55 protein-coding genes and 3 tRNA genes (1 of these 58 only partly in view) are annotated in these 56,085 nt (G+C 66.1%); 9 read left to right on the plus strand and 49 right to left on the minus strand.

Annotation, left to right across the window (positions count from 1 at the left end):
* Positions 1-95: 95 nt before the first annotated feature.
* The 3 genes from MXC99_RS07910 to rlmD all read right to left on the minus strand — a co-directional run bounded on the left by MXC99_RS07910 (position 96) and on the right by rlmD (position 2,559).
* The gene (locus MXC99_RS07910; RefSeq protein WP_247724934.1) at positions 96-662 is read right to left on the minus strand and encodes a hypothetical protein; all 567 of its coding nucleotides are present in this window, start codon (positions 660-662) and stop codon (positions 96-98) included.
* Between the two features lie 197 nt (positions 663-859).
* A tRNA-Ser gene (locus MXC99_RS07915) sits at positions 860-947 on the minus strand.
* Between the two features lie 301 nt (positions 948-1,248).
* Positions 1,249-2,559, minus strand: coding sequence for a 23S rRNA (uracil(1939)-C(5))-methyltransferase RlmD (gene rlmD / locus MXC99_RS07920; RefSeq protein WP_247724935.1), 1,311 nt, complete (start codon positions 2,557-2,559; stop codon positions 1,249-1,251).
* Positions 2,560-2,919: 360 nt separating this feature from the next.
* On the opposite strand from rlmD, the gene MXC99_RS07925 reads away from it, so the two are divergent.
* Positions 2,920-3,258 (plus strand): hypothetical protein, encoded by a 339-nt coding sequence (locus MXC99_RS07925; protein ID WP_247724936.1) that lies wholly within the window; start codon positions 2,920-2,922, stop codon positions 3,256-3,258.
* A gap of 57 nt (positions 3,259-3,315) precedes the next feature.
* Here the strand turns inward: MXC99_RS07925 and bamC are convergent, their stop codons facing one another.
* The 3 genes from bamC to MXC99_RS07940 form a co-directional block, all read right to left on the minus strand.
* Positions 3,316-4,458 carry an outer membrane protein assembly factor BamC gene (gene bamC / locus MXC99_RS07930; protein WP_247724937.1) on the minus strand — a complete coding sequence of 381 codons (1,143 nt, stop codon included), beginning with the start codon at positions 4,456-4,458 and terminating at the stop codon, positions 3,316-3,318.
* 26 nt (positions 4,459-4,484) lie between these two features.
* Entirely contained in the window at positions 4,485-5,363 is an 879-nt protein-coding gene (dapA, locus tag MXC99_RS07935; RefSeq protein ID WP_247724938.1) for a 4-hydroxy-tetrahydrodipicolinate synthase, read from the minus strand.
* Between the two features lie 155 nt (positions 5,364-5,518).
* Entirely contained in the window at positions 5,519-6,445 is a 927-nt protein-coding gene (locus MXC99_RS07940) for a histone deacetylase family protein (RefSeq protein WP_247724939.1), read from the minus strand.
* 308 nt (positions 6,446-6,753) lie between these two features.
* Between MXC99_RS07940 and mltB the strand changes: the two genes are divergently transcribed.
* Positions 6,754-7,797 carry a lytic murein transglycosylase B gene (gene mltB, locus MXC99_RS07945; protein WP_247724940.1) on the plus strand — a complete coding sequence of 348 codons (1,044 nt, stop codon included), beginning with the start codon at positions 6,754-6,756 and terminating at the stop codon, positions 7,795-7,797.
* A gap of 146 nt (positions 7,798-7,943) precedes the next feature.
* A complete protein-coding gene (locus MXC99_RS07950; protein WP_247724941.1) occupies positions 7,944-8,747 on the plus strand; it encodes a DUF2189 domain-containing protein in 804 nt (267 codons plus the stop codon).
* A 94-nt stretch (positions 8,748-8,841) separates the two neighbouring features.
* Here the strand turns inward: MXC99_RS07950 and rpoS are convergent, their stop codons facing one another.
* The 30 genes from rpoS to gyrA form a co-directional block, all read right to left on the minus strand.
* The gene (gene rpoS / locus MXC99_RS07955) at positions 8,842-9,777 is read right to left on the minus strand and encodes an RNA polymerase sigma factor RpoS (RefSeq protein WP_247724942.1); all 936 of its coding nucleotides are present in this window, start codon (positions 9,775-9,777) and stop codon (positions 8,842-8,844) included.
* 11 nt (positions 9,778-9,788) lie between these two features.
* The gene (locus MXC99_RS07960; RefSeq protein WP_247724943.1) at positions 9,789-10,628 is read right to left on the minus strand and encodes a peptidoglycan DD-metalloendopeptidase family protein; all 840 of its coding nucleotides are present in this window, start codon (positions 10,626-10,628) and stop codon (positions 9,789-9,791) included.
* 14 nt (positions 10,629-10,642) lie between these two features.
* Positions 10,643-11,296, minus strand: coding sequence for a protein-L-isoaspartate(D-aspartate) O-methyltransferase (locus MXC99_RS07965; protein ID WP_282100139.1), 654 nt, complete (start codon positions 11,294-11,296; stop codon positions 10,643-10,645).
* Positions 11,293-12,036, minus strand: a complete 744-nt coding sequence (surE, locus tag MXC99_RS07970; RefSeq protein WP_247724944.1) for a 5'/3'-nucleotidase SurE — start codon at positions 12,034-12,036, stop codon at positions 11,293-11,295. The genes MXC99_RS07965 and surE overlap by 4 nt, the downstream gene beginning before the upstream one ends.
* A gap of 131 nt (positions 12,037-12,167) precedes the next feature.
* A tRNA-Pro gene (locus tag MXC99_RS07975) sits at positions 12,168-12,244 on the minus strand.
* Positions 12,245-12,304: 60 nt separating this feature from the next.
* Positions 12,305-12,685 (minus strand): MerR family transcriptional regulator, encoded by a 381-nt coding sequence (locus tag MXC99_RS07980; protein WP_247724945.1) that lies wholly within the window; start codon positions 12,683-12,685, stop codon positions 12,305-12,307.
* On the minus strand, positions 12,666-12,971 hold the full coding sequence (locus MXC99_RS07985) for an integration host factor subunit alpha (protein ID WP_107220449.1): 306 nt from the start codon (positions 12,969-12,971) through the stop codon (positions 12,666-12,668). Before MXC99_RS07985 ends, MXC99_RS07980 begins: the two co-directional genes overlap by 20 nt.
* A gap of 1 nt (position 12,972) precedes the next feature.
* Positions 12,973-15,363 (minus strand): phenylalanine--tRNA ligase subunit beta, encoded by a 2,391-nt coding sequence (gene pheT, locus MXC99_RS07990; protein ID WP_247724946.1) that lies wholly within the window; start codon positions 15,361-15,363, stop codon positions 12,973-12,975.
* Between the two features lie 54 nt (positions 15,364-15,417).
* A complete protein-coding gene (gene pheS / locus MXC99_RS07995) occupies positions 15,418-16,449 on the minus strand; it encodes a phenylalanine--tRNA ligase subunit alpha (protein WP_247724947.1) in 1,032 nt (343 codons plus the stop codon).
* 90 nt (positions 16,450-16,539) lie between these two features.
* Complete coding sequence (gene rplT, locus MXC99_RS08000; RefSeq protein WP_107220446.1) at positions 16,540-16,899, minus strand: 50S ribosomal protein L20; 360 nt, start codon at positions 16,897-16,899, stop codon at positions 16,540-16,542.
* 12 nt (positions 16,900-16,911) lie between these two features.
* Positions 16,912-17,109: a 50S ribosomal protein L35 gene (gene rpmI, locus MXC99_RS08005; RefSeq protein WP_075148334.1), complete on the minus strand. Its 198-nt coding sequence runs from the start codon at positions 17,107-17,109 to the stop codon at positions 16,912-16,914.
* A 144-nt stretch (positions 17,110-17,253) separates the two neighbouring features.
* A complete protein-coding gene (gene infC / locus MXC99_RS08010) occupies positions 17,254-17,775 on the minus strand; it encodes a translation initiation factor IF-3 (protein WP_107220445.1) in 522 nt (173 codons plus the stop codon).
* 26 nt (positions 17,776-17,801) lie between these two features.
* Positions 17,802-19,718, minus strand: a complete 1,917-nt coding sequence (gene thrS, locus MXC99_RS08015) for a threonine--tRNA ligase (protein WP_247724948.1) — start codon at positions 19,716-19,718, stop codon at positions 17,802-17,804.
* Between the two features lie 180 nt (positions 19,719-19,898).
* Positions 19,899-19,975 (minus strand) — tRNA-Val (locus MXC99_RS08020).
* A 69-nt stretch (positions 19,976-20,044) separates the two neighbouring features.
* On the minus strand, positions 20,045-20,287 hold the full coding sequence (locus tag MXC99_RS08025) for a GlsB/YeaQ/YmgE family stress response membrane protein (protein ID WP_107220443.1): 243 nt from the start codon (positions 20,285-20,287) through the stop codon (positions 20,045-20,047).
* 74 nt (positions 20,288-20,361) lie between these two features.
* On the minus strand, positions 20,362-21,150 hold the full coding sequence (locus MXC99_RS08030) for a 3'-5' exonuclease (protein WP_247724949.1): 789 nt from the start codon (positions 21,148-21,150) through the stop codon (positions 20,362-20,364).
* On the minus strand, positions 21,150-21,578 hold the full coding sequence (locus MXC99_RS08035) for a YdbL family protein (protein WP_247724950.1): 429 nt from the start codon (positions 21,576-21,578) through the stop codon (positions 21,150-21,152). Before MXC99_RS08035 ends, MXC99_RS08030 begins: the two co-directional genes overlap by 1 nt.
* Positions 21,575-21,808 (minus strand): hypothetical protein, encoded by a 234-nt coding sequence (locus MXC99_RS08040; RefSeq protein WP_247724951.1) that lies wholly within the window; start codon positions 21,806-21,808, stop codon positions 21,575-21,577. Before MXC99_RS08040 ends, MXC99_RS08035 begins: the two co-directional genes overlap by 4 nt.
* Positions 21,786-23,807, minus strand: coding sequence for a hypothetical protein (locus MXC99_RS08045; RefSeq protein WP_247724952.1), 2,022 nt, complete (start codon positions 23,805-23,807; stop codon positions 21,786-21,788). Before MXC99_RS08045 ends, MXC99_RS08040 begins: the two co-directional genes overlap by 23 nt.
* 37 nt (positions 23,808-23,844) lie before the next feature.
* A complete protein-coding gene (gene cysM / locus MXC99_RS08050; RefSeq protein WP_247724953.1) occupies positions 23,845-24,735 on the minus strand; it encodes a cysteine synthase CysM in 891 nt (296 codons plus the stop codon).
* A 50-nt stretch (positions 24,736-24,785) separates the two neighbouring features.
* On the minus strand, positions 24,786-25,961 hold the full coding sequence (gene lapB, locus MXC99_RS08055; RefSeq protein ID WP_247724954.1) for a lipopolysaccharide assembly protein LapB: 1,176 nt from the start codon (positions 25,959-25,961) through the stop codon (positions 24,786-24,788).
* A 5-nt stretch (positions 25,962-25,966) separates the two neighbouring features.
* Entirely contained in the window at positions 25,967-26,275 is a 309-nt protein-coding gene (locus MXC99_RS08060; RefSeq protein ID WP_247724955.1) for a LapA family protein, read from the minus strand.
* A gap of 87 nt (positions 26,276-26,362) precedes the next feature.
* Entirely contained in the window at positions 26,363-26,650 is a 288-nt protein-coding gene (locus tag MXC99_RS08065) for an integration host factor subunit beta (RefSeq protein WP_107220437.1), read from the minus strand.
* A gap of 11 nt (positions 26,651-26,661) precedes the next feature.
* Positions 26,662-28,365 carry a 30S ribosomal protein S1 gene (rpsA, locus tag MXC99_RS08070; protein WP_247724956.1) on the minus strand — a complete coding sequence of 568 codons (1,704 nt, stop codon included), beginning with the start codon at positions 28,363-28,365 and terminating at the stop codon, positions 26,662-26,664.
* Between the two features lie 89 nt (positions 28,366-28,454).
* Positions 28,455-30,407 carry a bifunctional 3-phosphoshikimate 1-carboxyvinyltransferase/cytidylate kinase gene (locus tag MXC99_RS08075; RefSeq protein ID WP_247724957.1) on the minus strand — a complete coding sequence of 651 codons (1,953 nt, stop codon included), beginning with the start codon at positions 30,405-30,407 and terminating at the stop codon, positions 28,455-28,457.
* Positions 30,408-30,504: 97 nt separating this feature from the next.
* Positions 30,505-31,392 carry a prephenate dehydrogenase gene (locus MXC99_RS08080; protein ID WP_247724958.1) on the minus strand — a complete coding sequence of 296 codons (888 nt, stop codon included), beginning with the start codon at positions 31,390-31,392 and terminating at the stop codon, positions 30,505-30,507.
* Positions 31,393-31,405: 13 nt separating this feature from the next.
* Positions 31,406-32,503 (minus strand): histidinol-phosphate transaminase, encoded by a 1,098-nt coding sequence (hisC, locus tag MXC99_RS08085; protein WP_247724959.1) that lies wholly within the window; start codon positions 32,501-32,503, stop codon positions 31,406-31,408.
* A gap of 192 nt (positions 32,504-32,695) precedes the next feature.
* Positions 32,696-33,763, minus strand: coding sequence for a prephenate dehydratase (gene pheA / locus MXC99_RS08090; protein ID WP_247724960.1), 1,068 nt, complete (start codon positions 33,761-33,763; stop codon positions 32,696-32,698).
* A gap of 70 nt (positions 33,764-33,833) precedes the next feature.
* Complete coding sequence (gene serC, locus MXC99_RS08095) at positions 33,834-34,931, minus strand: 3-phosphoserine/phosphohydroxythreonine transaminase (RefSeq protein WP_247724961.1); 1,098 nt, start codon at positions 34,929-34,931, stop codon at positions 33,834-33,836.
* The gene (gene gyrA, locus MXC99_RS08100) at positions 34,928-37,576 is read right to left on the minus strand and encodes a DNA gyrase subunit A (protein WP_247724962.1); all 2,649 of its coding nucleotides are present in this window, start codon (positions 37,574-37,576) and stop codon (positions 34,928-34,930) included. Before gyrA ends, serC begins: the two co-directional genes overlap by 4 nt.
* Positions 37,577-37,806: 230 nt before the next feature.
* On the opposite strand from gyrA, the gene grpE reads away from it, so the two are divergent.
* The 3 genes from grpE (at position 37,807) to dnaJ (ending at position 41,702) form a co-directional block, all read left to right on the plus strand.
* Positions 37,807-38,406 carry a nucleotide exchange factor GrpE gene (gene grpE, locus MXC99_RS08105; protein ID WP_247724963.1) on the plus strand — a complete coding sequence of 200 codons (600 nt, stop codon included), beginning with the start codon at positions 37,807-37,809 and terminating at the stop codon, positions 38,404-38,406.
* Between the two features lie 116 nt (positions 38,407-38,522).
* On the plus strand, positions 38,523-40,481 hold the full coding sequence (gene dnaK, locus MXC99_RS08110; protein WP_281257430.1) for a molecular chaperone DnaK: 1,959 nt from the start codon (positions 38,523-38,525) through the stop codon (positions 40,479-40,481).
* 96 nt (positions 40,482-40,577) lie between these two features.
* A complete protein-coding gene (gene dnaJ / locus MXC99_RS08115) occupies positions 40,578-41,702 on the plus strand; it encodes a molecular chaperone DnaJ (RefSeq protein ID WP_247724964.1) in 1,125 nt (374 codons plus the stop codon).
* Positions 41,703-41,864: 162 nt separating this feature from the next.
* Here the strand turns inward: dnaJ and MXC99_RS08120 are convergent, their stop codons facing one another.
* Together MXC99_RS08120 and cysS are read right to left on the minus strand one after the other, a co-directional pair.
* The gene (locus MXC99_RS08120; RefSeq protein WP_247724965.1) at positions 41,865-42,356 is read right to left on the minus strand and encodes a thioesterase family protein; all 492 of its coding nucleotides are present in this window, start codon (positions 42,354-42,356) and stop codon (positions 41,865-41,867) included.
* 53 nt (positions 42,357-42,409) lie between these two features.
* Positions 42,410-43,795 carry a cysteine--tRNA ligase gene (gene cysS, locus MXC99_RS08125; protein ID WP_247724966.1) on the minus strand — a complete coding sequence of 462 codons (1,386 nt, stop codon included), beginning with the start codon at positions 43,793-43,795 and terminating at the stop codon, positions 42,410-42,412.
* Positions 43,796-44,065: 270 nt separating this feature from the next.
* Here cysS and MXC99_RS08130 point away from each other — a divergent pair, with 270 nt between their 5' ends.
* Genes MXC99_RS08130 through MXC99_RS08140 form a run of 3 tightly spaced genes read left to right on the plus strand, consistent with a single transcriptional unit; the run spans position 44,066 to position 45,994 of the window.
* The gene (locus tag MXC99_RS08130; protein WP_247724967.1) at positions 44,066-44,656 is read left to right on the plus strand and encodes a peptidylprolyl isomerase; all 591 of its coding nucleotides are present in this window, start codon (positions 44,066-44,068) and stop codon (positions 44,654-44,656) included.
* 47 nt (positions 44,657-44,703) lie between these two features.
* Positions 44,704-45,198: a peptidylprolyl isomerase gene (locus MXC99_RS08135; protein ID WP_247724968.1), complete on the plus strand. Its 495-nt coding sequence runs from the start codon at positions 44,704-44,706 to the stop codon at positions 45,196-45,198.
* 40 nt (positions 45,199-45,238) lie between these two features.
* The gene (locus MXC99_RS08140) at positions 45,239-45,994 is read left to right on the plus strand and encodes a UDP-2,3-diacylglucosamine diphosphatase (protein ID WP_247724969.1); all 756 of its coding nucleotides are present in this window, start codon (positions 45,239-45,241) and stop codon (positions 45,992-45,994) included.
* 116 nt (positions 45,995-46,110) lie between these two features.
* Here the strand turns inward: MXC99_RS08140 and MXC99_RS08145 are convergent, their stop codons facing one another.
* The 11 genes in view from MXC99_RS08145 to MXC99_RS08195 are tightly spaced (at most 47 nt apart) and all read right to left on the minus strand, a layout consistent with a single transcriptional unit that may run on beyond the window.
* Positions 46,111-47,295, minus strand: coding sequence for an O-succinylhomoserine sulfhydrylase (locus MXC99_RS08145; protein WP_247724970.1), 1,185 nt, complete (start codon positions 47,293-47,295; stop codon positions 46,111-46,113).
* A gap of 47 nt (positions 47,296-47,342) precedes the next feature.
* A complete protein-coding gene (gene purF, locus MXC99_RS08150) occupies positions 47,343-48,890 on the minus strand; it encodes an amidophosphoribosyltransferase (RefSeq protein ID WP_247724971.1) in 1,548 nt (515 codons plus the stop codon).
* 11 nt (positions 48,891-48,901) lie between these two features.
* On the minus strand, positions 48,902-49,393 hold the full coding sequence (locus MXC99_RS08155; protein ID WP_247724972.1) for a CvpA family protein: 492 nt from the start codon (positions 49,391-49,393) through the stop codon (positions 48,902-48,904).
* A gap of 9 nt (positions 49,394-49,402) precedes the next feature.
* Complete coding sequence (locus MXC99_RS08160) at positions 49,403-50,074, minus strand: SPOR domain-containing protein (protein ID WP_247724973.1); 672 nt, start codon at positions 50,072-50,074, stop codon at positions 49,403-49,405.
* Positions 50,075-50,083: 9 nt separating this feature from the next.
* Positions 50,084-51,406 carry a bifunctional tetrahydrofolate synthase/dihydrofolate synthase gene (gene folC / locus MXC99_RS08165; RefSeq protein WP_247724974.1) on the minus strand — a complete coding sequence of 441 codons (1,323 nt, stop codon included), beginning with the start codon at positions 51,404-51,406 and terminating at the stop codon, positions 50,084-50,086.
* Positions 51,406-52,284, minus strand: a complete 879-nt coding sequence (accD, locus tag MXC99_RS08170; protein ID WP_075149401.1) for an acetyl-CoA carboxylase, carboxyltransferase subunit beta — start codon at positions 52,282-52,284, stop codon at positions 51,406-51,408. The genes folC and accD overlap by 1 nt, the downstream gene beginning before the upstream one ends.
* The gene (trpA, locus tag MXC99_RS08175; RefSeq protein WP_247724975.1) at positions 52,281-53,102 is read right to left on the minus strand and encodes a tryptophan synthase subunit alpha; all 822 of its coding nucleotides are present in this window, start codon (positions 53,100-53,102) and stop codon (positions 52,281-52,283) included. The genes accD and trpA overlap by 4 nt, the downstream gene beginning before the upstream one ends.
* A gap of 42 nt (positions 53,103-53,144) precedes the next feature.
* The gene (gene trpB / locus MXC99_RS08180; protein WP_247724976.1) at positions 53,145-54,350 is read right to left on the minus strand and encodes a tryptophan synthase subunit beta; all 1,206 of its coding nucleotides are present in this window, start codon (positions 54,348-54,350) and stop codon (positions 53,145-53,147) included.
* On the minus strand, positions 54,343-54,966 hold the full coding sequence (locus tag MXC99_RS08185; protein WP_247724977.1) for a phosphoribosylanthranilate isomerase: 624 nt from the start codon (positions 54,964-54,966) through the stop codon (positions 54,343-54,345). The genes trpB and MXC99_RS08185 overlap by 8 nt, the downstream gene beginning before the upstream one ends.
* Complete coding sequence (truA, locus tag MXC99_RS08190; RefSeq protein WP_247724978.1) at positions 54,967-55,764, minus strand: tRNA pseudouridine(38-40) synthase TruA; 798 nt, start codon at positions 55,762-55,764, stop codon at positions 54,967-54,969.
* Positions 55,761-56,085 carry the end of an energy-coupling factor transporter transmembrane protein EcfT gene (locus MXC99_RS08195; RefSeq protein ID WP_247724979.1) on the minus strand. 332 nt of this gene lie beyond the right edge of the window, so 325 of the gene's 657 nt are visible here — the last part of the coding sequence; its start codon lies beyond the right edge, outside the window; it ends in the stop codon at positions 55,761-55,763. The genes truA and MXC99_RS08195 overlap by 4 nt, the downstream gene beginning before the upstream one ends.

Raw genomic sequence — 56,085 nt, forward strand, 5'->3', positions numbered from 1 at the left:
TATGGTCGGTGCCGCGCATCGGAACAATTGGAGTGGTAATGCAGATCGTATTATAACGTCCGGGAAAGCCTCGCCGTTGCTCGGATCTGGCTAAATCAACAGCCTGCTAGGTCTGTAGGCAGTTGATCCGCCGCGTTGTACGCCTGTTCGATACGTTCGACCATCGTATTGAGCGAAGCGGTACGAGGCTCCAGCCCATTGAGTCGAGCCTCCATGCTGCGAAGCTGGTTGGCCAGCTTCTTCAACTTGACCACAGCGTCGGCATGACCGTCATTGGTCAGTACAGGCGTCAGTGCCTTGCGAAGCCCTTGAAGGGTGAAAAGATACGCGGGGACGGCTTGCCCAGCGTTTCCCCAAAGCTGGGCGACAGTATGTTGCTGAAGGTGTTGAAGTCGGCGAGCGTAGTCCTGTAGCCGTGCTTCGTGGTCACCAACTTCGTCGCCGCCTTGATCCTCGATCAGGTCAACAATGGATTGGGTCTCTTCAATTAGCTCGGCTCGTGTGAGACCGGGAAAGCTCCAGTTGTTATGCGCATTTCCAAACGGTTCATCGTTCGGAACGGCAGATTGCACTTGGGCAATGACCTTCTCCAAGTGCTTTTTGATTGTTGTTAGCGTCTCATGCATTCCTTCCCCCCCCAATTGAGTCTGCGTTTCTTTCATGTAATCCGACTTTACATGGGGATACATGATCAGATTTCAATGGGTTACGAGAAACGAAGGTGCCCGCTGTCAGTTACGGTGTGCTTACGGGCCGCAAAACCGCCACCAACAAGAAAGCCCCGACCAGCGGGGCTTTCTTGTTGCTTACTGCAAGCACTTTGCATACCGGCAGACGCTGTGTAAGTGCTTGTTTTTATTGGCGGAAGCGGTGAGATTCGAACTCACGGACCCTTGCGGATCGACGGTTTTCAAGACCGTTGCAATCGACCACTCTGCCACGCTTCCAAATTCATCCTACAACTGTTTTCAAGACCGGTGCATTCAACCGCTCTGCCACTCTTCCCGCGAAGCGCTCGAGGAGCTTGCCGCCAAGCAACGCGGCCGCGCCTCCGGAGGCCGCGAAGTATAGCATTGCCAGGGGCCTATCCAAGCCGGAACGAGCCGGCGTGATGCTCCTCGCCCCACGCGATCGCACTCGACACGGCAGGGCGGTAGAAGAACCGGAAATCGCGGCCCGGTGCGTAAAAATCCATCCGTGCGCCGTTCCTGCGCCGCCCGGCCGCGCCTTGCGCGGCTGCGGCGGCGCTCAGCTCCGGCCGGAGTGCTCGAACAGCGCGATCGACTCGACGTGCGAGGTGTGCGGGAACATGTTGGCGATGCCGGCACCGCACAGCACATAGCCCTTTTCCCTCACCAGCACGGCGGCGTCGCGAGCCAGTGAGGCCGGATTGCACGACACATAGACGATGCGCGCCGGGCGCTGATGCGGGCCGAGGGCCTTGGCCACGGCGATCGCGCCCTCACGCGGAGGGTCGATCAGCAGTTTGTCGAGCGGACCGAGGGCGGCAAGGCTGTCCTCGGTGGCCTCGAACAGATTGGCTGCATGGAATTCGGTGAGATGGCTAAGGCCATTGCGACGGGCGTTGTCGAGCGCGCGCGCGACCAGCGCGTCGCTGCCTTCGACGCCGACCAGGCGGGCGCCGCGGCGGGCGATCGGCAGGCTGAAGTTGCCCAGGCCGCAGAACAGGTCGGCGATGCGCTCCCCCGGGCGCGGGTCGAGCAGCTGCATCGAGCGCCGGATCAGCACACGGTTGATGTGCACATTGACCTGGGTGAAGTCGGTCGGGCGGAAATCCATCTTCACGCCGAATTCGGGCAGCGTATAGCTCAGCCCCGGCCCATTCGCCGGATGCAGCGGAGTGGCCGAGTCCGGGCCGCCGGGCTGCTGCCACACCTGAATGCCCTCGGCTTCGGCAAAGGCGGCAAGACGGGTTTCATCCGCGCGGCTGAAAGGCAGCAGGTTGCGGAACACGAACACGGTGACGGCATCGCCGACGGCGATTTCGACCTGGGGCAGGCGATCGGGAATCGACAGCCCGGCGATCAACTCGCGCAGACGGGGCAGCAGGGCCGAAATGCGCGGCGGCAGCACCGGACATTCACGCATGTCGACGATGTAGCTCGAGCGCCGCTCATGAAAGCCGATGCGCAGCCCGCCCTTGCTCGGCACCAGGCGCACCCCGAGCCGCGCACGCTCGCGATACCCCCAGGCCGGGCCGTGGATGGCGGGGTAGAGGATCGCCGGGCGCAGCTTGCCGATATGCCACAGCGCGTCTTCGAGGATGCGCTGCTTGGCTGCGGCCTGGGCGACGGGATCCAGGTGCTGCATCGAGCAGCCGCCGCAGGTTCGGTAATGCCGGCAGCGCGGCACCACGCGCTGGGCACAGGGGCGGAGAACGCGCTCGACCGTGGCCTGGGCGTAGCTGGGGCGCTCGCGCAGCACGGTGTATTCCACTTCCTCGCCCGGCAGCGCACCTTCGACGAATACAGCCTTGCCGTCGACATGGGTGACACCACGGCCTTCGTGGTCCAGGGATTCGATGCTTGCAACAGGCATGGTCGGGTCGATGAAAACGCGGTGCGCGATTCTACCCCGCGCCGTTCGGTCCGCACCGACCGCGTCGGCGCAGGACCTCGGTTCAGCGCACGCGCCGATCTCACCGCGGCAGGGCGCCGCTCCCGCACAGCGCACAATTGGAAACAATAGCAGCTCTGACTAAATTCACTCAATACATTGTTTTTTATGTAATTTTACAAATACATTATCTTTTTGCATTGCAGCAAATCCGGGCATTGTCATGATCCAGCTGCTAAGATCTGAGTGTCTGCCCGTTCACCGGTGGGCTCAAGTTCCGGGCTGGCAGGCAGGCACCGTGATCGCGCAACCACATTCATGCACCCGATAGGAAGACACATCATGAAGCACCCCCTTCTCGTAGCTGCACTTGTCGCCGTCGCCGTTTCGGCCTGCGGCAAGAAGGACGAACCCACTGCGGTTCAGGAGCCCGTCTCCGCTCAGGAGCAAATGAAGGAGTCGGCGGCACAAGCTGTCGACGCTGCCAAGGAAAGCGCTCAGGCCGCCGGGGACGCCGCTGCCGCAGCGGCTACGGCGGCCGGCGAAGCCGCCGCCCAGCTCGGCGAGAAAGCCGAGGCCGCCGCCGCCGAGGCGGGAGCCGCGGCGCAGGAGCTCAAGCAGGACGCCACCGAAGCGGCGAAGGCGGCGGTCGATTCGGCGAAGGAGTCGATGGAGAAGTAAGAGGCTTGCGCCCCACCCACAAAAAAGCAGGCTTGAGGCCGGCTTTTTCATGCCCGCTCAGCGCAGCTGTTCGTGCAGCAGACCGAGCATGCGCCGCGCCGTCGGCGATGCATCGATGCCGCCTTCGCGGCTGAGCACGCTGACGCGGGACGCCTCGCCGTGGCTTTCCACGCGCAGGCGGTATTCGCTGCCGCCGGTGGCCGGCTTGTCCTCGCTGCGCCAGAATGCGAGCCGCGACAAGAAGCCCTGGTCCTGGCTCCGGCTGTCCGCTTCCGGGTCCACGTAGCGGACGAAATACAGGCCTTTTGCGCGATCGCGATCCTCGACGGTGAAGCCGGTGCGATCGAGGGCGAGGCCGACCCGGCGCCAGGCGCGATCGAAAGGCTCGTCCATCAGCAGTGCGGCCTGACCGTCTCCGCCGGTGCTGATCCGCGCGCGCTCCGCCGCCTGCGGTGCAGCAAGCGCCGCTTCGGCGCGGGCCTCCTCGGCGCCCAGCCGCACCATCAGGCGGCGCAGCATTTCGGCTTCGAGTTCGGGATCGGCCGGGCGCGGCTGCCAGATCGTAGTGTCCTTCGCCTCGGTCGGGTAGATTTCGACCATGCCGCGGTGGCTGATGTAGACCTCGACCGTGCCCGCATCCTTGCCCTGTTCGAGGCGGGTGCGGAACTTGTCGCGCTCCGGTGTCGAATACAGGCCGTCGATCACGCGGCCAAGCGACGAGCGCAGGAAATCCTGCGGGATCTTGGCGCGGTCTTCGGCCCAGTCGGTTTCCATCACTCCGATTTCCGGGCTTTCCACGTTCAGGATGAAGCCCAGTTCGAGCCAGAAGTCCTTGATCTGCGGCCACAGCTCGTCGGCCGTGCCGCTGATCACGAGCCAGCGCTGACTACCTGCGCGCTCGATACGCATCGTCGACGACGGAGTGAGGACCTCGGCCGTCGTACTGGCAGCCGCGGGCTGGCCTGCGCGATCGGCCGCGTAGGCCGAGTAGGTGGCAACGCCGCGCGGCGCCACATCGGGAACGGCAAAACGATCGTCACGGCGGGGGGCAGTCAGGTCGGGAGGAACTTCGAGCGGGCGTTCGATCTGGCGCGCGCTCTTGTAGTCGATGCGCTTGGACTCGAGCAGCGACCCCGAGCAGCCGCCAAGCGCGAGCGTCATGGCCAGCAGGGAAAAGGAAGTGCGCGTGGAGCAGTTCATGGATTTCCTGGACAAAGAAGTTCGGGTCAGACCTGGATGCCGGCCTTGCGCATCGCCTTGAGCACGCGCGCGTGATGGACTTCCGACAGCGGGGTGAGGGGCAGGCGGATGCCGTCGCCGACCAGCCCCATGCGGGCAACCGCCCACTTCACCGGGATCGGGTTGGCTTCGCAGAACAGATCGCGGTGCAGGCCGGTGAGGGCGGCATTGGTCTGTCGCAGCGCGAGCATGTCGCCGGCCGCGGCGGCGGCGCACAGCGCGTGCATCGCACGCGGCGCCACGTTTGCGGTGACCGAGATCACGCCATGGCCGCCGAGCATCAGGAACGCGGCCGAAGTCATGTCGTCGCCGCTGTAGAGGGCGAAGCCCGCGGGCGCGCGCTCGACCAGGTCGCAGGCACGATCGAGGTTGCCGGTGGCGTCCTTGATGCCGACGATGTTGGGAATTTCAGCCAGGCGCAGTGCGGTGTCGTTGGCGAGATCGGCGACCGTGCGCCCGGGCACGTTGTACAGGATCAGCGGCAGTTCGACCGCTTCGGCAATGGTGCGGAAATGGCGGTACAGCCCTTCCTGTGACGGCTTGTTGTAGTACGGCACCACCGACAGATGGGCGCTTGCCCCTGCCTCGCGGGCGAAGCGGGCCAGTTCCACCGCCTCTGCGGTGGAGTTGGCCCCGGTGCCGGCGATCACCGGGACACGGCCACCGACGTGGTCGACGGCGCTGCGGATGAGTTCGCAATGCTCGTCGACATCGACGGTGGGCGATTCACCGGTCGTGCCGACGACCACGATGCCGTCGGTGCCTTCGGCAATATGCCAGTCGATGAGACTGCGCAAGCGGGGGAAATCCAGGCTCCCATCGTCCTGCATGGGAGTGACGATGGCGACAAGCGATCCGGTAATCATGGCGTGGGGTAGTGCGATAAAAGGGCAATTCTAACCGATCGCCGAAACTCGGCCAGCGTGACCAGCGAAATCGCCGCGAGTCCGCGCATGGAAGACGGTTTCAGCGGATAAACGGAAGACAGAGGCTGCCGCCCCGCAGGCGCCCCGGCGCGCGCTCACAGGTCGGCGAGGGACTTGATGTGGGCCACCACCGAGCGCGCCAGCGCGGACAGCGCATAGCCGCCTTCGAGAATGGACACGATCCGTTTGTGGCCACAGCCTTCCGCGACGCTCTTGACCTGCTCCGTGGCCCAGACGTAGTCGGCTTCGAGCAGTCCGAGCGAGCCCATGTCGTCTTCGTAGTGGCCGTCGAAACCGGCCGAGATGAAGACCATCTGCGGGCAGTGGCTGCGCAGCGCCGGGACCAGGATGTCGCTGAAAACCTGGCGGAAGGCCTCGCCCCGGGTGCCGGCCGGCAAGGGAACGTTGCGCATGTGCGACGGCGGGTTGTCGGTGCCGCTGTAAGGGTAGAACGGGTGCTGGAAGACGCCCGCCATCATCACCCGGGGATCGTCGCGGAAGATGTCTTCGGTGCCGTTGCCGTGGTGGACGTCGAAATCGACGATCGCCACGCGCTCCAGGCCATGCCCTTCGAGCGCATGGGCGGCGGCGATGGCGACGTTGTTCATGAAGCAGAACCCCATCGCCTTGGCCCGCTCGGCATGGTGGCCGGGAGGACGGACCGCGCAAAAGGCATTTTCGATTTCACCCTTCATCACCAGGTCGGTCGCCAGCACCCCCGCCCCCGCCGAACGCAACGCGGCCTTCATCGTGCCCGGGCTCATCGCGGTGTCGGGGTCGAGGTGGCGGATGCCGTGCTCGGGCACACTGGCGAACAGCTCTTCGAGGTATTCGGCGGCATGGACGCGCGCCAGCTGCGCCCGCTCGGCCACCGGCGCGTCGTAGAAGGAGACGTACATGTCCAGCCCGGATGCGATCAGCCTGTCGTTGATCGCGGCCAGACGCTCGGGGCATTCAGGGTGCATCGCCCCCATGTCATGGAGCCAGCACTCGCGATGCGTGATGAATGCCGTAGTCGTCATGTTCCTCCCTTTCTCGTCACCAAGATTCGAAGCAGTGGTCGTCTGCATGGAAGCCGCGCGGTTTTTCACCCGTCGCATGATGCGGAACCATCGGACAGCAGACTTTGTCGTCTATTATCACCGCTTCCCGATCAATTTCACAGTGCGCCCCGCACCATGCGGATCGCCTGCCCGAAGAAGCCGGCCGGAGCGTTCCGGGCAAGCTCCGCGCGCTTCGGCATGCCCGCCTGGACGGGCCTCGGTAGCCCTTCCCGCCGGCGCCGGCCCCCGCCGTTTCCACGCCAGAGTATCGATTCAACCGGACGATCATGATCTTTTCCGCTTTCTCGAGCCGCCACCTCAGCCGTCTGGCCAGCGCCGCGCTCGTCCTCATGCTGCCGGCCCTGGCCGCGGCCTCCTATGCCGAACGCGAGGACGCGCGCGCGTTCATTGCCGAACTCACGGCCCGCCACGATTTCGACCCTGCCGCACTCGACCGCGCGCTGGCCCGCGCCCGCCACGATCCCAGCGTGATCCGGCTGATCACCCCGCCCGCACACAAGGGCGCGCGATCCTGGCAGAACTACCGGGCGCGCTTTCTCGACCGCACGCGCATCGACGGCGGGCTGGCGTTCTGGGAAGCGCATGCGGCGACGCTCCAGCGCGCGGCCAACCAGTACGGCGTACCGGCGGAAATCATCGTCGCCATCCTCGGCGTGGAGACGATGTACGGCCGGCACACCGGCGATTTCGAGACCCTGTCCGCCCTCGCCACCCTGGCATTCGACTATCCGCCGCGAGCCGAGCTCTTCCGCCGTGAACTCGAAGCCCTGTTTCTCCTCGCACGCGAGCAGGGGCGCGACCCGGCAAGCTATAGCGGCTCGTTCGCCGGGGCGCTCGGCTATCCGCAGTTCCTGCCCAGCAGCGTGCGTGCCTACGCGGTGGATTTCGACGGCGATGGCCGGGTCGATTTCGACCGCGACCCCAGCGACGCCATCGGCAGTGTGGCGAATTACCTCCATGCCCACGGCTGGCAGGCCGGCGCCCCGGTCGCCGAACGGGCGCGAGTCGCGCCCGGTGCCGACACCGCCCCCCTGCTCGCGGCGGGAATCGAGCCTGCACTGGCGCCGGACATCCTTGCAAGCGCAGGCATCGGCCCCCTGGACGGCAGGGCGGCGGCGGCGACCGCAACACTGGTCGATCTGGAGACGCCGGGAGCAGCCACCGAATACTGGCTCGGGTATCGCAACTTCTACGTCATCACCCGTTACAACCGCAGCAGCTTTTATGCGATGTCCGTGTTCGAACTGGCCGAAGCCCTGCGCCTGCGCCGGCTGGTCGACGCCATGCGTTCCGCACGGAACCGGCCCTGAGCGGGCCTCCCGCGGTTAAACTGGCGTCGACCGGAAGGTCGTGACATGCCAGCGATCGACGAGACGGTCATGGCGCCGGCGGTGCCGGTTGCCATCCGCAGGCGGCGCGCGGAGCCAGGGCGCCGCGCCCGATCGAGTAGCCGACCATGCCGGACATCTCCCATCACCGCGGGCCGCCACCCGCCACCGATCCCGCCACACTGCGCCCGGCTGCGGTCCGGCGGCACGACCTGCTTGCCGCCATCACCGCCGGAGCGGCGCAGTTCCGCGCCCAGCCGCTGCTCAGCGCGGGCTTCGCCGCCGTATTCACCGTACTCGGCTCGCTGATGTTCATCCTTCTCGAGGCGGCCGGAATCGCCCCCGTCAGCCTGTCGCTCGCGGGCGGTTTCATGCTCGTCGGACCGGCCTTGCTCGCCGGTTTCTTCGCCCTGTCGGACCGCCTGCGCCACAGCGAAAAAGCCACCCTCGGCGACATTGCCCGCGGCTTCCGGCGCATGCCGCGCGGCGGCTGGGTCATGTCCTTCGTGTGCGCGCTGATCTTCCTGATCTGGATAACCGACGCCGGGATCCTGTACGGCTTCATGGTCGGGCGCGAGCCCGTCGGCTTCGTGCGCCTGCTGCGCTTCGAAGAAACCGTTGCCGGCTACGTTTTCTACAGCGCGATCATGGGCGCGGGGCTCGCCTTCATCCTGTTCGCGGTCTCGGCGTTCTCGATCCCGCTGCTCTACGACCGGCGCGCGCACCTCGTGCCGGCCGTGGTGGCGAGCGTGCGCGCGGTTTTCGGCCGCTTCGGCGTGGTGATGAGCTGGGCCGTGCTGCTTGCAGCGGTGATCATGGTCAGCGCACTTGTGCTGCCCCTGCTGCTGATCACGCTGCCCGTGATGGCCTATGCAAGCCGGGAGTTTTATTTGCGCGTCTATCCGCCGAACACGCCCCCGCCACCCCGCTGAGCGCACTCACCCCGGCGGGGCCTGGAAGCAATGACCGGCGTGAGGGAAGCCGGGCCGGCGAGGCGCAAGGCAGACCCCGGAGCGCGTCCCGCGCTTACAACAGGGCGTCGCGGGAGATGCCGTTGCGCTTGAGTATACGACGCAGCTGGCCCAGGGCCTCGAGCTGGATCTGGCGCACCCGTTCGCGGGTCAGATCGAGGCGGGTCGCCAGCTCTTCCAGCGTGAGCAAATCGCACTCATCAATGCCGTAACGGTGGCGCACAACCAAGCGCTGCTTGTCGTTGAGCATCCTGATCCAGGTTCGGACCAGATCCCCGATCTCGACGTTGTGGAGCTGGACTTCGGGAGCGGGCTGATGGTCGTCGGCGAGCGACTCCCCGATCGACAACGAAGGGTCGATATCCAGCGGCGCATCGAGTGACGCGGTGTGCTCGCTGAGGGCGAGGATCGCCCTGATGTCATCGACCGGCTTGCCCAGGCGGCCGGCGATGTCCTCGAGCGTGGATTCGCCGTTGGAAACCGCCTCGATGCTGCGCTGGGCGCGCAACACCTGGTTGAGCTCCTTGACCACATGCACCGGCAGGCGGATCGTGCGCGACTGGTTCATGATCGCGCGCTCGATATTCTGCCGGATCCACCATGTGGCATAGGTGGAGAAGCGGAACCCGCGCTCGGGGTCGAATTTATCGAGCGCGTGCATCAGCCCGAGATTGCCCTCCTCGACGAGGTCGAGCAGCGGAATGCCTCGGTTGAGGTAATGTTTTGCGATGTTGACCACGAGGCGCAGGTTGCGCTCGATCATCGTCTGTCGGGATCGGAAATCCCCTTCCCGGACCAGCCGGGCCAAGCGCAGCTCCTCTTCAGCGCTGAGCAGCGGGTTGGCGCCGATCTCGTTCAGATAGAGCTGGGTGACATCGCTGAAAAACTCGTTCTCGACCGCCTGCACCGGATGACCGGCAAATACCTCCACCTCGGGCGGAAGATCCGGTTCATGACTCTCCAGTTCGTCAAGATTCGCCGGTTCCTCCATGCTCACCTCATTCAGCGTGCGGGCAGGTAGCGCATCGGGTCGATCGCCTTACCCTGTTTGCGGATCTCGAAATGCAGTTTCGGCCGGTCCGATTCGGTGCTCCCGAGCTCGGCGATCTTCTGCCCTTGGGCGACCTGTTCGTCTTCCTTGACCAGAAGCTTGTCGTTGTGAGCATACACGGAGTTGTATTCCTGGTCGTGCTTGATAACGATCAGCTTGCCATAACCGCGCAGACCACTGCCTGCATAAACCACCTTGCCCGCCGCCGCCGCGCGGACCGGGTCACCGACCCGGCCGCCGATGTCGAGGCCTTTGTTGGAAGCCTCGCTGAAACCGGCGAGCACGGCCCCGGCCGCCGGCCACAACCATTGCCCTCCAGCCGGAGCCGCCGGGCCACTTGCCGCGGGGGGCTCGGCCGGTGCCGCTGGTGCCACGATGGGCGCACGCCCCCCGATCGGCTCCTGCTTGAGCGGCACGGAACCCGAATCCGCGCCGTTGAGCGGCACCGGCACGGCCACTGCACCGCTCGGTGCGGGCTCGGCAATGCTGCCCGTCGCCGCGCCGGGCGGCGCCACGCGGAGCGTTTCCCCCACCTGGATCTGATTGGGGTCGGTCAGACCGTTCCATGCCACCAGTTCAGGCAAGGTCACGCCATACTGGCGTGCGATGCCGAGCAAGGTCTCGCCGGGGCGGACCGTATGGACTCCGCTGGGCTGCGATGGCGCGCTCGTGGCCGGCACCCCCGCCATGCCGTCAGCGACATCACGTACTGGAGCCGTCACTTTGGAAGCGCACCCCGCCATCAGGCCGGCAACAAGCAAAAGGACGATGTAAGGCGACTGTTTGTGCATCCGAATACCGAATCTCATTCTGTACCACCGAGGAGCGGCACGAAGCGCACGGCTTCGCACCAGCTTTCCCGGAAAACGTTTCCCTGGCGCTCGACCAGCAGCAAACGCTGATCAGCCCCGCCTACCGGAACGATCAGACGACCGCCCGGCGCAAGTTGTTCCTTGAGCGCGGCCGGCAGGCCGAGCGCCGCAGCCGCAACGATGATGCTGTCGAATGGTGCAGCCTCCGAGAGGCCGAGGCTGCCATCCGCGAGTTTCAACCTGACGTTGTGCAGGCGCAAGGGGCGCAGATTCGCACGCGCGCGGTCGAGCAGCGGGCGCAGGCGCTCTACGGCATAGACATCGACGGCCAGGCGCGAAAGCACCGCAGCCTGGTAACCGCAGCCGGCCCCAACCTCCAGCGTTCGCCCCAATTCGCGCCCTGCGCACAGCAATTCGATCATCCGCGCCACGACAAAGGGCTGGGAGATCGTTTGCTGATAACCGATCGGCAAGGACGTGTCGTCGTAAGCATTGAAGGCCAGGCCTTCATCGACGAAGGCATGACGCGGCACCCCCTGCATCGCGGCGAGCACGCGCTCGTCTCGGATGCCCCGGGCGCGCAGGCGCTCGACCATGCGCGCCCGCGCCCGCGCCGCCTGACCGCCATCGACGACTCGCGTGGTCACTTCTTCAACCAGTCGAAAACCGGCGCGATGAGCCCGGTATGGGTCAGGTCGATCTGCAGCGGCGTCACCGACACGCAGCCGTTCGCGACTGCGTGGAAATCCGTTCCTTCACCCGCATCCGCCGCGCCTCCGGCAGCACCGACCCAATAGACCGGGTCACCGCGCGGATTGACGCTGCGCACCACCGGCTCGGCCTTATGCCGCTTGCCCAGGCGCGTGACGCGGATGCCCTGCAAGCGCTCGTAGGCGACATCGGGCACATTGACGTTCAGCAATACCGGGTGCGGGAACGGCCGGTGCATGAAGCGCTCGGCCAGATCCCGCGCAACACGGGCAGCGGCGGTGAAGTCGGCTGCCGACTTGCTGACCAGCGACACTGCGATCGAGGGCACCCCGAGCAGGAAACCTTCGGTCGCGGCAGCGACGGTGCCGGAGTACACCGTATCGTCGCCCATGTTGGCGCCGTGATTGACGCCCGACACGACCATGTCGGGCAGGTGCTCGAGCATCCCGGTGACGGCGAGATGGACACAGTCGGTCGGAGTGCCGTTGACGTGATAAAAACCGTTGGAGGTTCTTTTGAGCGACAGCGGACGATCGAGAGTCAGTGAATTGCTCGCACCACTGCGGTCGCGCTCGGGCGCCACCACGGTCACCTCGCCCAGCGGACTCAGCGCCTCGGCAAGGGCCGCGATCCCCGGAGCGAAATAGCCATCGTCGTTGCTGACCAGGATACGCATCTGGATTCCTGCGGGATGCCGCAGAGCGCGGTCGGGAGGCCCTGATGTTAGCACAGCGTGCTGCCCCTGCCGACACGGGAACACTTGCTGCGTACCGCACAAAAAAACCGGCCTTGGCCGGTTTGTTCGATTGGTCGGGGCGGCGGGATTCGAACTCGCGACCCCTTGCACCCCATGCAAGTGCGCTACCAGGCTGCGCTACGCCCCGACACAAGCAACCATTATAGCAGCACTTTCAGGATTTGCCAGATTTTTCGAGCATGCGCGGTCAAGCCCGCAACGCACCGAGCAACTCGACAAGCTCGGTGCGGACTTCATCCACCACCTCCCTGAAACGCTCGACTTCGGCTTCATTTTCCTGATCATGGAGAACCGACTCGCCCAGCCGGTTGCGCGCCCCGGAAATGGTGAAGCCTTCCTGGTAGAGTAGTTGCCGGATCCGGCGGATCAGCACGACCTCGTGATGCTGGTAGTAACGCCGGTTGCCGCGCCGCTTCACTGGCTTGAGCTGGGTGAACTCCTGTTCCCAGTAGCGCAGCACGTGCGGTTTGACGCAGCACAGCTCGCTGACTTCGCCGATCGTAAAATAGCGCTTCGCCGGAATCGGCGGCAAGGGTTCGGTGCCGATGTCAGGATTGCCTGCTTGCATCACTGAGTTGCTCCACCGCGGCCTTCAGTTTCTGACTGGCATGGAAGGTGACCACCCGCCGCGCAGTGATCGGGATCTCTTCACCCGTCTTCGGATTGCGCCCTGGGCGCTGCGGCTTGTCGCGCAACTGGAAGTTGCCGAACCCCGACAGCTTGACGCTGTCGCCTCGCTCGAGCGCGGTCCGGATTTCCTCGAAAAAACCTTCGACCATGTCCTTCGCTTCACGCTTGTTGAGACCGACCTGCTCGAATAGCAAGTCGGCCAACTCGGCCTTGGTCAGCGTCATCTCAGTCTCCCGCGCCGCGCAAGCGCGCGCCGAGCTGGGACTCGGCCTGTCCGACCAGTGCGGAAACCGCGGCCTCGACTTCGGCCTCTTCAAGCGTTCGTTGAGTATCTTGCATCAACACCCTGAAGGCAAGGCTCTTCTTGTCCGGATCGATGCCCTTGCCATGGTAGACATCGAACAACGCGATCTCGTGCACGATTGCCGGTGCCGCGCTCTTCAACACCTCCACGACGCGTGCGGCGGCGACTTCGACGCCCACGACGAGTGCCAGGTCGCGGATCACCGCCGGCATGCGGGAAACTTCCGCGTAGGCAGGCACGCGCGCGGCGAGCGCGGCATCGAGTGCGACCTCGAACACCACCGGCGCGCTGCCGAGGTCGTAGCGCTGGACCCAGACCGGATGCAGTTCGCCGACGACGCCGATGCTGTGCCCATCCAGGCGCACCGTGGCCGCACGCCCGGGGTGCAGGGCCGGATGCGACAGGCGCTCGAACTCGAGCCGGCGCGGCGCGAACAGGGCTTCCAGGTCGCCCTTGATGTCATAAAAGTCGACGTTCCGGGCAGTTTCGCCCCATTGTTCCGCAACGGCCGGACCGGCTGCCAGCGCGGCAAGGCTCATGACCTGGTGAAAGCCGCGAACCGGCTCGCCGTCGGCCTTGCGCTCGAACACGCGAGCCACTTCGAAGACGCGAACCCGGTCGATCTGGCGCTTTCGATTGGTCGCCAGATTGCCTGCGAGCCCGGGGATCAGGCTCGAGCGCATCACCGAAAGCTGGCTGGCGATCGGGTTGGCGAGGCGGATCGGGTTCTCGTTGGCGCAGAAGTCACGCTCCCAGGCTTCCTCGACAAAGGCAAAATTCACGACTTCCTGGTAGCCGCGCGCGGCCATCAGGTGACGCAGCGCCCATACCGGACGGGAGTGCTCCGAGCTCGGCAGCATCATCAGGCTACCCTGCGGGGCGACGGCCGGAATGTTGTCGTAACCATGAAGGCGGGCCAGTTCCTCGATCAGGTCCTCCTCGATCTCGATGTCGAAACGCCATGACGGCGGTGTGACCAGGAAATCCTCCCCCGCCCGCGCCACTTGCAGGTGGACGCGCTGCAGCAGCACGCAAATCGCATCATCGGTCAGCGTGATGCCCAGCACCCGACGGGCGCGCGCTGGACGTAGTCGCACCGCCGCACGCACCGGCAGCGCCGCGCGGACGATCGCCTCTTCGACCGGCCCGGCCTCTCCGCCGCAGATGTCGAGAATCAGCCGGGTCGCCCGCTCGATCGCACTGCGCGCCAATTCGAAATCGACCCCGCGTTCGTAGCGGTGCGAAGCGTCGGAGCTGAAGCCATGGGCGCGCGCGCGACCGGCAATCGCATCGGGGGCGAAAAAAGCGCTCTCGAGAAAAACGTCCCGTGTTTCGAGCGTGATTCCGCTGTACTCGCCCCCCATGATCCCGGCGAGCGCCAGGGGACGCGTCTCGTCGGCGATGAGCAGGGTATCGGGAGCGGGAGTCACACTCTGCTCGTTGAGCAGCACGACTTGCTCCCCGGCCTGCGGCAGGCGGACATGGATCGCGCCATGCAGTTTCGCATCGTCGAAGGCGTGGAGCGGCTGGCCGAGTTCGAGCATGACGTAGTTGGTGACATCGACCAGCGCACTGATCGCGCGGATGCCACTACGGGCCAGGCGGCGCACCATCCATTCGGGCGTCCGCGCCCGGGCGTCCACGCCTTTCAGGATGCGCCCGCAATAGCGCGGGCAGGCCGCCGGAGCGTCGAGCACGATGGCGCGGCGGTGATCCACGGTGGGGGTCACGGCATCGATCGCCGCCAGATGCAGCGGCGCGCCGGTGAGCGCCGCGACTTCGCGTGCAACTCCGCTCAGGCTCAGGCAATCGGCCCGGTTGGGGGTAAGCTTGATGGTGAATAGAGTGTCGTCCAGGCCGAGGTGGTCGCGGATATCGGTACCCACCACCGCGTCCTCGGGCAGGACGTAGAGGCCCGCATGGTCTTCCGACAGCCCCAGCTCACGCGCCGAGCACAACATGCCGAAGGACTCGACGCCGCGCAGCTTCGCCGCCTTGATCGCGAAGTCGCCCGGCAAAACCGCCCCGACCTTGGCACAAGGGACTTTCATCCCGGCAGCGGCATTCGGAGCGCCGCAGACGATCTGCAGCAGTTCCCCGGTGCCCGCATCGACCTTGCACAACTTGAGCTTGTCGGCATTGGGATGCTTCTCGGCTTCGACGATGTGCGCCACCACCACGCCGCTGAAGGCCGGTGCGACCGGAACGGCCTCCTCCACCTCGAGGCCGGCCATGGTCAGCAGGTGGCCGAGTTCGGCACTGTCCAGTTGCGGATCGACGAAGGTCCGCAGCCACTGTTCTGAGAATTGCATGATTCGATAACCTGGATTGCGTGGATTGGGCGGAAAGGGTTCGACCGGACCGGGTCAGCGGAACTGACTCAGGAAGCGCAGGTCGCCCTCGAAGAACAAGCGCAGATCATTGACCCCATAGCGCAGCATGGTCAGCCTGTCGGGCCCCATGCCAAAGGCGAAGCCGGTGTAGCGCTCGGGGTCGATTCCGCCGGAACGCAGCACATTGGGATGGACCACGCCGCAGCCGGCAATTTCCAGCCAGCGCCCTTCGAGCGCTCCGCTCATGAACGCGACGTCGATTTCCGCCGACGGCTCGGTGAAGGGAAAGAAGGACGGGCGGAAACGTACCTGCAAGTCGTCGGTTTCGAAGAAGCGGCGCAGGAAGTCGGCGACGACACCCTTGAGGTCGGCAAAGCTGACTTTTTCGCCAACCCACAGGCCTTCGACCTGATGGAACATCGGTGAATGGGTCGCATCGGAGTCGACGCGGAACACACGCCCCGGCGCGATCACGCGGATGTCGGGCATCGCCTCGAGATGCTTGTAGCGCTCGACATGGGCCTGCATCGCGCGGACCTGGACCGGGCTAGTGTGGGTACGCAACAGCACGTCCTTATGGCCTTCGAGATAGAAGGTGTCGTGCATCGAACGGGCGGGGTGGTTTTCCGGTGTATTGAGCGCGGTAAAGTTATGCCAGTCGGTCTCGATCTCGGGGCCGTCGGCGACGACGAAGCCGATCGAGGCGAACAGTTGCTCGACCCGCTCCAGGGTGCGGCTGACCGGGTGCAGCCCCCCTTGCGTCGAGCCCCGCCCGGGCAGTGTCACGTCCAGTGCTTCGGAAGCGAGCTGGGCGAGCAGCGCGGCCTCGCGCAGCGCCTCGCGACGAGCCTCGAGTTCGGCCTCGATCGCGGCCTTGGCTGCATTGATCGCGCTCCCTGCTTCCCGGCGGGCCTCGGGTTCGAGCCGGCCGAGCGATTTCAAGCGCTCGGTGAGCGAGCCGGCCTTGCCCAGGTAGCGCGCCTTGGCTTGTTCGAGTTGCGCGCTGTCGGTGGCGGCGGCGAAATCGGCCGCGGCCTGTTGTACCAGTTGATCGAGCTGTTCCATGTCCCTGCCCTGGCGGAATGCGATGATGCGTGGTGCGGAAGTTCAGAAAAAAAAAGGAGGCCAGGCCTCCTTTTTTCGGACTGCGTCGGATTACGCAGCGAGTTTGGCCCGGGCCTGTTCGGCGATCGCGGCAAACGCCGGCTTGTCGAACACGGCCAGATCGGCCAGAACCTTGCGATCGATCTCGATCGCCGCTTTTTTCAGGCCGTTCATGAACGTGCTGTACGTCAGGCCCAGTTCGCGCGCGGCAGCGTTGATACGGGCGATCCACAGAACGCGGAACTGGCGCTTGCGTTGACGGCGGTCGCGATAGGCGTACTGGCCCGCCTTCATCACCGCCTGCTTGGCGATGCGGTAGACGTTCTTGCGGCGGCCGCGATACCCCTTGGCCTGGACGAGGACTTTCTTGTGACGAGCGCGGGCGGTTACACCACGTTTAACGCGAGGCATGGCGGTCTCCTATCAAGCGTACGGAAGCATGGCGCGGATCAGCTTTTCATCGGCGGCATGAACTTCGGTCATGCCACGCAGCTGACGCTTGGCCTTGGTGGTCTTCTTGGTCAGGATGTGGCGCTTGAACGCCTGGGACCGCTTGATCCCACCGCTTGAGCGGACCTTGAACCGCTTCGCGGCTCCGCTCTTAGTCTTCATCTTGGGCATTGCTCAGACTCCATGTTTTTGGATGCCGCCAGGTAGCGTCGAAAAATCCCGATGCGTTTTGACACCTGACAGCACTTGTTTTCCGCCGGGCAGGACTCCCTGCCCCACGGCTTCGCCCCTGCAGGGACAAATTCTTCGAACCGATCAGCGGTTCTTTTTCGGCGCGATGACCATGATCATCTGGCGCCCTTCCATCTTCGGCATCTGCTCGACCTGGCCCAGTTCTTCCAGGTCGGCCTTGATCCGCTCGAGCTGGCGCAAGCCGAATTCCTGATGCGCCATTTCGCGACCGCGGAAGCGCAAAGTCACCTTGCACTTGTCGCCTTCATCCAGAAAGCGCTTGAGATTGCGCAGCTTGATCTGGTAATCGTTCTCGTCGGTGCCGGGACGAAGCTTGACCTCCTTCACCTGCACCTGTTTCTGCTTGAGCCGGGCTTCGTGGGCCTTCTTCTGTTCCTGATACTTGAACTTGCCGTAATCCATGATCTTGCAGACCGGCGGCTTGGCCATCGGCGCGATCTCGACAAGGTCCAGCCCGGCCTCCTCGGCCATGTTGAGGGCTGCGTTCAGGGACACGATCCCCAGCTGTTCACCTTCTTCACCGACCAGCCGGAGTTCGAGCGCGTTGATCTCCCCATTAACGCGCTGCTTCTTATCTTGAGCGATGGTTCAACTCTCCACGAAAACCAAAATCAGACCGTACCGGCTTTCGCTTCGACTTCGCGACGCCAGCGTTCGATCAGCGAATCGAGGGACATTTGGCCAAGATCCTGGCCCCCCCGGGCACGCACAGCCACCAAACCTGCCGCCTTTTCCTTCTCGCCGATAACGATCTGGTAAGGCAGTTTCTGCACGCTATGTTCGCGGATTTTATAGTTAATCTTCTCGTTGCGCAAATCGGCCTCGACGCGGAAGCCTGCCTTCCTGAGCCTTGCCGCCGCCTCGCTGGCATACTCGGCCTGGCCTTCGGAGATGTTCATCACCACAGCCTGCACCGGCGCAAGCCACATCGGCATCGCCCCTGCGTGGTTCTCGATCAGGATCCCGATGAAGCGCTCGAGCGAGCCCAGGATGGCGCGGTGCAGCATCACCGGCACTTTCTTGGTGTTGTCCTCATCGACGTACTCCGCCCCCAGACGTACCGGCAAGTTGAAGTCGAGCTGCAGCGTGCCGCACTGCCACACCCGCCCCAGGCTATCTTTCAGCGAAAATTCGATCTTCGGCCCGTAGAACGCCCCCTCTCCCGGCTGCAGGTCGTAGTCCAGACCCTGCGCATCGAGCGCCGCAGCCAGCGCCGCCTCGGCCGCATCCCACTGCTCGTCGGTACCGACCCGTTTGTCCGGGCGGGTCGACAGCTTGACCAGCACGTCGATGAAGCCGAAGTCGGCATAGACCTGCTGCAGCAGGCGGATGAACTCGGCGGATTCGGCCTGCACCTGGCCTTCGGCGCAAAAAATGTGCGCATCATCCTGCACGAAGTTGCGCACGCGCATGATGCCGTGCAGCGAACCGGAAGGCTCGTTACGATGGCACGAGCCGAACTCGGCCATGCGCAGCGGCAAGTCGCGGTAGCTCTTCAGCCCCTGGTTGAAAATCTGGATATGGCACGGGCAGTTCATCGGCTTCACCGCATAGTCGTGCTTTTCCGACTTCGTGGTGAACATCAGATCCGAATACATCCCCCAGTGACCGGATTTTTCCCACAGCGAGCGGTCGACGATCTGCGGCGTCTTCACTTCCTGGTAGCCATGCTCGCCGATCGTGCGGCGCAGGTACTGCTCGACCTGCTGCCACAGCGTCCACCCCTTTGCGTGCCAGAACACCATGCCCGGCGCCTCATCCTGCAGATGGAAGAGGTCGAGCTGACGACCGAGCCGGCGGTGGTCGCGCTTTTCGGCTTCCTCGATCATGTGCAGATAAGCGTCGAGTTCGTCCTTCTTCGCCCACGCGGTGCCGTACACGCGCTGCAGCATTTCATTCTTCGAGTCGCCCCGCCAATAGGCTCCGGCAAGCTTGGTGAGCTTGAAGACTTTCAGCTTTCCGGTAGACGGCACGTGCGGGCCGCGGCAGAGATCGATGAAATCGCCCTGCCGATACAGCGACACGTCTTCCTGCGCTGGAATCGAGGCGATGATCTCGGCCTTGTAGTGCTCGCCGATCCCTTTGAAGAACGCGACCGCCTTGTCACGGGACCAGACTTCGCGCTGCACCGCGATTTCGCGCTTCGCGATCTCGCCCATGCGCACCTCGATCGCCGCCAGATCCTCCGGCGTAAATGGGCGCTTGTACGAAAAATCGTAGTAGAACCCGTTCTCGATCACCGGCCCGATAGTCACCTGCGCATCCGGAAACAGCTCCTTCACCGCATGCGCCAGCAGGTGCGCGGTGGAGTGGCGGATGATCTCCAGGCCTTCCAGAGTCTTGTCGGTGACAATCGCCAGTTCGGCATCGGCATCGAGGCGGTGCGAAAGATCGACCAGGCGGCCGCCGACGCGGCCGGCGAGCGCCGCCTTGGCGAGCCCGGCACCGATCGAAGCCGCGACTTCGGCCACCGTCACCGGGTGATCGAAGCTGCGAATGGAACCATCGGGAAGCGTGATATTGGGCATGACATAGGCCTCGGACTGGACTCACCCCCCTTCTTGCGGGGCGCGACGCGAATCGAAAAATGTGGACGAAAAAAAAGCGCGGTCTTGGCGCGCTTTTTTCTCTAGCAGACAAGCGGAGCCGACCTGTTCAGTTTCCGGCCTGAAAAGTAGTTCGGAACATGATGATCAACCCCATAAATCTGGTAGGCGCGATTGGATTCGAACCAACGACCCCCACCATGTCAAGGTGGTGCTCTAACCAACTGAGCTACGCGCCTGCTGAAGCCCCACATTATAGGCACTGCAAAAATCCTGTCAAAGATTTTTTGTACTGCAGGGCAGGAAACTCACTTTCTCAACCGTGACACCACGAACAGGATCACCACCGCGCCGACGACGGCGCCGATGAAGCCGGCAGGCTGCCCGACCTGGTAGATCCCCAGAAACTGCCCGCCGAACGTTGCCAGCATCGACCCCCCGATGCCCAGCAGCGCAGTCATGATCAAGCCAAGCCCATCTCTCCCCGGATGCAGCAGGCGAGCGACGAGACCGATGATAAGACCGATGAGAATGGTTCCGATAATGCCCATGTTCAATACCCTCCTGATCGTCCCCTGTGAATCCGCAACCGCGCCCGCGCTGCGGGACGGGCACGAACGTTGAATCAGCCGGCCGGCCAGGCCTCGATGAATTGCTTCCAGTGCGGCGCATCGAGCCGGGCGAGCGCGTCACGAACGAACTGCACCTCGTCGGCCCAGGCTTTCGCATCGAGATGGCCGCGCATGCGCTCGAAGCGCAGGTACACCAGGTAGGTGTTCACCACGTCGGTTTCGCAATAGTCGCGGATCTCCGCGACCTTGCCGTCGAGCCACGCCTGCCACACGGCGGAACCGTCCATGCCGAGTTTGCCGGGATAGCCCATCAGCTTGGCCAGGTCATCGAGCGGCGCGTTCGCGCGCGGCTGGTACATCGCCAGCAGATCCATCAGATCGAGATGACGGCTGTGATAACGGCCGATGTAGTTGTTCCACTTGAAGTCGCGCGAATCATGATGATCGCCGTCCCCCTGGTCCCAGTAGCGCGCGGCCGACACCCCGTGCACCATGCCGCGGTAGTGGAGCACGGGCAGATCGAAGCCGCCACCGTTCCACGACACGATCTGCGGCGAATAGCGTTCAATGCCGTCGAAAAAGCGCTGGATGATCTCGCCTTCCCCCGCTGCCGGTTCGGACAGCGAGAACACCCGGAACTGCTGCGCATCGCGCAGGGCGCAGGAAATCGTCACTACCCGCTGCAGGTGATGCGGCAGAAAGTCGTTGCCATGGCTGGCGCGGCGCTGCTGGAACGCCCACTCCGCGACCTCGTAGTCCGACAGGCTGGCGGGGAGATCCTCCAGCGTGCGGATTCCGGCGACATCGGGAATGGTTTCGATATCGAAGACGAGAACCGGCATCACTTGCGCACCCAGTCGCCGCCCTGCTGCACCCACCATCCCGGCCGGACGCGCTCGATCCAGCGCTGGGCAAAGGTGCGGCGCACATCGGCCTCCCATTCCGGGCGGCCATTGCCCCGTGCGATCTCGCGGTACAGCGCGGCGCGGTCGGCATTCTCCGCGGCGATCAGGCTACTGACCTGGGCGCGCTGCGCCAGGGCGACGGCGGACGCATCGCGCAGCGCCACCGTCCCGTCGGCAGCGAATCCTACCGCCCCCGAAGTGTAGAGCGGCTCCAGCCGCGCATGCCGTTGCTGCATCGATTGGCGCAGGGCCGAAATTGCCGGAGTGTCGATTTCCAGATTCCCCTGGGCCTGCACCGCCCCCGCCAGCAGGAGGCCGAAAGCCAGCGCCGCGATCCAGCGCGGGCACGCAAAAAGCCGTTTCATTTCGCCTCTCCTTCCTTGCCGGGTGCCCCCGCTCCATTCCCGTGCAACTGCCAGACCTCGTCGATGATGCGGTCTGCAGCCTTTTCCGCCGCCGCCGCAGGGAAATAGATATTGATCGTCACACAGCCCGCTGCGGCCAATCCAAGCGCTGCGGCCAGAATCCCATTCGGCAACCATCCCATCTCGCCCTCCTGTTCGATGCCGCACTCAGCGCAGTTCGGGCGCGACATTGTCCGCCACCACGCGCTGCAGGCGGTCCACGAGCTCGTCCCAATCGACGCGCCGATTGTAGCCGATGACATTCAGCGCCGGGATGCCGCCCCCGCGCATGATCACGAAGCCCCCGTCGGCACGGCCGCCGCCCTCGATTCCGTCCATGAGGCAGGTACCGGACACCATCCGGCAGCGCAGCCCAAGCTCACGGTAGCCGAATGTGTCGAACATCCTTAGCAAACCACGCTGGATCGCCGCCACCGCCCCGCCCCCGCCCAGGGCGCTGATATTCTGCACTGCGCGCTGGCTGACCCGGCGCGGGTAGCGCCCGGGGCTGCTGGCGATACGTGCATCGAACGCCGTCGGCCGCCAATGGGCGAGTTCCAGCCCGCGCACATCGACATCGGCAAAACCGGTGATGCTGCCGAAGCTGAAGGTCTCGGTCAGCTGGGCGAGGTCGAGGTGGCGGCCCTCGATGTCGGCACTCAGATGCGAAGCCACGCCGAACGGCTCGAGCAGGCGCAAGCCGGTCGCCTGCAGGTAGCCGTCGAACACCGAGACCACGAGCGCGCCGTCGAATGCGATCTCTCCCGGCGTCACCCGCAGGCCGGGCAGCGAGGCCGACAACACTCCCGACATCGACGGCAGACCGAGCGCGGCGGTGAGGGCCGGCATCGAGATCGGCTCGACCACCAGGCTGCCGCGACCGTGCCAGCCGTCCGCCACGCGGTGCAACGCCAGATCATCGACGACGAGCGCGCCATCGAGTAGGGGAATCACGCTGCGATCGAAGCGGGCACCATTGCGATCGATCCACGCCTCCAGGCCGAAGGCGCCGAGCTCGACCCTTCCCCAGCGACCGCCGCCGACCCGCAGCACGGCGCGCGACTCACCATCGGCCTGCCACGGCAGACGGCCGTCGACCGGCCCCAGCGCCAGGCCGCTGCCGCCATCGGCACCGAGCAAGTTCAAGCCGGCGGCGGTAAAAACCGCATCGCCCGCCACCAGCCGCCCCTCCTGCACCCGTAGTCCGCCGCTTACATGCCCGGAAAAACGCATCCGCTCGGCACTCGCCGGCGCGACCAGGGGAGCCACCCAGCGCGGCCCGAGCACGGCCAGATCGGCGGCGGAAACGGCAACCGTCCCCTCGACCAGGCGCGCTTCGGCAAGATCGATCTCGGCCGTGAGCGCCAGCGCCGCAACGCCTTCGAACTCGGCGCGCGCTTCATGCACGCTCAAGCGGCTGCCGCGCACACGCCCGGAAGCCTGGAACTCCGGCCCCGCTTCAAGGTACAGCGGATGCAGGTACGCCGCCCCTTGGCGCCACCCCAGGTGCAGCTGCCAATCCCATGCCGACCCGCCCCCCTGGGCATCGAGGCGGATATCGAGACCGAGGTCCTCTGCGGCTTGCAGGCCATCTCCGGTGGCGAACCGACCCTCCTCGAGGCGGGCCTCCAGACGCAGCAGCGCGTGCGCGCCATCGCGCCGCGGCGACCATTCGATGTGGCCGGAAAGCGTCCCCTCCGGCGCCCGCTCCTGCCAGGCTTTCGCCATCTCCGGTTGCCACATCCGAAGCCAGCTCACCAGCTCCCCCAGTTCGAGCTGATCGAACGTTGCAACCAGCCCTGCTTCCGCGGTGAAAGTGGCGGCGACGCGCGCACCGCGCGCGCTGCGCAGAGCCAGGCGTGCCGCGGCGCGGTGCGGTGCAATGGCGAACTCGGCATCGAACGGCAACCGCCGTCCGGCAAGCCACAACTGCGCCTTGTCGCAGGCCAGTTCATCGAGGGAGAAGCGCGCCCGCGCGCAGCGCAGCACCACTTCACGCCAGTACCGCGAGCCCAGCTTCACGCGCTCGACATGCAATTCCGCGCTCCCCCGGGCAGCATCGAAGCGCAACTCAAGGGCATGCACGGAAAAAGCCGGGTTATGCACCTCCGGCAGGCGCAAGAGCAGGCGCTCAACCGCCGATGCCGGAACGATCCACCACAGCGCAAGCGCCAGGCAGACTGTGCGCACGCCCCCGGCCAGCGCCGCGGCGCGCGCACGCGAAGGTTCAGCCGGGGAAGACACCCGTGGAAAGATATCGGTCACCGCGATCACACACGATCGACACGATCACCGCGTTCTCGAGCCTAGCGGCGATGCGCAGTGCGACATGCATTGCGCCGCCCGAGGAGATCCCGGCAAAGATGCCTTCCTCGCGCGCCAGGCGGCGGGTCATTTCCTCGGCCTCGGCCTGGCTGACCGGTTCCAGGCGGTCGACCCGGGGGCGCTCGAAAATCTTCGGCAGATAGGCCTCGGGCCATTTGCGGATGCCCGGGATCTGCGAACCCTGCTCGGGCTCGCAACCGACGATGCAGATTTCCGGGTTCTTTTCCTTGAGAAAGCGCGACACGCCCATGATGGTGCCGGTCGTTCCCATCGAACTGACGAAATGGGTCACACGGCCGCCGGTCTGCTCCCAGATTTCCGGGCCGGTCCCTTCATAGTGCGCGAGCGGATTGTCCGGATTGGCAAACTGATCGAGGATGATTCCCTTGCCTTCGTCGCGCATGCGCTCGGCGATGTCGCGCGCCATCTCCATCCCCCCCGAAGTGGGAGTGAGCACCAGCTCGGCGCCGAAGGCCCGCATCGTCTGGCGGCGCTCGACACTCTGGTTCTCTGGCATCACCAGGACCATGCGGTAGCCGCGCATCGCCGCCGCCATCGCCAGGGCGATGCCGGTGTTGCCGCTGGTGGCCTCGATCAGGGTGTCGCCCGGCCGGATGTCGCCACGCTGCTCGGCGCGCACGATCATCGATAGTGCCGGGCGGTCCTTCACCGAGCCGGCCGGGTTGTTGCCTTCGAGCTTGGCCAGGATGATGTTGTTGCGACCGGCGGCGATGCGCTTGAGCCTCACCAGCGGAGTGTGTCCGACGTACTCTTCTAGCGTCCTGAATTCCATGTATCTCGCTCTTCGCGTTGGGTTGTGCTGCCGCAGCCGGGGGGCGGCGTTTACGGCGTGAGGTCGAACTCTTCCGTGCGCCGCGGAGGGTAGGTTTCCCAGCCGCCGCAAGCCGGGCAGCGCCAGTGAAACTGGCGCGCCTTGAAACCGCAAGCATCGCAGCGGTAGCGCGCCACCCGGCGGGTGTGCCCGTGAATAAGCTGTTTGACCAGTTCGATGTCGCCGCGTTGTTCGGCCGGTGCGGCCAGCACGGCGGCCTCGAGCAGCTTGTCCAGTCCGAGCAGGGTCGGATTGCGGCGCAGTTCCTCGCGCACCAGGCCGTATGCGGCGCGAGGGCCGGCCTTTTCCATTTCCCAGTGAAAGAGCTCATCGAGCAAATCCAGCGAGGCGTGCGCGGACAGCCACGCGCGCAGCAACTGGTGCCCCTCATCCACCCGGCCGAGCCGGCCATAGGCGTCCATCACGCGCTCCGCCACCAGTGCCAGGTAAACCGGATCCTGGCTCTCGATCCGCTTCCAGGCTTCGAGCGCGTCCTCGTCGTGGCCGCGGGCCGCGAGCAGATCGCCAAGAAGCAGGCTCGCCCGCACACTGCGCCGGTTCACCTCGAAAGCGTGCTCCAGGTGGGTTCGTGCTTCGTCGTGACGGGAATTCGCCAGGGCGCCGGCAGCGAGCTCGCAATGAAAGTTCGCCACTTCGGTGCGCCACATCACGCTTTCATGTGCGGGCAGGGCCTGCGCCACCTCGATCGCCTTCGCCCAGTCTTTTTCCTGCTGATAGATTTCGAGCAGGTAGCCGAGCGCGACCTCATTCGCCCGCGTACCGCGCAGCCTGACGAAAACCGCCTCGGCACGGTCGAGCAGACCCGCTTTCAGGAAATCCTGCCCAAGCTCGCCGAGCGCCTGCAGGCGCTGCTCTTCGGAGAGATCCTCGCGGTCGACCAGGAGCTGGTGCATGCGGATCGCGCGATCGGTTTCGCCGCGGCGGCGGAACAGACTCCCGAGGGCGAAGTGGAGCTCGATCGTCTGGGGATCGATGCGCACGGCCTCGACGAAAGCGTCGATCGCCTTGTCGGGCTGCTCGTTGAGGAGGAAGTTGAGTCCGGTGAGATAGGACCGGGGCAGCGAGCGCGACTCCTGCACCACCTGGCGGATGTCGATGCGCGCCGCAAGCCAGCCCAGGGCGAAGAACAGCGGCAGCGCAAGCAGCCACCAGAATTCGATTTCCATGGTGCTCAGGAGGTCGACAGTCGGCTGTCGCCGGCCGGAGCAGGTGCAGGCGAATCGCTCCGGTCGCGCTCGGCGCGCTCAAGCTGGCGGCGCAGACGCGAAATCTCGCGACGCAGGCGGATCAGCGATGCCAGCGTGGCGGTGACCCCGAGCAGGGCGCCCGCGGCAAAACTGAGCAGTATGACGAAGACCAGCGGTAGTTGCCACTGCCCGCCGAAATAGAAATTCAGGGTAGCGAGGTGGTCGTTCTTGATCGCGAACCCGAACAGCAGGAAGAACAGCAACAGGCGGATGGACCAGATGATTGCGCGCATGGCCGGCATTATCTCCGAGCGGTGAGCAAAAAAGAAGGCGGCCGCAGCCGCCTTCCATTATTGCCTGTAAAACCGATTGCCGCGTGCTCAGCTTTCGCCGAGATCGACCCGCTCGCGCAACTCCTTGCCCGCCTTGAAGTGCGGGACGTATTTTTCCGGCACCAGAACCTTGTCGCCGGATTTCGGGTTGCGTCCCACGCGGGGCGGCCGATAGTTCAGCGCGAAACTTCCGAACCCGCGGATCTCGATGCGATCGCCACGCGCCAGGGCATCGACCATCGCATCGAGGATCATCTTGACCGCGTAATCGGCATCTTTTGCGACCAGTTGCGGAAAACGCTCCGCAAGCTGGGCGATCAGCTCCGATTTGGTCATGATCGTCCGGATTACTGCTTCTGCTCGTTCAGCTTGGCCTTGAGCAGGGCACCGAGGTTGGTGGTGCCGGAGGCGGCAGCGCTCTCGGAAGCGAGCTTGTTCATCGCCTCGGACTGTTCGACCTGGTCCTTGGCACGGATCGACAGGCTGATCGAGCGGGTCTTGCGATCGACGTTGATCACCAGAGCCTCGACTTCATCACCTTCCTTGAGCATCGTGGTGAGGTCGTCGACACGGTGCGGAGCGGCTTCGGACGCACGCAGGTAGCCTTCGACGTCGTCACCCAGCGCGATCACCGCACCACGCGCTTCGACCGACTTCACCGTACCGCGCACGAGGCTGTTCTTCTCGTGAGTGGCGATGAAGTTGGTGTACGGATCGCCTTCGAGCTGTTTGATCCCCAGCGAGATGCGCTCGCGCTCGACGTCGATCGCCAGCACCACGGCCTCGACTTCGTCGCCCTTCTTGAAGCGGCGCACGGCGTCCTCGCCGGACTCGCTCCACGACAGGTCGGACAGGTGCACCAGGCCGTCGATGCCGCCTTCCAGGCCGATGAACACGCCGAAGTCGGTGATCGACTTGATCTGGCCGCGGACCTTGTCGCCCTTCTTGTGGTTGATGGCGAAATCGTCCCACGGGTTGGACATGCACTGCTTCATGCCGAGCGAGATGCGGCGACGGTCTTCGTCGATCTCGAGGATCATCACTTCGACTTCGTCGCCCAGCTGGACGACCTTGGTCGGGTGGATGTTCTTGTTGGTCCAGTCCATTTCGGACACGTGGACGAGGCCCTCGATGCCCTGCTCGACTTCGACGAAGGCGCCGTAATCGGTGATGTTCGTGACCTTGCCGAACAGGCGGGTGCCCTGCGGGTAGCGGCGGGCGATGCCGACCCACGGGTCTTCGCCGAGTTGCTTGAGACCGAGCGAGACGCGGTTCTTTTCCTGATCGAACTTGAGCACCTTGGCTTCGATCTCGTCACCGACGTTGAGCACTTCCGACGGGTGACGCACGCGGCGCCAGGCCAGGTCGGTGATGTGCAGCAGGCCGTCGATGCCACCGAGGTCGACGAACGCGCCGTAGTCGGTGATGTTCTTGACGATCCCCTTGATGACGGTGCCTTCCTTCAGGTTGGCGAGCAGCTTCTCGCGCTCTTCGCCCATCGACTCTTCGAGCACGGCGCGGCGCGACACGACGACGTTGTTGCGCTTGCGGTCGAGCTTGATGACCTTGAATTCGAATTCCTTGCCTTCGTACGGCGTGGTGTCCTTGACCGGACGCATGTCGACCAGCGAGCCCGGCAGGAAAGCACGGATGCTGTTGGTCATGACGGTCAGGCCACCCTTGACGCGGCCGGTGATCACGCCCTTGACCAGGGAGCCTTCGTTGAGCGCCTTCTCGAGGTCGTTCCAGGCGGCGATGCGCTTGGCCTTGTCGCGCGACAGGCGGGTCTCGCCGTAGCCGTCTTCGAGGGCGTCGATGGCGACGTGGATGAAGTCGCCCACATTGACTTCGAGCTCGCCGCGGTCGTTGCGGAACTCTTCGATGGGCACATAGCTTTCGGACTTCAGGCCGGCGTTGACGACGACGAAGTTCTGGTCGATGCGCACGACTTCGGCGGTGATGACTTCACCGGTGCGCATTTCCTGGAGGGCGAGGCTTTCCTCGAAGAGGGCGGCAAAGCTTTCTTCGAAGGAGGGGGTGGCGTTGGACATAGGGCTAGGGATCCGGCACCGCCGTGGGGCGGCCAATAAAGTTGGTTCAAGAAAAAACGCGCCGGAGCCCACGCTCCCGCGCGATTGCGTCAGCCCGCCGCTTCGCCGCTCGCCCGCACGAGATCGAGCACGAAGGCGACAGCCTGCTCGACATTCCGTGCGGTCGTATCGAGCAGCACCGCGTCGGGCAACTTCAGCAAGGGCGCAACCGGACGGGCGGCATCGCGCGCATCCCGTTCCAGAAGATCCTTCAGAAGATTTTCCATGTTAGCAGTCGATCCCTTTTCGATCAACTGCTTATAGCGGCGTTCGGCCCGCGCTTCGGCCGAGGCGGTGAGAAATACCTTGATGCCGGCGTCGGGAAAGACCACCGAGCCCATGTCCCGCCCTTCGGCCACCAGGCCGGGAGCCGCGCGGTAGTCACGCTGACGATCGAACAGCGCCGCCCGCACTGCGGCCAGCACCGCCACTTTGGACGCACCGACCGAGCATGCCTCGGAACGGATCTCGTCGGTGACGTCCTCGCCGGAGAGCCGCACCCGCCCCCCTTCGAAAGACGCCGGCAGGGCCGCGGCCAGCACCGCGACTGCGCTCTCGTCGTCCAGCGGAACGCCGGCGCGCATCGCCGCCAGCGCGACCAGCCGGTACAGCGAGCCGCTGTCGAGATAGTGCCAGCCCAGCGCTGCGGCGACGCGCGCCGCCACCGTACCCTTGCCGGACGCCGACGGGCCGTCGATCGCCAGCACCGGCACCGGCCTCGCAACCTGTGCGAACGCATCGAAATAACCCGGGAACGTCTTGTTCACGCACTTCGGGTCGTTGATACGCACACGCGCCCCCCCCAGGCTCGCCAGCGAGAAGCACATCGCCATGCGGTGGTCGTCGTAGGTGTCAATTGCCGCCGGGCGCAGACGCGCCGGACCGGATACGGCCAGGTAATCCGCCCCCTCCTCGACCTCGGCGCCAAGCTTGCGCAGCTCCGTGGCCATCGCCGCGATGCGGTCGGTTTCCTTCACCCGCCAGCTCGCGATGTTGCGCAGCCGGCACGGGCCGTCGGCGAACAGCGCCGCCACCGCCAGCGTCATCGCCGCATCCGGGATGTGGTTGAGATCGAGATCGAACGCCTTCAGCACCCCGTTCTCGGGTGCCGCAGCCTCGATCCAGTTGTCGCCCATGGAGATCTTCGCGCCGAGTTGCCCGAGCGCCTCGGCAAAGCGCACGTCCCCCTGGATGCTGCTGCGCCCCACGCCTTCGACGCGCACCGGACCGCCGCCGATGGCGCCGGCGGCAAGGAAGTAGGAGGCCGAGGAGGCGTCGCCTTCGACGAACACCACGCCGGGGCTGCGGTAGCGCGCCCCGCCGGGCACCACGAAGCGCTCCCAGCCGTGCTGCTCGACCTCGACGCCGAAACGCGCCATCAGCTCGAGCGTGATCCGGACGTAGGGCTTGGAGATCAGCTCGCCGACCACTTCGAGGGTGGTTTCCACTCCGGTCAGCGGCAGCGCCATCAGCAGCGCGGTAAGGAACTGGCTGGAGACGTCGCCCCGCACCTTGACCACACCGCCGGGGCGAATCTGCGCCGGCTTCACCTCCAGCGGAGGATATCCTTCGCTCGATGTACAGGTGATGTCGGCGCCGAGCTGGCGCAGCGCATCGACGAGGTCGCCGATCGGGCGCTCATGCATGCGCGCCACTCCGGACAGGCGGTACTCGCCACCGGACAGCGCGAGCGCCGCAGTCAAGGGGCGAAACGCGGTGCCGGCGTTGCCGAGGAAGAGCTCGGCGGCCTTCACCGGGAAGGGCCCGCCAACGCCGCGCACGCGATAGTTCAGCGTGTCGCCGCCGCGCTGCCAGTGCACGCCGAGTACGTGCAGCGCCTCGAGCATGCGCTCGACATCATCCGAGAGCAGCAGGTCGCGGATCTCGGTCTCGCCTTCGGCCAGCGCCGCCAGCAAAAGCACGCGGTTGGAGATGCTCTTCGAGCCCGGCAGGCGGACCCTGCCGGCGGCGCCCAGCATCGGGGGCAGGTCGAGAAATTCCATCGTCGCCTCTCAAAAACGGAGCCGGCGGCATCGCGCCGCCTTCCCCAATCCAGTCAATTCGCCTCCCCGTGCGGGAGATCGTCGCGCGCCCCCGGAGCTACTCCGCGGTCTGCACCGGCAAGCCGTCGGCCCAGGCATTGCGCGCGCGCCGTGCGCGCTCGAACACCGCCTCCAGGCCGGGACCGTCGCCCACGGCGAGCAGGCCGCGCAGCTGCGCGAGCTCGGCGAGGTAGGCATCGAGCTCGTCGAGCAGGGCCGCCCGGTTGGCCACGCAAATGTCACGCCACATCTCCGGGTGGCTGCCGGCGATACGGGTGAAGTCGCGAAAGCCGCTCGCCGCGTGCGAGAACAGCAAGGGGGCGTTCGGGCGGCGGGCGAGATCATCGACCAGGCCGAAAGCGAGCAGGTGCGGCAAATGGCTCACCGCGGCGAAGACACGGTCGTGATCCTGCGGACTCATCTCGACCACTCCCGCCCCGCAGGCCTCCCACGCCGCGCGCACTTTCGCCACCGCCTCCGGCCGGCTTTCGGGCAAGGGGGTCAGCACCACCTTGCGATCGACGTAGAGCTCGGCGAACGCCGCCTCCACTCCGCTCTTTTCAGCTCCGGCAATCGGGTGTGCCGGCACCACGTCGGCCAGGCGATGCCCCAGGTGGCGGTGGACAGCGTCGATCACATCGCGCTTCGTGCTGCCTGCATCGGTCACGATCGTGCCCGGTTGCAGGTGGGGCGCCATCGCCGCCATGATCGCATCCATCTGCCCCACCGGAGCGGCGATCAGCACCAGCTCGGCGCCGTCGAGGGCATCGGCCCAGCCATCGGCAATCGCGTCGATTACCCCGAGCGCGCGCGCGCGCCCGAGCGGTTCGCGGCTGCGGCCGACGCCCACAATCGGGCCGACCGCCCCGGCGCGGCGCAGCGCGAGTGCGAACGACGCGCCGATGAGGCCGACGCCGCAGACGACGAGCTTGCCGATCAAGGTCATGCCCTTCTCCCGTTCAAGCCAGCGCCTGGCGTAGCGCCTCGATGAAGCGGGTGTTCTCTTCGGGCAGGCCGATCGACACCCGCAGCCAGTGCGGCATGCCGTAGGCGGCGATCGGGCGCACGATGACCCCCTGGCGCAGCAGCGACTGGTTGACACCGATCGCATCGCCAACCTTGAAGGTGACGAAGTTGCCCGCCGAAGGAATCCATTCCAACCCCATCGCCGCGAACGCCTCGGTGAGCTGCGCCATGCCGCGACGGTTGAGTTCGGCGCTGCGCGCGATGAACTCCTCGTCGCCGAGCGCGGCCTCGGCCGCGGCCAGGGCGATGCTGGACACATTGAAAGGCTGGCGCACGCGGTTCATCAGATCGGCAACGTCGGGGTGGGCGACCGCATACCCCACGCGCAACCCCGCCAAGCCGTAGGCCTTGGAGAACGTGCGCGACACCAGCAGGTTGGGAAACCGTTCCAGCCAGCCGATCGAGTCGTAGCGCTGCTCGGGCGCCAGGTATTCCGTATAGGCCTCGTCGAGCACGACCAGCACGTGACCGGGGATCTGGCCGAGGAAGGCCTCGAGCGCCGCACCGGAGACGAACGTGCCGGTGGGATTGTTCGGGTTGGCGATGAACACCACCCGCGTCTGCGGCGTGACTGCCGCGGCCATCGCATCGAGATCGTGGCCGAAGTTCCGTGCCGCAACTTCGATGCCGTGCGCCCCACGGGCGTTGGTCGCGAGCGGATAGACCGCGAACGCATGCCGCGAATAGACCGCGGACAAGCCCGGAGCGAGGAAGGCGAGCGTCACCAGTTCGAGGATGTCGTTCGAGCCGTTGCCGACCACCAGCTGCTCGGGTTTCACGCCGAAACGGCGGCACAGCGCAGCCTTCAGCGCGAAAGCGCCGCCATCCGGGTAGCGCCCCAGATCGGCGACCGCGGCGTGCACGGCATCGCGCGCCTGCGCGCTCATTCCGAGCGGATTTTCATTGGAGGCGAGCTTGACGATGTTCGCTTCCTCGATCCCCATTTCGCGCGCGAGCTCGGAAATCGGCTTGCCGGGCTGGTAGGGCATGATCGAGCGGATGTAATCGGGCGCCAGGCTGGCAATGCTCATGTGGTCTTCTCCTTGTCTTTGGACGACGGCTCCGGCAGTTGCCGGGATGGCCGAAAACACGTTGGCTGACACTGAATGGAAGGCGATCCGGCGCGCGCGCGAGAAAATGCAGGGCCGCCCCAAGTTTTCTTGCCCCCTGAGTTCTTGCCCCCCGAGGGGGGCGGAAACGGCAAAGCCGTTTCCCGGCAGCGCTCAGATGGCCGCCACCGGATAGGAGCCGATCACCTTGACGAACGCGGCCCGCTCGTTCAGCTCCTGGAGGGCCGCGGCCACGGCCGGGTCTTCGCGGTGGCCGTTGATGTCGGCATAGAACACGTATTCCCACAGCCCCGAACGCGCCGGCCGCGACTGCAGCTTGGTCATATCCACGCCGTGGCGGGCGAGCGGCTCGAGCAGGCCGTGGATCGCCCCCGGGCGATTCGGCGTGGAAAACACCAGCGAGGTGCGGTCCTGCCCCGAAGGCCCGGCATCGTGCTCGGCGATGATCAGGAAGCGGGTGGTGTTGTTCGGATCGTCCTCGATGTTCGGCGCGAGGATGTTCAGCCCGTACAGGCGCGCCGCGGCCTCGCCGGCAAGCGCGCAGGACTCCGGATCTTCCGACGCCAGCCGCGCGGCCTCGGCATTGCTCGCCACCGGAATGCGCGGCAGGTGCGGCAGGTTGCGGTTGAGCCATTCGTGGCACTGCGCCAGCGACTGCGCGTGCGAGTAGATGCGCCGCGCGGCACCGATGCCTTCGGCGCGCGACATCAGCTGCTGATGGATGCGCAGCCGCACTTCGCCGCACACCCGGAGCGGGTTGGTGAGCAACAAGTCGAGGGTGCCGCCGACCGCGCCTTCGGTCGAATTTTCCACCGGCACCACGCCGTAGTCGGCGTTGCCCGCCTCGACCGCGCGGAACACGTCTTCGATCGCCGCCATCGGCATGAACTCCGGGGCGGAACCGAAATGCTTGCGGCTAGCGCTCTCCGAGAAGGTCCCCGCCGGTCCGAGGTAGGCGACACGCAGCGGATGCTCGAGGGCGAGGCAGGCCGACATGATTTCGCGGAAGATGGTCTTCACCGCATCGCCCGGCAAGGGCCCCGGGTTGAGGTCGGCCAGGCGGCGCAGCACCTGGGCTTCGCGGTCGGGACGGTAGAACATGTTGCCCCGCTTGATCTCGCCCACCCGTTGCGCACAGCGCGCGCGCGTGGCCAGACGGGCAAGGATTTCCTCGTCGAGGTGGTCGATCTCGTTACGCAGTTTCAGCAGTTCGTCACTCATGCTCGGCCTCTGGCCCTCTTCAAAATCAGCCCTTCCCGACTCGGTGCGCCCATCCGTCCGCCCCGCCCGCTCAGGCTTTCCTTGCGGCGAAATCGCGCATGAAATCCACCAGCGCCTGCACTCCGGCGAGCGGCATCGCGTTGTAGATCGAGGCGCGCATGCCGCCGACCGACTTGTGGCCCTTCAGCTGCACCAGCCCGGCCGCCTTCGACTCGGCGAGGAAGGCCTCGTCGAGCGCCCCGTCCTTGAGGAAGAAAGGCACGTTCATGCGCGAACGGCAGATCGGGTCGACGCGATTCTCGTAGAAATCGCTGCCATCGAGGAAGTCGTACAGCAGCTTCGCCTTGGCGATGTTCTGCGCCTCGATCGCGGCCACCCCACCCTGGCGCTTGAGCCACTGAAACACCAGCCCGGCGATGTAGATCGCGTAGGTGGGCGGGGTGTTGTACATCGAGCCGTTGTCGGCGACCGTCCGGTAGTCGAAGGCGCTCGGGCAGTGCGGCATCGCGCGCCCGAGCAGGTCCTCGCGCACGATCACGATCGTGAGCCCGGCCGGGCCGATGTTCTTCTGCGCACCGCCGAAAATGAGGCCGTACTTCGACACGTCGATGACGCGCGACAGGATGTGGGAGGACATGTCGGCCACCACCGGCACTTCGCCGCGGCCGATCTGCGAGAGGTCCGGCGCGAAGGGGTACTCGACGCCGCCGATGGTCTCGTTGGTGCAGGTGAAGACGTAGGCCGGGTCGGCCGACAGTTTCCACTCGGCCATCGCCGGCACGGTGGTGAAGCCGCTCGCCTCGGACGAGGCGGCGATGTTCACCTCGGCGTATTTGCGCGCCTCCTTCTGCGACTTCTGCGTCCACGCGCCGGTGACCACATAGTCGGCCACGCGCTTGCCGCCCATCAGGTTGAGCGGGATGATCGCGTTCTCGGCAATCGCCCCGCCCTGCATGAACAGGATGCGGTAATTGGCTGGCACCGCGAGCAGCTCGCGCAGGTCGGCTTCGGCCTGCGCGGCGATGGCGGTGAACTCCTTGCCGCGATGGCTCATCTCCATCACGCCCATGCCCGAACCGTGCCAGTCGAGCATCTCCTCGGCGGCCTGGCGCAGCACTGCCTCGGGCAGCACCGCCGGGCCGGCGCTGAAATTCCACACGCGACTCATCGAGCTTCTCCTTCCTCGCCGGCGGCCGGGGCCTCGCCCTCGCCGCCCTCACCCGCCGCAACCGGCGCATCGCCGTCGGCGGCCTCGCCGTTGGTGCGCATGCTCTCGTCCGATTCGGACTCCGCGACCTTCTCGATGCTGGCGAGGAAGGTGCCCTCGTCGAGGTTGATCAGGGTCACGCCCTGGGTCGAGCGCCCCATTTCGCGGATACTTTCGACCCGGGTGCGGATCAGCACCGCACCGGTGGAGATCAGCATCACCTCATCGCTCGGCTCGACCAGCACGGCGCCGACGAGCTTGCCGTTGCGATCGGAAGTCTGGATCGCGATCATGCCCTTGGTGCCGCGACCGTGGCGGGTGTATTCGGCCACCGGGGTGCGCTTGCCGTAGCCGTTCTCGGTCGCGGTCAGCACCGACTGGGTTTCGTCCTTGGCCACCAGCATCGCGATCACGCGCTGCCCTTCCTCCAGCGTCATGCCACGCACGCCGCGCGCATCGCGCCCCATCGGACGCACGTCGGTCTCGGAAAAGCGTACCGCCTTGCCGGCATCCGAGAACAGCATCACGTCGCACTGACCGTCGGTGATCGCGACCCCGATCAGGTGGTCGCCGTCGTCGAGGTTGACCGCGATGATGCCGGCCTTGCGCGGGTTGGAGAACGCGGTGAGCGCGGTCTTCTTGACCGTGCCTTCGGAAGTCGCCATGAACACGAAGTGCTCCTCGTCGAACTCCTTGATCGGCAGCACCGCGGTGATCTTCTCGCCCTCGACGAGCGGGAAGAGATTGACGATCGGCTTGCCGCGCGAGTTGCGCGTACCTTCGGGGACCTCGTACACCTTCAGCCAGTAGCAGCGCCCGCGACTGGAGAAGCACAGCACGGTGTCGTGGGTGTTGGCGACGAAGAGGTGGTCGATGAAATCCTCGTCCTTCATCGAGGTCGCCTGCTTGCCGCGCCCGCCACGGCGCTGGGCACGGTAATCGGCGAGCGGCTGGCGCTTGAAGTAGCCGGTGTGGGACAGGGTCACGACCATGTCTTCCGGCGTGATCAGGTCCTCGATGTTGATCTCGGCGGTGTTCATCACCAGCTCGGAGCGGCGCGGGTCGCCGAACTGGGTGCGCACCGCGGTCAGTTCCCCGACGATGATCGCGGTGATGCGCTCGGGACGGGCGAGGATGTCGAGCAGGTCGGTGATGACGTCCATGACCTCGCGGTATTCGCCGACGATCTTGTCCTGCTCCAGCCCGGTCAGGCGCTGCAGGCGCAGCTCGAGGATGGCCTGGGCCTGGGCCTCGGACAGGCGATAGCCCTGCGCCTGCAACCCATACTGCGGATCCAGCCCTTCCGGCCGGTAGCTGTCGGCCAGCGCGCGCGACAGCATCTCCTCGACCAGGGCCGAGCGCCACTCGCGCGCCATCAGCTCGCGCTTGGCATCGGCCGGCGTGGGCGCGGCCTTGATCAGGGCGATGATCTCGTCGACGTTGGACAGTGCCACCGCCAGGCCTTCGAGGATGTGGCCGCGATCGCGCGCCTTCCTCAGTTCGAAGATGGTGCGCCGGGTGACGACCTCGCGGCGGTGCTCGAGAAAGCACACCAGCATCTGCTTGAGGTTGAGCAGGCGCGGCTTGCCGTCGACCAGCGCCACCATGTTCATGCCGAAGCTGTCCTGCAGCTGAGTGTGCTTGAACAGCTTGTTGAGCACGACCTCGGGCATCTCGCCGCGCTTGAGCTCGATCACCAGGCGCATGCCCGATTTGTCCGACTCGTCGCGGATCTCGCTGATGCCCTCGATCTTCTTCTCGTTGACCAGCTCGGCCATGCGCTCCTGCAGGGTGCGCTTGTTCACCTGGTAGGGCAGCTCGTCGACGACGATGGCCTGGCGGTCGGTCTTGCCGATCGGCTCGAAGTGGGTGCGCGCGCGCATCACCACGCGGCCGCGGCCGGTACGGTAGCCCTCGCGCACGCCGGCGAGGCCGTAGATCAGGGCGGCGGTCGGGAAGTCGGGCGCCTGGACGATGTCGATCAGGGCCTCGATATCGGTTTCGGGCTCGGCGAGGAGCTTGAGGCAGGCGTCGACGATCTCGCCCAGGTTGTGCGGCGGGATGTTCGTCGCCATGCCGACCGCAATGCCGGAGGAGCCGTTGATCAGCAGGTTGGGGATGCGCGCGGGCATCACCAGCGGCTCCTTCTCCGAACCGTCGTAGTTCGGCCCGAAGTCCACCGTCTCCTTGTCGATATCGGCGAGCAGCTCGTGGCCGATGCGTGCCATGCGGATCTCGGTGTAACGCATCGCCGCGGCGTTGTCGCCGTCGACCGAGCCGAAGTTGCCCTGGCCGTCGACCAGCATGTAGCGCAGCGAGAAGTCCTGCGCCATGCGCACGATCGTGTCATAGACCGCGGTATCGCCGTGGGGGTGGTACTTGCCGATGACATCGCCGACGATGCGCGCGGATTTCTTGTAGGCGCGGTTCCAGTCGTTGGACAGCTCGTGCATCGCGAACAAGACGCGCCGATGTACCGGTTTGAGACCATCGCGCGCATCGGGCAGCGCCCGCCCCACGATCACGCTCATCGCGTAGTCGAGGTAGGAGTGGCGCATCTCCTCCTCGAGGCTGATCGGCAGGGTTTCCTTGGCGAACTGAGTCATTCTTGCGGGCGGGCTAGCCGCGAAAACCAAAACACGCAATGCTACCATGCGCCACCTGCCAGCGCCCTGCGCACCGGCGCCGCTCGCACACCGCACACGACCGCAGGCCCGGCGCCGGCGAGGCCGCGACGGCTTTTTCACCCAGTTTTTTCCGCGCCACCACCTCTTGAAGTCTGCGGGATCGCCCCAAGGTAAGCGCTTGTTTCGGATCAACAGGGAGTTAAACCGACATGCAGGACCCGAATCAGCTCAGCCAGAACGCCGCGCAGAACGAAACCGCCGCCCCCGAGCAACTGCCTGGCGATGCCGGACTCGAAGCCTGCGCCGCTGCTGTCGACACCGCCCCGGAAGGCGGCATCGACAGCATGCCCAGCCTCGAAGAAGCCTTGCGCCAGGCCGAACTCAAAGCCGTCGAGCATCACGATGCCTGGTTGCGCGCGAAAGCCGAAACCGAAAACGTGCGCCGCCGCGCCCAGGAAGACATCGCCAAGGCGTCCAAATTCGCCGCCGAAAAGTTCGCCGCCGCCATGCTGCCGGTGAAGGACAGCCTGGAAGCCGCGCTGGCGGTGGAAAAGCAGACGGCGGAAAAACTGCGCGAAGGCGTCGAATTGACCCTGAAGCAGTTGGTATCGGCCTTCGAAGGCGCGCACCTGGCCGAGGAAAATCCGCTCGGCCAGAAGTTCGACCCCAACAAGCACCAGGCGATCAGCGCGATCGAAGCCGACGCCGAACCCAATACGGTCGTCAACGTGCTGCAGAAAGGCTACCTGCTCAACGAACGCGTGATCCGCCCCGCCCTGGTCATGGTCGCCAAGGCCAAGGAGCAGTAAGCCGCCCGCTTTCGGCGCTGCGGGCGGGCATCCCTCGGATCGCGCCAAGAAAGTCCGGGCAGCACGCTTGAAAGTACCCCGGCGCACCCCATATTCGCTTCAAACCGGCGCACCGCTTGTGCGCCACACCGGATTCAGCTTCTAAAGGAAAAACACACATGGGCAAGATCATCGGCATCGACCTCGGCACCACCAACAGCTGCGTTTCCGTGATGGAAGGCGGCAAGCCGAAGGTCATCGAGAACTCCGAAGGCGCACGCACCACCCCGTCGGTGGTCGCCTACTCCGAAGACGGCGAGATCCTGTGCGGCGCTCCGGCCAAGCGTCAGGCGGTCACTAACGCCAAGAACACCCTGTTCGCGATCAAGCGCCTGATCGGTCGCCGCTTCCAGGAAAAGGAAGTGCAGAAGGACATCGACCTGATGCCCTTCACCATCTGCAAGGCCGACAACGGCGACGCCTGGGTTGAAGTTCGCGGCAAGAAGATCGCCCCGCAGCAGGTTTCGGCCGAAGTCCTGCGCAAGATGAAGAAGACCGCCGAAGACTACCTCGGCGAAGAAGTCACCGAGGCGGTCATCACCGTGCCGGCCTACTTCAACGACAGCCAGCGCCAGGCCACCAAGGACGCCGGCCGCATCGCCGGGCTGGAAGTCAAGCGCATCATCAACGAGCCGACCGCCGCGGCGCTGGCCTTCGGCATGGACAAGAAGCCGGGCGACTCCAAAGTCGCGGTGTATGACCTCGGCGGCGGCACCTTCGACATCTCGATCATCGAGATCGCCGACCTCGACGGCGAGCACCAGTTCGAAGTGCTGGCCACCAACGGCGACACCTTCCTCGGCGGCGAGGACTTCGACCAGCGCATCATCGACTACATCGTCACCGAGTTCAAAAAGGAACAGGGCGTCGACCTCAAGAACGACGTGCTCGCGCTGCAGCGCCTGAAGGAAGCGGCCGAGAAGGCCAAGATCGAGCTGTCCTCGAGCCAGCAGACCGACATCAACCTGCCCTACATCACCGCCGACGCCTCGGGCCCGAAGCACCTGAGCCTGAAGCTGACCCGGGCCAAGTTCGAATCCTTGGTCGAAGACCTCGTCGAGCGCTCGATCGAGCCCTGCCGCGTCGCCCTCAAGGATGCCGGCGTCAAGGTCGCGGACATCGATGACGTCATCCTCGTCGGCGGCCAGACGCGGATGCCGATGGTGCAGGAAAAAGTGAAGGCGTTCTTCGGCAAGGAGCCGCGCAAGGACGTCAACCCGGACGAAGCCGTCGCCGTCGGCGCCTCGATCCAGGGCGGCGTATTGCAGGGCGAAGTGAAGGACGTGCTGCTGCTCGACGTCACCCCACTGTCGCTGGGCATCGAGACCCTGGGCGGGGTAATGACCAAGCTGATCCAGAAGAACACCACGATCCCGACCAAGGCCTCGCAGGTGTTCTCCACCGCCGACGACAACCAGAACGCGGTCACCATCCACGTCTTGCAGGGCGAGCGCGAAATGGCCTCCGGCAACAAGAGCCTCGGTCAGTTCAACCTCTCCGACATTCCGCCGGCGCCGCGCGGCATGCCGCAGATCGAAGTCACCTTCGACATCGACGCCAACGGCATTCTGCACGTGTCGGCCAAGGACAAGGCCACCGGCAAGGAGAACAAGATCAAGATCCAGGCCAACTCCGGCCTCTCGGACGAGGAAGTCGAGCGCATGGTGCGCGACGCCGAGGCCCACGCCGAGGAAGACAAGAAGGCGCATGAACTGGTCGACGCCCGCAACCAGTGCGACGCCCTGATCCACTCGACCCGCAAGGCCCTCGGCGAGTACGGCGACAAGCTGTCCGAGGACGAGAAGTCGAAGATCGAGGGCGCGATCAAGGACGCCGAAGAAGCGATCAAGAGCTCGGACAAGGACACGATCGAAGCCAAGAGCCAGGCCCTGGCGATGGCGGCGCAGAAACTCGGCGAGCACATGTACGCCCAGGCCCAGCCCGAAGGCGGCGCCCAGGCCGAAAGCGGCAGCGGCAAGGCAGCCGATGCCGACGTGGTGGATGCCGAATTTACCGAAGTGAAGGACAAGAAGTAATCGTCGTTCTGGCGAACTCTTCGCGGCCGAGCCCCCGCCGGAGCCCTCTCCGGCGCCGGCTCGGCCTTTGCTTGATACCAGACTGAGCGAAGCACCATGTCCAAAAGGGATTACTACGAAATCCTCGGCGTCAATCGCGATGCCGGTGACGACGAAATCAAGAAGGCCTACCGCAAGCTGGCCATGAAGCACCATCCGGACCGCAATCCGGACAACAAGGGTGCCGAGGAGAAATTCAAGGAGGCCAAGGAAGCCTACGAGATTCTCTCCGACCCGCAGAAGAAGGCGGCCTACGACCGCTACGGCCACGCCGGCGTCGATCCTTCGATGGGCGCGGGTCCTGGGGCGCAGGGCTTTGAAGGCTTTTCCGATGCGTTCGGCGACATCTTCGGCGATCTCTTCGGCGGCAGACGCGGCGGCGGGCGCTCGAACGTTTATCGCGGCGCCGACCTGCGCTACAACCTCGAGATCACGCTCGAGGAAGCGGCACGCGGCGCGGAAAAGACGATCCGCATCCCCACCGTCGAGGAGTGCGGCACCTGTCACGGCAGCGGCGCCAAGCCCGGCACCCAACCCAAGCCCTGCCCGACCTGCCAGGGTCACGGCCAGGTGCGCGTGCAACAGGGCTTCTTCTCGATCCAGCAGACCTGCCCGAAGTGCCACGGCAGCGGCAAGATCATCCCCGACCCCTGCCGCGACTGCGGCGGTGCCGGCCGCGTCAAGAAACACAAGACGCTGGAAGTGAAGATTCCCGCCGGCATCGACGAAGGCATGCGCCTGCGCCATGCCGGCCACGGCGAGCCGGGCGTCAATGGCGGCCCGCCGGGCGATCTCTACGTCGAGATCCACATCCGCAAGCACGCGATGTTCGAGCGCGACCACGACGACCTGCACTGCGAGATGCCGATCAGCATCTCTACCGCAGCGCTCGGCGGCGAGATCGAAATTCCGACCCTGGAAGGCATGGCGCGCCTGAAGATTCCCGCCGAGACCCAGAGCGGCAAAGTCTTCCGCCTGCGCGGCAAAGGCATCAAGAACGTGCGCAGCCACGTCCACGGCGACCTGATGTGCCACGTCGTCGTGGAGACGCCGGTCAACCTGACCGAACGCCAGAAGGAGCTGCTGCGCGAATTCGAGGAAATCTCCAGCGGCAACGCCGACCGCCACAATCCGAAGGCGAAGTCGTGGATGGACAAGGTGAAGGACTTCTTCGCCACCTGAACGGACGACGGACGCGCTCGTGCGGACGGCCTCCGGCAGGCAGCGGCCCCGTTTCCGGCATGTTCCGGAAGCGGGGCCGCTGCGTTTGGCAGGGCGCGGTCGATCGCGGCATCGTGCCGCGCCGCAGACGCGCACCGCGGCACGGTGCCTCCCCGGCCCGCACTACCTCCGGATGCCGATCACGCTACCGGCCTGCTCCGGCCACGGCAGCATCCGCCGGGCTGCCAGCCAGGCCTCGGCGCGCGCCGCGACCTCGGGCGGGAAATCGGCGCCGCGCCGGGCCTCCATGTCGATGTGCATGACCATCAGCTCATTGGTCGCGGCAAGCCAGCCTTCCGACTCGTGGCGCATCTCGTGGAAGAGGTGGACGCGCTTGTGGTCTGCATCGAGGATCCGCGTACCGATCACATAGGGTTGGTCGCGGCCGATCTCGCGGACGTAATTGACGTGCATTTCGAGGACGAAGGTCGTGTGGCGACAGCGCGCACGGTAGTCGGCATCGAGGCCGAGCACATCGAGAAAGGCGTCGGTCGCCTGGTCGAAAGCCAGCACGTAGTAGGCCACATTCATGTGGCCGTTGTAGTCGATCCATTCCCCGCGCACCCTGCCATGCAGGGTGAATCCCGTTTCAGGGCGATGCGCTGCAGCGTTCATGCGGCGACACTCCGTCGGTGGTCAATCGGTGCCCCGGCAGAACCGGGGAGCGCTCAGGCTCGCCGCCAAGTCGTGCCCCCGGCGCCGTCCTCGAGGATCACGCCGGATTCGAGCAGCTCGGCGCGGATGCGGTCGGCCTCGGCGTAGTTCTTCGCTTTTTTCGCCGCGGCACGCTCGGCCACCTTCCCTTCGATGGCTTCGGCGTCGAGGCCGCCGGCATCGGGCGCGCCGGCCTGCAGGAAGGCCTGCGGGTCGCGCCCGAGCAGGCCGAGCACGGCGGCGAGCGCCTTCAACTGCGCCGCGAGCGCCGGCGAAGCGCTGCGGTTGACCTCGTTGGCGAGTTCGAACAGCACCGCCACCGCTTCGGCGGTATTGAAGTCGTCGTCCATCGCGGCGCGGAAGCGCTGCGCCGCCGGCTCACTCCAATCGAGCGCCGCGCCGTTGTCCGCCGGCACGTTCTTGAGTGCGGTATACAGCCGGGTGAGCGCGTTGCGCGCGTCCTCGAGGTGGGCATCCGAGTAGTTCAGCGCGCTGCGGTAGTGGGCGCGCAGGATGAAAAAGCGCACCACTTCAGGGTCGTACTTCTGCAGCACTTCGCGGATGGTGAAGAAGTTGCCGAGCGACTTCGACATCTTCTCGTCGTCGACGCGGACGAAGCCGTTGTGCATCCAGACATTGACGAAGGTGTGGCCGTGCGCCCCCTCGGACTGGGCGATCTCGTTCTCGTGGTGGGGAAACTGCAGGTCCATGCCGCCGCCGTGGATGTCGAAGTGCTCGCCGAGCAACTCCGAACTCATCGCCGAGCACTCGATGTGCCAGCCGGGACGGCCGGCCCCCCAGGGCGAGGCCCATTTGACTTCGTCCGGCTCCGCCGCCTTGGCGTGCTTCCACAGCACGAAATCGAGCGGGTCGTTCTTCTCCCCCGCCACATCGACGCGCTCGCCGGCGCGCAATTCGTCGAGCGACTTGCCCGAAAGCCGGCCGTAGCCGCCGAACTTGCGCACCGCGTAGCACACGTCGCGGTTGGCGGCGACGTAGGCCAGGCCCTTCTGCTCGAGGCGGCCGATCAGGCTCTGCATCTGGGCGATATAGTCGGTGGCGCGCGGCTCGAAATCAGGGCGCAGCACGCCGAGCGCATCGGCATCCTGGTGCATCGCGGCGATGAAGCGATCGGTCAGCGCGCGGATCGGCTCGCCGTTGTCCTGGGCGCGGCGGATGATCTTGTCGTCGATGTCGGTGATGTTGCGCACGTACGTCACGTCCATCCCGCTCGCCCGCAGCCAGCGCGCCACCATGTCGAACACCACCATCACGCGCGCATGGCCGAGATGGCAGTAGTCGTACACCGTCATCCCGCACACATACATGCGGACCTTGCCGGGTTCGATGGGAGTGAAGACTTCCTTGCTGCGCGCCAGGGTGTTGTAGATCGAGAGCATACGAGTCGACGAAAAAACGCGCCGGATGCGCGATTGTGGGAGCGAGGGGCTTGTTGCTAGAATTCGGCGTCTTTCAAAGGGCCTGGCCCTTGTCCGAGGCGCGCCGCAGTATACCACGGCCCCTCAGCCCCCCATCTTCACCCTGCGGCGGCCCGAACGATGCTCCGCAGCCCGCAACGGCCCGCCGTCCCTGCCGGCTGCCGGCGCGGGCGAAGCGCATCGGACGATGTGCCCGTCTCGCCGGTTCCGTCCCTACCCATCGGAGACCTCATGAAGAAGCACCTTGCCGCCTTCGCCACCCTCGCCACCCTGGCCTTCAGCGCCTGCGCCGCGAATCCGATGGTCGAACTCGAGACCAGCCAGGGCCGGATCACCGTCGAGCTGTTCGCCGACAAAGCGCCGAAATCAGCGGAAAACTTCGTCCAGTACGTGAAGGACGGCCACTACGACGGCACCGTCTTCCATCGCGTGATCGATGGCTTCATGATCCAGGGCGGCGGCTTCGATGCCGACATGAAGCAAAAGAGCACCCGCGCACCGATCGAGAACGAGGCCAGGAACGGCCTCAAGAACGAACCCGGCACGCTGGCGATGGCTCGCACCGCCGATCCCCACTCGGCAAGTGCACAGTTCTTCATCAACCTCGTGCCGAACAGCTTTCTCGACTATCCTTCGCGCGACGGCTGGGGCTATGCCGTGTTCGGCAAGGTGGTGAAGGGCATGGACGTGGTCGAGAAGATCGCCAAAGTGCCGACCGCGAACCGCGGCTTCCACCAGAACGTGCCGCTCGAGGCGGTGCTCATCGAGCATGCCCGCGTGCTCGAAAGCACGGCAGCGCCGGCCAAGAAGACGGGCAAGTGACGACCCGCCCCCATCCACCTCACCCGAACTTTTCCAGGAGTGCGAACATGGCAGTCAAGCTGCACACCAACCACGGCGTCATCACCCTCGAACTCGACGCCGAAAAAGCGCCGGTCACCGTCGCCAACTTCCTCGCCTACGTGAACGCCGGCCACTACGACAACACCGTCTTCCACCGCGTCATCGACGGTTTCATGATCCAGGGCGGCGGCTTCGAACCGGGCATGAACCAGAAGCCGACCGGCGAAGAAATCAAGAACGAGGCCGACAACGGGCTCAAGAACGAGCGCGGCACGATCGCCATGGCCCGTACCCAGGCGCCCCACTCGGCCACCGCGCAGTTCTTCATCAACGTCGCCGACAACGATTTCCTCAACCACCGCTCGCCCGACCTGCAGGGCTGGGGGTATTGCGTGTTCGGCCGGGTCAGCGACGGCCTGGATGTGGTCGACAGCATCCGCAAGGTCAAAACCGGCTCCAGCGGCTTCCACCAGGACGTACCGAAGGACGACGTGATCATCGAGCGCGCCGAAGTTGTCTGAGCGCCCTGCCGTTCCCGCTGCCGGCGGGAACCGGCGGACAATGCCGGAAGCCGTCCACGCGGCGCTTCCGGCATTGTTCGTTTCCGACCTCCATCTGAAGGAGGAGGAGCCGGACACGGTTGCGGCCTTCCTCGATTTCCTCGCCGGCCCCGCCCGCGGCGCGGGCAGCCTGTTCATCCTCGGCGATCTGTTCGAGTACTGGGCCGGGGACGACGATCTCGACGCCCCCTTCAACCAGCGCGTGTGCAGTGCGCTGCGCACGCTTGCCGAGCACGGTGCCGGCATTTTCTTCATCGCCGGCAACCGCGACCTGCTCGCCGGCGAAGGTTTCGCCCGCGCCGCCGGCCTGCAACTGCTCGCCGATCCGTGCCGGGTGCGCTTCGGTCGCGGAGAGGACGCCCCGCTCGTGCTGCTGAGCCACGGCGACGCGCTGTGCACCGACGACCTCGCCTACCAGGCCTACCGCCGCCAGGTGCGCGACCCCGCCTGGCAGGCGGCCTTCCTCGCCCAGCCGCTCGCCGCACGCAAGGCTTTCATCGAGAACCTGCGGCAACGGAGCGAAGCCGCCAAGCGCGAGAAGTCCATGGAGATCATGGACGTGAACGCCGAAGCCGTAGCCACGCTGCTGCGCGCGCATTGCTACCCGACCCTGGTGCACGGCCACACCCACCGTCCGGCGCGCCACGAGCACGCCATCGACGGCCGGCGCTGCGTGCGCTGGGTGCTGCCGGACTGGCATGGCCGCGCCACCTGGCTCGCCTTCGACGGCCGGCACTTCGAGGCCGCCTCGGCCTGATTGCGCCCGGGTCGCCTCCTCCCGGCACTCGCTCCGCGTCCTCTTCTGCTTTTCAAGCAGCCGCAAGACACTGCGGCCGCTGCCGTCCACGCTCGGTGCAGCTCCGGTTTCGATCCTCAGTGCTGCAGGCCGCGCGCCAGGTCCGCCTTCAGGTCGGCCACATCCTCAAGGCCCACGGCGATGCGCAGCAGGCCCTCGCCGATCCCGGCCGCAGCCCGCGCCTCGGCGGAGATCCGCCCGTGGGTCGTGGTCGCCGGGTGGGTGATGGTGGTCTTGGTGTCGCCCAGGTTCGCCGTGATCGAGAGCAGGCGGCACGAATCCACCACCCGCCAGGCTGCCTCGCGCCCGCCCTCGACATCGAAGCTGAGAATCGCGCCGCCGCTCTTTTGCTGACGCATCGCCAGCGCATGCTGCGGGTGGGACGCGAGGCCGGGGTAATACACCCGTGCCACGCTGGACTGAGCTTCCAGCCAGCGCGCCAGTTCGAGCGCCGCGGCCGACTGCGCCTCCATGCGGATGCGCAAGGTCTCGAGCCCTTTCAGGATCACCCAGGCATTGAACGGCGACAGCGTCGGCCCCGCGGTGCGCAGGAACTTGAACACCTCGTCGGTCACTACCTTGCGGCCGGCGACCGCACCGCCCAGCACCCGTCCCTGGCCGTCGAGGTACTTGGTCGCCGAATGCACCACGACGTCGGCTCCCAGCACCAGCGGACGCTGCAGCACCGGCGTGCAGAAGCAGTTGTCCACCGCGAGCAGGGCGCCGGCCTCATGGGCGATGGCCGCGACTCCGGCGATATCCACCACTTCGGTGAGGGGGTTCGACGGCGTCTCGATGAAGAACAGCTTCGTGCGCGGGCGCAGGGCATCGCGGTAGGCGTCGAGGTCGGTCGCGGGGACAAAGCTGGTTTCGATACCGAACTTCGCCAGGATGCCGCCGAACAGCTGCTGAGTGGCGCCGAACAATCCGTTGGAGGCGACGATGTGATCGCCCGCCTGCAAGGTCGCCATCGCCAGCGACAGGATCGCCGACATCCCCGAGGCCGTGGCGACGCAGGCCTCTGCGCCTTCGAGCGCGGCGAGTCGGGTCTGCATCGCGCTCACGGTGGGGTTGGAGAAGCGGGCGTAGACGTAGCCCTCCTCGGCACCGGAAAAGCGCGCCGCGGCCTGCGCGGCGCTCTCGAAGACGAAGCTCGAAGTCAGGTACATCGCCTCGCCGTGTTCACCGAACTGGGTACGTTCGGTTCCGGCGCGCACGGCGAGAGTATCGGGGCGGAAATCCAGTTCGTCGGGAAGATTCATGGTCGTCGTCACAAGGGAGGTTCGATCGATGCCGGGCCGCGCGCGCGTCAGCGTCCACCGCCGGAAGCCAAGTTTAGATCGAGTTGGCCATCGTCATCGTCGTGGCCGCCGTCGCCGCTGTCGGACTTCGCCGGCTGGACCGCACCGCGCTGGTTTTCGACGCCGTTGAGGTATTCGGCGGTGATGTCGCCGGTGATGTAGCTGCCGTCGAAACAGGATGTCTCGAAGAACTTGAGCGCAGGATTGAGCGCGCGGACCGAAGCCTTGAGGTCGTCGAGGTCCTGGTAGATCAGCCCGTCGGCACCGATCTCGCGGCGGATCTCATCGTCGCTGCGATCGGAGGCGATCAGTTCGGCGCGGGTCGGCATGTCGATGCCATAGACGTTGGCATGACGCACCGGCGGCGCGGCCGAAGCCAGATAGACTTTGGTCGCCCCCGCTTCGCGCGCCATGTTGACGATTTCCCTGCTGGTCGTGCCGCGCACGATCGAGTCGTCGACGAGCAGCACGCTCTTGCCCTTGAACTCCTGGTGGATGGTGTTGAGCTTCTGGCGCACCGACTTCTTGCGCGTCGCCTGGCCCGGCATGATGAAAGTGCGCCCGATGTAGCGGTTCTTGACGAAGCCTTCGCGGAACGGCAGATCCAGGCGCTGCGCCATCTGCATCGCCGAAGGCCGGCTGGAGTCGGGAATCGGGATGACGACATCGATGTGCGCGTGCGGCATCGTCCGCTTCATCTTGTCAGCGAGAAACTCGCCCATCTTCATCCGCGACTCGTACACCGAGACGCCGTCGATGATCGAATCCGGCCGCGCCAGATAGACGAACTCGAACATGCAGGGCGCATGGACCGTGCTGTCCGCGCACTGCCGGCTGTGGAAATGGCCGGCGGTGTCGATCAGCACCGCTTCGCCGGGCGCGATGTCGCGCACCAGCTTGTAGCCGAGCACGTCGAGCGCCACCGACTCGGAGGCGACCAGCCATTCGCTGCCGGCCTCGGTGTCGCTGCGCCCGATCACCAGCGGGCGGATGCCGTAGGGGTCGCGGAAAGCGAGCAGGCCATAACCGGAAATCATCACCACCACGGCATAGGCGCCGCGGCAGCGCCGGTGCACCCCGGCGACCGCGCGGAAAACCGCATCCTCATCGAGCTTGAGCCCCTTGCAGGCGGCCTGCAGTTCATGGGCGAGCACGTTGAGCAGCACTTCGGAGTCGCTGCTGGTGTTGATATGACGCAGATCGGAGAGGAACATTTCGCGCTTGAGCGCTTCCGAGTTGGTCAGGTTGCCGTTGTGCGCGAGCAGCAGGCCGAACGGCGAATTGACGTAGAACGGCTGGGCTTCGGCGGCGTTGTAGGCCGAACCCGCGGTGGGATAGCGCACGTGGCCGATCCCCCAGTTGCCCTGCAGGTTGCGCATGTTGCGGGTGCGGAACACGTCGCGCACCAGGCCGGACCCCTTGTGCATGTGGAAGCGTCCGCCTTCCGAGGTGGCGATGCCCGCCGCATCCTGACCGCGGTGCTGCAATACCTGCAGCCCGTCGTACAGCAACTGATTGACCGGTGAGGTGGCTACGACCCCGAGAATTCCGCACATGGAAGTTACGCCTATCTGAATCGAATCTTGTCGGCTACCGCATCGGGCAGCCAGGGTTTTACCGCAAGGACCGCCGACTCCATCGGCGCCGAAAACAGTGCCTGTGTCCACCACGGCTCGCGCGACACGCCCGCGAGCCCGCCGATCAGCACCACCACGCAGGCGACCGCCAGACCGCGCGCCACGCCGAACAGGGCGCCGAAAAAGCGGTCGGTCGCACCCAGCCCGGCCGCCCGCAGCAACTCGCGCAGCAGGTAACGCAGCAGTGCCGCGAGCAGCAGCACGCCGATCACCACCAGCGCAGCGCCGGCCACCTGGCGCCACATCGGTTCCGCGATCATTCCCGAAAACGCGCTCGCCGCCGGTTCGTTATAGCGCCATGCGGCGAACAGCGCCGCCACCCAGGCGAGCACGGCCATCACTTCGCTGACCAGGCCGCGCCACATGCCGACCGCCGCCGACAGGGCGAGGATGCCGAGAAAAACGTAATCGAATACGGTCATCGCCGCCACTCAGCGCGCCTGCAGCACGGCCTGATGGCCGCCCGCCTCGAGCCGGGCCGCCACCGCCTCGGCGGCGGACCGCCCCGGAACCGGGCCGACCCGGACCCGGGTGACGCTCCCCGCCGCCTCGGTATAGGCGGGAAAACCCTTTGCCTTGAGTTGCTCGACCAGGCGCGCTGCCTTCGCGGCATCGCTGAAAGCACCGATCTGGACGACGAAGGACTCACCGCGCGGCGGCACCGGCCGACCGCTGAGGATCGCCCGCACCCGGGCCTCCTCTTCGGCAGGGGCGGCGGGAAGCGGACGCGGCTCGGGCGCCGGGAGTGCGGGCGCCTCCGGTTTGGGCACGGAAGGCGGCGCGGCGGCGGATGCGGGTTTGGGCACGGGCGCCGGCGGGGCATCGACGGGCGGGGCCGGCTTGTCGCCGGGGGCGACGACGCGGTCCTCCTCTTCCGGCGGCGGGGCGATGTCGGCGGGCGGCGACGCCACGGTGAGCGGGCGCTGCAGCCCGGTAGCGGCCTCCCGGTCGGGAATCGTGATCTGGATGTCCTGCACCGGAGAATGCGGCTCCTGATCCATCGTCATCGGCAGCACGATCGCCGCCAGCAGCGCCAACGCGATGGCGCCGACCAGCCGCCGCCGGGCGCGTTTCTTGATTTCCAGATTGTCTGCGTCGCTCACCGGAGAACCTCACCCGTGCCGCGCAGCCCTGAGCGCTGCAAGCACGTCCGCCACCGTCAGGAAGGAACCGAAGGCCACGATTCTATCACCCTCGGCAGCCCCCTCCTGCGCTGCAACAAACGCTTGCGCAGGCGAGGCGAAACACTGCAGATCCCCCTTGCCGCCGGCCGCGCGCACCCGCGCGGCCAGCGCCTGCGCCGACAGGCCCCGCGGCCCGGGCAGGTCGGCCAGCAGCCAGTGATCGACCCCGTCGGCCATCCGCGCCACCACGCCGGCGACATCCTTGTCACCAAGCATGCCCAGCACCGCCCAGGTTTCAGGGTAAAACCCCATGTTGCCGAGGTTTTCCGCGAGCACGCCGGCGGCTTGCGGGTTGTGCGCGACATCGAGCACCACCGCCGGCCGCCCCGGCAGCACCTGGAAGCGCCCCGGCACGTCGACCAGCATCAGCCCCTGGCGAACGTGCTGCATCGACACCGGCAGGCGCTCCCGCAGGCATTCCAGCGCGGTGAGCACGGCGGCAGCATTGAGCAGCTGGTTGGCCCCGCGCAGCGCCGGGTAAGCCAGCCCGCCGCGCCTAAGCAGCGCGCCCTGGGCGGCAGGCAGCGCATAGCGCCAGTAGCCCCACTGCTGGCGATCGCCGCCGAAGCCGAAGTCCCGGCCGCTGACCCACAGTTCGGCACCGATCGCACGTGCATGCTCGAGCAGGCTGGCCGGCGGCTGCGGGTCGCCGCATACCGCGGGCCGGCCGGCGCGGAAAATGCCGGCCTTCTCGAAGCCGATCTTCTCGCGCGTGTCGCCGAGATACTCCATATGGTCCATCGCCACGCCGGTGACGATCGCGCAGTCGGCGTCGAACACGTTGACCGCGTCCAGGCGCCCGCCCAGGCCGACTTCGAGGATGATCACGTCCGGGCGCTCGGCGGCGAACACCGCCCAGGCGGCGAGCGTACCGTGCTCGAAGTAGGTCAGCGGGGTGTCGCCGCGCGCCGTCTCGACCGCGGTGAATGCAGCGACGAGTCGCGCATCGTCCGCATCCTTGCCGTCGATGCGCACGCGCTCGTTGTAGCGCAGCAGATGGGGCGAAGTGTAACAGCCGACCCGGTAGCCGGCGGCGAGCAGGATGCTCTCGAGCATCGCGCAGCACGAACCCTTGCCGTTGGTGCCGCCGACGGTGATCAATACCGCCTCCGTCGGCGCGCCCATCGCCGCCCGCACCGCACGCACGCGCTCGAGGCCGAGCTCGATGCGCTGCCCGTGGCGCTGTTCGAGGAGGTCGAGCCAACCGGCCAGCGTGTCCGGCAACAACGGCCGTTCGGCGCCACGAGGCATCAGGCGGCTACCACGTCGGCAGGGTGGCGGGCCAGCATCGCGAGCAGTGCGGCCAGCCGGTCGCGCATCTCGCGCCGGTCGACGATGATGTCCACCGCGCCTTTTTCGAGCAGGAACTCCGCGCGCTGGAACCCTTCCGGGAGTTTTTCGCGCACCGTCTGCTCGATTACCCGCGGCCCGGCGAAGCCGATCAGGGCGCCGGGCTCGGCAACCACGACGTCGCCCATGAAGGCGAAGCTGGCCGACACGCCGCCCATGGTGGGGTCGGTCAGCACGGTCACGAAAGGCAGGCGGCGCTCGGCCAGACGGGTGATCGAGGCCGTGGTCTTGGCCATCTGCATCAGGGACAGCAGGCCTTCCTGCATGCGCGCGCCGCCCGAAGCGGTGATGCAGATGAACGGCAGGCGCTGTTCATAGGCTTCGCGCGCGCCGCGCACGAAGCGCTCGCCCACCACCGAGCCCATCGAACCGCCGAGGAACTCGAACTCGAAGCAGGCCACCACCACCGGCAGGGTCTTGATCGCGCCGCGCATCACCACCATCGCGTCGGCCTCGCCGGTGTCGGCGGCGGCGGCCGCCAGGCGCTCGGGATACTTGCGCGAATCCTTGAACTTCAGCGCATCCACCGGGGTGACTCCGGCGCCGATCTCGATACGCTCTTCCGCATCGAGGAGGATGTCCAGGCGCCGCCGCGCGCGCAGCCGGTGATGGTGGCCGCACTTGGGGCAGACGCCGAGATTGCCGTCGAGATCGGCGCGGTACAGCACCGCCTCGCAGCCCTCGCACTTGCTCCATACGCCTTCCGGGATCGACTTGTTGCGCGCCGATGCCTGGCCACGCTTGATCCGCGGCGGCAGCAATTTCTGCAGCCAGCTCATTGTGCCTCTCCTTTTGCCGGCGCGAGCCCGTCGAGCGCAGCACGGATGCCCCGCATGAAGGCGGTGACGCAGGCCACTTCCGCGCCCGGATTGTTTTCGATTTCCTCGATGATGCGGCTGCCGATCACAACCGCGTCGGCCACCGCGCCGATGCGCCGCGCGCTCTCGGCATCGCGAATGCCGAAGCCGACTCCGACCGGCATGCCGACCGCGGCACGGATCTGCGGAATGCGCCGCGCCACTTCGTCGACGTCGAGCTTGCCGCTGCCGGTCACGCCCTTCAGCGACACGTAATAGATGTAGCCGCTGCCGGCGCGGGCGACGTCGGCGAAGCGCTGCGCGGACGAGGTCGGCGCGAGCAGGAAGATCGGATCCAGCCCGCCGGCCTTGGCCGTATCGGCGAACGTGGCGCATTCCTCGGGCGGGTAGTCCACCACCAGCACTCCGTCCACGCCCGCGGCGCGGGCTTCGGCGACAAAGCGCTCCGCACCCATCGCTTCGATCGGGTTGGCGTAGCCCATCAAAACCACTGGGGTGGCAGCATCGGTGGCGCGGAAGGCGCGCACGATGTCGAGCACCTTGCGCAGGCTCATGCCCTGGGCGAGCGCGCGCTCGGAGGCACGCTGGATCGTCGGACCGTCGGCCATCGGATCGGAGAACGGCACACCGAGTTCGATGATGTCGGCGCCACCTTCGACCAGCGCGTGCATCAGCGGCAGGCTGAGCCCGGGCGCGGGAAAACCGGCGGTCACGAAAGGGATGAGCGCCTTGCGGCCATCGGCCTGCAGGCGCTGGAAAACGGTGTGGATTCTTGACATGTCTCGATCACGCTGCGGGCCGCAGAAGCGGCCCGATCAGGTTCAGAACTGGAGGCCGGAGCGTTCGGCGACGGTGTGCATGTCCTTGTCGCCGCGCCCGGACAGGTTGACCAGCAGGATCTTGTCCTGCGGCAAGGTCGGCGCCAGCCTGGCCGCATGGGCCAGCGCATGCGAGGACTCGAGCGCAGGAATGATGCCTTCGAGCCGGCACAGGTCGTGGAAGGCCTGCAGGGCTTCGGCGTCGGTGACGCCGACGTACTCGGCGCGGGCGGAATCCTTCAGCCAGGCATGCTCGGGGCCGACGCCGGGATAGTCGAGGCCGGCCGAGATCGAGTGCGTCTCGATGATCTGGCCGTCCTCGTCCTGCAGCAGGTAGGTGCGGTTGCCGTGCAGCACACCCGGGCGGCCGGCGGTGAGCGACGCGGCGTGGTGGCCGCTGTCGAGGCCCTCGCCCGCCGCCTCGACACCGACGAGCTTGACCCCCGGCACGTCGAGGTAGGGATGGAAGATGCCCATCGCGTTGGAGCCGCCGCCGACGCAGGCGATCACGTAATCGGGCTGGCGGCCGGCCATCTCGGGCATCTGCTCGATGCATTCCTTGCCGATCACGGCCTGGAAGTCGCGCACCATCATCGGATAGGGATGCGGGCCGGCGACGGTGCCGATGATGTAGAAGGTGTCGGCGATGTGGGTGACCCAGTCGCGCATGGCCTCGTTCAACGCGTCCTTCAGCGTCTTCGAGCCGGATTCGACCGGGACCACGGTGGCGCCGAGCAGCTTCATCCGGTAGACGTTGGCGGCCTGGCGCTTGACGTCCTCCGCGCCCATGTAGACCACGCACTCCATGCCGTAGCGCGCGGCCACGGTGGCGGTAGCCACCCCGTGCTGACCGGCGCCGGTCTCGGCGATGACGCGCGGTTTGCCCATGCGGCGGGCGACCAGCGCCTGGCCGATGCAGTTGTTCACCTTGTGCGCGCCGGTATGGTTGAGGTCTTCGCGCTTGAGATAGATCTGGGCGCCGCCGAGCAGGCCGGACCAGCGCCGGGCGTGGTAGATCGGGCTCGGGCGGCCGACGTAGTGCTTCAGCTCGTATTCGAACTCGGCGATGAAGTCCGGGTCGTTCTGGCACGCGGCGTAGGCTTCGCGCAACTCCGCCAGCGCCGGCATCAGGGTTTCGGCGACGAACACGCCGCCGTAGGGGCCGAAATGCCCGCTGGCATCGGGAAACTGGTAAGGCGTATCAGCCATCTGCGTGTCGAACTCCGGCGATGAACGCGGCGATCTTGGCCGCATCCTTGATTCCCTTGGCACTTTCCACTCCGCTCGAGACGTCCACCGCCCACGGGCGAACGCGGCGGATCGCCTCGCCGACGTTGTCCGCATCGAGGCCGCCGGACAGCACCAGCGGCCGCCCGAAGCCCTGCGGGATCAGCGACCAGTCGAACGTCTCGCCGCCGCCGCCGTAGCCGGCGACGAAGGCGTCGACCAGGATGCCGCGGGCGCGCGGATGCGAAAGGGCGAATTCTAGCAGATCGACTCCCGGCCGCATCCTCGCCGCCTTGATCCAGGGCAGGCCATAGCGGGCACAGTCGGCTTCGCACTCGTCGCCGTGGAACTGCAGCAATTGCAGGGGCACGCGCGCGCGCACCGCCTCGACCTCGGCCGGCTCGGGATTGACGAACAGGCCGACCGCGGTGACGAACGGCGGCAGCATGGCGGCGAGCTCGGCCGCGCGGTCAATATCGATCGCGCGCGGGCTGGGGGGATAGAAGACGAAGCCGATCGCGTCGGCACCGCTCCGGACCGCCGCGCGCACGTCTTGCGCCCGCGTCAGGCCGCAGATCTTGATTCGGGTACGGGACATTCAGGCGAGGGGAAGCTGAGGCAGCGCGATGATACGCCCATCATCCGGTAGCGACCAGCGCGGCGGGTAGCTCACCCCGCACAGGTAGAGACCGTCGGCGGCGAAGGTGGGCGCGGCGCGGGTGCGATCGCGCGCTTGCAGCAGTTCGCCCATCCAGGAGGGCGGGTATCGTCCCTTGCCGACATAGACCAGGGCGCCGACCAGGTTACGGATCATGTGGTGGAGAAAGCCGTTGGCGCGAAAATCGAACAGCAGGTAGTCACCCTGGCGCCCGACCCGGGCCTCGTACATCACCCGCACCGGCGTTTTCGACTGGCAGCCCGCAGCCCGGAACGAGGAAAAATCGTGGGTTCCGACCAGGCAGGCCGCAGCCTCGGCCATTCGCGCCTCGTCGAGCGGCAGATGGAACCACCCCACCCGACCCGCGAGCAGGGCCGGCCGGGTCGGGGCATTGTGCAGGATGTAGCGGTACTGGCGCTCGGTGGCGAGGTAGCGGGCGTGGAAATCCTGATCGGCCTCCGCCGACCAGCGCACCACCACCGTCCCCGGAAGGAGGGCATTGACTCCGCGCACCCAGGCCGACAGCGGGCGTTGCGCGCAGGTATCGAAATGCACCACCTGGACGCTCGCATGAACCCCGGTGTCGGTGCGCCCGGCGCAGTGCAGGCGCACCGGCTCGGCGGCGATCCGCCCGAGCGCGGCCTCCAGCACGTCCTGCACGGTGCGCCCGTGCGCCTGGCTTTGCCAGCCGCAGAACGCATCTCCCGCATATTCGAGCCCGAGCACGATCCGCTTCATCCCAGGCTCCACCAGAACAGCATCGCGAACACCCCGAGCGCGACCACGGCGTCGGCCCGGCTCAGGCGCTCGCGCTGCAGCAGCACCGAGGGGTTGTCCGAGCCCGTCGACTCGTCTTCCAGCCACTCTTTCCAGTGCATCGGCTTGTGCCCGCGGGGCGATGCATCGACATAGCGCAGCACCAGCAGCAGGCGCAACGCCAGCCGCTCGGGCGGCACCCCGATCAGGCGCAGCGGGCGGCTGAGCGCGTACAGGCCACCGATCAGGCGAGGCAGGGGAAGGCACTCGAGAAGCAAGGCAACCGCACACACGACCGCGACC

Origin of the sequence: Thauera aromatica (assembly GCF_023093595.1) — a bacterium.
Classification (GTDB): domain Bacteria; phylum Pseudomonadota; class Gammaproteobacteria; order Burkholderiales; family Rhodocyclaceae; genus Thauera; species Thauera aromatica_A.

Coding starts and splice junctions, on each gene's coding strand:
- gyrA (WP_247724962.1), bottom strand. CDS start 37,576: ATGACTCAGTTCGCCAAGGAAACCCTGCCGATCAGCCTCGAGGAGGAG.
- rpoS (WP_247724942.1), bottom strand. CDS start 9,777: ATGGAGGAACCGGCGAATCTTGACGAACTGGAGAGTCATGAACCGGAT.
- MXC99_RS07910 (WP_247724934.1), bottom strand. CDS start 662: ATGAAAGAAACGCAGACTCAATTGGGGGGGGAAGGAATGCATGAGACG.
- rlmD (WP_247724935.1), bottom strand. CDS start 2,559: ATGCCTGTTGCAAGCATCGAATCCCTGGACCACGAAGGCCGTGGTGTC.
- MXC99_RS07940 (WP_247724939.1), bottom strand. CDS start 6,445: ATGACGACTACGGCATTCATCACGCATCGCGAGTGCTGGCTCCATGAC.
- MXC99_RS07980 (WP_247724945.1), bottom strand. CDS start 12,685: ATGCAAGCAGGCAATCCTGACATCGGCACCGAACCCTTGCCGCCGATT.
- MXC99_RS07985 (WP_107220449.1), bottom strand. CDS start 12,971: ATGACGCTGACCAAGGCCGAGTTGGCCGACTTGCTATTCGAGCAGGTC.
- cysS (WP_247724966.1), bottom strand. CDS start 43,795: ATGCTCTCGATCTACAACACCCTGGCGCGCAGCAAGGAAGTCTTCACT.
- MXC99_RS08040 (WP_247724951.1), bottom strand. CDS start 21,808: ATGTCGCGCCCGAACTGCGCTGAGTGCGGCATCGAACAGGAGGGCGAG.
- MXC99_RS08060 (WP_247724955.1), bottom strand. CDS start 26,275: ATGCGCGCAATCATCTGGTCCATCCGCCTGTTGCTGTTCTTCCTGCTG.
- MXC99_RS08035 (WP_247724950.1), bottom strand. CDS start 21,578: ATGAAACGGCTTTTTGCGTGCCCGCGCTGGATCGCGGCGCTGGCTTTC.
- MXC99_RS08030 (WP_247724949.1), bottom strand. CDS start 21,150: ATGCCGGTTCTCGTCTTCGATATCGAAACCATTCCCGATGTCGCCGGA.
- bamC (WP_247724937.1), bottom strand. CDS start 4,458: ATGAACTGCTCCACGCGCACTTCCTTTTCCCTGCTGGCCATGACGCTC.
- rpsA (WP_247724956.1), bottom strand. CDS start 28,365: ATGTCCAACGCCACCCCCTCCTTCGAAGAAAGCTTTGCCGCCCTCTTC.
- MXC99_RS07950 (WP_247724941.1), top strand. CDS start 7,944: ATGCCGGACATCTCCCATCACCGCGGGCCGCCACCCGCCACCGATCCC.
- MXC99_RS08135 (WP_247724968.1), top strand. CDS start 44,704: ATGGCAGTCAAGCTGCACACCAACCACGGCGTCATCACCCTCGAACTC.
- pheS (WP_247724947.1), bottom strand. CDS start 16,449: ATGGAACAGCTCGATCAACTGGTACAACAGGCCGCGGCCGATTTCGCC.
- purF (WP_247724971.1), bottom strand. CDS start 48,890: ATGTGCGGAATTCTCGGGGTCGTAGCCACCTCACCGGTCAATCAGTTG.
- dapA (WP_247724938.1), bottom strand. CDS start 5,363: ATGATTACCGGATCGCTTGTCGCCATCGTCACTCCCATGCAGGACGAT.
- MXC99_RS07960 (WP_247724943.1), bottom strand. CDS start 10,628: ATGCACAAACAGTCGCCTTACATCGTCCTTTTGCTTGTTGCCGGCCTG.
- cysM (WP_247724953.1), bottom strand. CDS start 24,735: ATGGAATTCAGGACGCTAGAAGAGTACGTCGGACACACTCCGCTGGTG.
- grpE (WP_247724963.1), top strand. CDS start 37,807: ATGCAGGACCCGAATCAGCTCAGCCAGAACGCCGCGCAGAACGAAACC.
- pheT (WP_247724946.1), bottom strand. CDS start 15,363: ATGCAATTCTCAGAACAGTGGCTGCGGACCTTCGTCGATCCGCAACTG.
- MXC99_RS08025 (WP_107220443.1), bottom strand. CDS start 20,287: ATGGGCATTATCGGAACCATTCTCATCGGTCTTATCATCGGTCTCGTC.
- rpmI (WP_075148334.1), bottom strand. CDS start 17,109: ATGCCCAAGATGAAGACTAAGAGCGGAGCCGCGAAGCGGTTCAAGGTC.
- trpA (WP_247724975.1), bottom strand. CDS start 53,102: ATGTCAAGAATCCACACCGTTTTCCAGCGCCTGCAGGCCGATGGCCGC.
- MXC99_RS08155 (WP_247724972.1), bottom strand. CDS start 49,393: ATGACCGTATTCGATTACGTTTTTCTCGGCATCCTCGCCCTGTCGGCG.
- dnaJ (WP_247724964.1), top strand. CDS start 40,578: ATGTCCAAAAGGGATTACTACGAAATCCTCGGCGTCAATCGCGATGCC.
- MXC99_RS08130 (WP_247724967.1), top strand. CDS start 44,066: ATGAAGAAGCACCTTGCCGCCTTCGCCACCCTCGCCACCCTGGCCTTC.
- lapB (WP_247724954.1), bottom strand. CDS start 25,961: ATGGAAATCGAATTCTGGTGGCTGCTTGCGCTGCCGCTGTTCTTCGCC.
- MXC99_RS07925 (WP_247724936.1), top strand. CDS start 2,920: ATGAAGCACCCCCTTCTCGTAGCTGCACTTGTCGCCGTCGCCGTTTCG.
- MXC99_RS08140 (WP_247724969.1), top strand. CDS start 45,239: ATGCCGGAAGCCGTCCACGCGGCGCTTCCGGCATTGTTCGTTTCCGAC.
- truA (WP_247724978.1), bottom strand. CDS start 55,764: ATGAAGCGGATCGTGCTCGGGCTCGAATATGCGGGAGATGCGTTCTGC.
- serC (WP_247724961.1), bottom strand. CDS start 34,931: ATGAGTCGCGTGTGGAATTTCAGCGCCGGCCCGGCGGTGCTGCCCGAG.
- thrS (WP_247724948.1), bottom strand. CDS start 19,718: ATGCCCAATATCACGCTTCCCGATGGTTCCATTCGCAGCTTCGATCAC.
- pheA (WP_247724960.1), bottom strand. CDS start 33,763: ATGAGTGACGAACTGCTGAAACTGCGTAACGAGATCGACCACCTCGAC.
- MXC99_RS08080 (WP_247724958.1), bottom strand. CDS start 31,392: ATGACCTTGATCGGCAAGCTCGTCGTCTGCGGCGTCGGCCTCATCGGC.
- folC (WP_247724974.1), bottom strand. CDS start 51,406: ATGCCTCGTGGCGCCGAACGGCCGTTGTTGCCGGACACGCTGGCCGGT.
- surE (WP_247724944.1), bottom strand. CDS start 12,036: ATGCGTATCCTGGTCAGCAACGACGATGGCTATTTCGCTCCGGGGATC.
- MXC99_RS08185 (WP_247724977.1), bottom strand. CDS start 54,966: ATGTCCCGTACCCGAATCAAGATCTGCGGCCTGACGCGGGCGCAAGAC.
- mltB (WP_247724940.1), top strand. CDS start 6,754: ATGATCTTTTCCGCTTTCTCGAGCCGCCACCTCAGCCGTCTGGCCAGC.
- MXC99_RS08145 (WP_247724970.1), bottom strand. CDS start 47,295: ATGAATCTTCCCGACGAACTGGATTTCCGCCCCGATACTCTCGCCGTG.
- MXC99_RS08065 (WP_107220437.1), bottom strand. CDS start 26,650: ATGACCAAATCGGAGCTGATCGCCCAGCTTGCGGAGCGTTTTCCGCAA.
- trpB (WP_247724976.1), bottom strand. CDS start 54,350: ATGGCTGATACGCCTTACCAGTTTCCCGATGCCAGCGGGCATTTCGGC.
- hisC (WP_247724959.1), bottom strand. CDS start 32,503: ATGAGCATTGCCAGCCTGGCGCCCGATTACATCCGCTCGATCATGCCC.
- accD (WP_075149401.1), bottom strand. CDS start 52,284: ATGAGCTGGCTGCAGAAATTGCTGCCGCCGCGGATCAAGCGTGGCCAG.
- rplT (WP_107220446.1), bottom strand. CDS start 16,899: ATGCCTCGCGTTAAACGTGGTGTAACCGCCCGCGCTCGTCACAAGAAA.
- MXC99_RS08120 (WP_247724965.1), bottom strand. CDS start 42,356: ATGAACGCTGCAGCGCATCGCCCTGAAACGGGATTCACCCTGCATGGC.
- MXC99_RS08075 (WP_247724957.1), bottom strand. CDS start 30,407: ATGGAATTTCTCGACCTGCCCCCGATGCTGGGCGCCGCCGGCAGGGTC.